The organism is Pantoea sp. ANP04 (assembly GCF_041982285.1).
Lineage (GTDB): Bacteria > Pseudomonadota > Gammaproteobacteria > Enterobacterales > Enterobacteriaceae > Pantoea > Pantoea eucalypti.
Genome location: NZ_JAUTYS010000004.1, coordinates 113,373 through 169,262 on the forward strand (window position 1 = coordinate 113,373; position 55,890 = coordinate 169,262).

55 protein-coding genes and 1 pseudogene (2 of these 56 running past the window's edge) are annotated in these 55,890 nt (G+C 56.9%); 34 read left to right on the top strand and 22 right to left on the bottom strand.

The genetic code is table 11. The features are described from left to right. From Q7C21_RS07355 to Q7C21_RS07365, 3 genes are all read right to left on the bottom strand, one after another. A protein-coding gene (locus Q7C21_RS07355; protein ID WP_039660289.1) for a virulence factor SrfB crosses the window boundary here: on the bottom strand, positions 1 to 1,187 show its start. Its footprint begins 1,777 nt before the window's first position; only the first 1,187 of its 2,964 coding nucleotides appear in the window; it begins with the start codon at positions 1,185 to 1,187; its stop codon lies beyond the left edge, outside the window. A gap of 2 nt (positions 1,188 to 1,189) precedes the next feature. Further along, the gene (locus tag Q7C21_RS07360; RefSeq protein WP_375150561.1) at positions 1,190 to 2,575 is read right to left on the bottom strand and encodes an SrfA family protein; all 1,386 of its coding nucleotides are present in this window, start codon (positions 2,573 to 2,575) and stop codon (positions 1,190 to 1,192) included. 171 nt (positions 2,576 to 2,746) lie between these two features. Further along, entirely contained in the window at positions 2,747 to 3,919 is a 1,173-nt protein-coding gene (locus Q7C21_RS07365; protein WP_192377575.1) for a benzoate/H(+) symporter BenE family transporter, read from the bottom strand. 121 nt (positions 3,920 to 4,040) lie between these two features. Here Q7C21_RS07365 and Q7C21_RS07370 point away from each other — a divergent pair, with 121 nt between their 5' ends. The 3 genes from Q7C21_RS07370 to Q7C21_RS07380 all read left to right on the top strand — a co-directional run bounded on the left by Q7C21_RS07370 (position 4,041) and on the right by Q7C21_RS07380 (position 5,666). Continuing rightward, the gene (locus Q7C21_RS07370; RefSeq protein ID WP_375150562.1) at positions 4,041 to 4,598 is read left to right on the top strand and encodes a helix-turn-helix domain-containing protein; all 558 of its coding nucleotides are present in this window, start codon (positions 4,041 to 4,043) and stop codon (positions 4,596 to 4,598) included. 66 nt (positions 4,599 to 4,664) lie between these two features. Then, positions 4,665 to 5,090 carry a MarR family winged helix-turn-helix transcriptional regulator gene (locus Q7C21_RS07375; protein ID WP_375150563.1) on the top strand — a complete coding sequence of 142 codons (426 nt, stop codon included), beginning with the start codon at positions 4,665 to 4,667 and terminating at the stop codon, positions 5,088 to 5,090. 15 nt (positions 5,091 to 5,105) lie between these two features. Beyond that, entirely contained in the window at positions 5,106 to 5,666 is a 561-nt protein-coding gene (locus Q7C21_RS07380; protein ID WP_375150564.1) for an isochorismatase family protein, read from the top strand. Positions 5,667 to 5,710: 44 nt separating this feature from the next. Here the strand turns inward: Q7C21_RS07380 and pqqU are convergent, their stop codons facing one another. Further along, positions 5,711 to 7,831: a TonB-dependent receptor PqqU gene (pqqU, locus tag Q7C21_RS07385; RefSeq protein WP_375150565.1), complete on the bottom strand. Its 2,121-nt coding sequence runs from the start codon at positions 7,829 to 7,831 to the stop codon at positions 5,711 to 5,713. Positions 7,832 to 8,024: 193 nt separating this feature from the next. On the opposite strand from pqqU, the gene Q7C21_RS07390 reads away from it, so the two are divergent. Next, positions 8,025 to 8,885: an NAD(P)-dependent oxidoreductase gene (locus Q7C21_RS07390; protein WP_375150566.1), complete on the top strand. Its 861-nt coding sequence runs from the start codon at positions 8,025 to 8,027 to the stop codon at positions 8,883 to 8,885. Continuing rightward, positions 8,882 to 9,661, top strand: a complete 780-nt coding sequence (locus tag Q7C21_RS07395) for a helix-turn-helix transcriptional regulator (RefSeq protein WP_375150567.1) — start codon at positions 8,882 to 8,884, stop codon at positions 9,659 to 9,661. Before Q7C21_RS07390 ends, Q7C21_RS07395 begins: the two co-directional genes overlap by 4 nt. Here Q7C21_RS07395 and leuA read toward each other — a convergent pair. Then, positions 9,582 to 11,297, bottom strand: coding sequence for a 2-isopropylmalate synthase (leuA, locus tag Q7C21_RS07400; RefSeq protein WP_375150568.1), 1,716 nt, complete (start codon positions 11,295 to 11,297; stop codon positions 9,582 to 9,584). The genes Q7C21_RS07395 and leuA overlap by 80 nt on opposite strands. Positions 11,298 to 11,464: 167 nt before the next feature. Here leuA and Q7C21_RS07405 point away from each other — a divergent pair, with 167 nt between their 5' ends. The 8 genes from Q7C21_RS07405 (at position 11,465) to Q7C21_RS07440 (ending at position 18,814) form a co-directional block, all read left to right on the top strand. Beyond that, positions 11,465 to 12,481 (top strand): dipeptidase, encoded by a 1,017-nt coding sequence (locus Q7C21_RS07405; RefSeq protein WP_008925150.1) that lies wholly within the window; start codon positions 11,465 to 11,467, stop codon positions 12,479 to 12,481. 143 nt (positions 12,482 to 12,624) lie between these two features. After that, on the top strand, positions 12,625 to 12,696 hold the full coding sequence (gene pqqA / locus Q7C21_RS07410) for a pyrroloquinoline quinone precursor peptide PqqA (protein ID WP_010245082.1): 72 nt from the start codon (positions 12,625 to 12,627) through the stop codon (positions 12,694 to 12,696). Positions 12,697 to 12,750: 54 nt separating this feature from the next. Then, entirely contained in the window at positions 12,751 to 13,668 is a 918-nt protein-coding gene (gene pqqB, locus Q7C21_RS07415) for a pyrroloquinoline quinone biosynthesis protein PqqB (RefSeq protein WP_003853493.1), read from the top strand. 3 nt (positions 13,669 to 13,671) lie between these two features. Beyond that, a complete protein-coding gene (pqqC, locus tag Q7C21_RS07420) occupies positions 13,672 to 14,427 on the top strand; it encodes a pyrroloquinoline-quinone synthase PqqC (RefSeq protein ID WP_003853494.1) in 756 nt (251 codons plus the stop codon). 3 nt (positions 14,428 to 14,430) lie between these two features. Beyond that, positions 14,431 to 14,709 carry a pyrroloquinoline quinone biosynthesis peptide chaperone PqqD gene (gene pqqD, locus Q7C21_RS07425; RefSeq protein ID WP_003853497.1) on the top strand — a complete coding sequence of 93 codons (279 nt, stop codon included), beginning with the start codon at positions 14,431 to 14,433 and terminating at the stop codon, positions 14,707 to 14,709. Next, positions 14,672 to 15,838, top strand: coding sequence for a pyrroloquinoline quinone biosynthesis protein PqqE (gene pqqE / locus Q7C21_RS07430; RefSeq protein WP_375150569.1), 1,167 nt, complete (start codon positions 14,672 to 14,674; stop codon positions 15,836 to 15,838). The genes pqqD and pqqE overlap by 38 nt, the downstream gene beginning before the upstream one ends. Continuing rightward, positions 15,838 to 18,114: a pyrroloquinoline quinone biosynthesis protein PqqF gene (pqqF, locus tag Q7C21_RS07435; RefSeq protein ID WP_375150570.1), complete on the top strand. Its 2,277-nt coding sequence runs from the start codon at positions 15,838 to 15,840 to the stop codon at positions 18,112 to 18,114. Before pqqE ends, pqqF begins: the two co-directional genes overlap by 1 nt. Positions 18,115 to 18,229: 115 nt before the next feature. Beyond that, positions 18,230 to 18,814, top strand: coding sequence for a YceI family protein (locus Q7C21_RS07440; RefSeq protein ID WP_003853502.1), 585 nt, complete (start codon positions 18,230 to 18,232; stop codon positions 18,812 to 18,814). A 35-nt stretch (positions 18,815 to 18,849) separates the two neighbouring features. On the opposite strand, the gene Q7C21_RS07445 is transcribed toward Q7C21_RS07440, so the two are convergent. Beyond that, a complete protein-coding gene (locus Q7C21_RS07445; RefSeq protein ID WP_375150571.1) occupies positions 18,850 to 18,999 on the bottom strand; it encodes a hypothetical protein in 150 nt (49 codons plus the stop codon). A 259-nt stretch (positions 19,000 to 19,258) separates the two neighbouring features. Between Q7C21_RS07445 and Q7C21_RS07450 the strand changes: the two genes are divergently transcribed. The 8 genes from Q7C21_RS07450 to Q7C21_RS07485 all read left to right on the top strand — a co-directional run bounded on the left by Q7C21_RS07450 (position 19,259) and on the right by Q7C21_RS07485 (position 24,592). Then, a complete protein-coding gene (locus Q7C21_RS07450) occupies positions 19,259 to 20,239 on the top strand; it encodes a 6-phosphofructokinase (protein WP_140915584.1) in 981 nt (326 codons plus the stop codon). Between the two features lie 9 nt (positions 20,240 to 20,248). Beyond that, complete coding sequence (locus tag Q7C21_RS07455) at positions 20,249 to 20,563, top strand: PTS sugar transporter subunit IIB (RefSeq protein WP_003853506.1); 315 nt, start codon at positions 20,249 to 20,251, stop codon at positions 20,561 to 20,563. Beyond that, positions 20,556 to 21,923 (top strand): PTS sugar transporter subunit IIC, encoded by a 1,368-nt coding sequence (locus tag Q7C21_RS07460; protein WP_008925155.1) that lies wholly within the window; start codon positions 20,556 to 20,558, stop codon positions 21,921 to 21,923. Before Q7C21_RS07455 ends, Q7C21_RS07460 begins: the two co-directional genes overlap by 8 nt. Further along, positions 21,910 to 22,752, top strand: a complete 843-nt coding sequence (locus tag Q7C21_RS07465) for a class II fructose-bisphosphate aldolase (protein ID WP_003853511.1) — start codon at positions 21,910 to 21,912, stop codon at positions 22,750 to 22,752. Before Q7C21_RS07460 ends, Q7C21_RS07465 begins: the two co-directional genes overlap by 14 nt. Positions 22,753 to 22,846: 94 nt before the next feature. Further along, positions 22,847 to 23,116, top strand: a complete 270-nt coding sequence (locus tag Q7C21_RS07470; RefSeq protein WP_003853512.1) for a hypothetical protein — start codon at positions 22,847 to 22,849, stop codon at positions 23,114 to 23,116. Positions 23,117 to 23,125: 9 nt separating this feature from the next. Next, a complete protein-coding gene (locus tag Q7C21_RS07475; RefSeq protein WP_008925156.1) occupies positions 23,126 to 23,563 on the top strand; it encodes a PTS sugar transporter subunit IIA in 438 nt (145 codons plus the stop codon). Further along, positions 23,560 to 24,183, top strand: a complete 624-nt coding sequence (locus Q7C21_RS07480; protein ID WP_003853517.1) for an AAA family ATPase — start codon at positions 23,560 to 23,562, stop codon at positions 24,181 to 24,183. The genes Q7C21_RS07475 and Q7C21_RS07480 overlap by 4 nt, the downstream gene beginning before the upstream one ends. Then, on the top strand, positions 24,152 to 24,592 hold the full coding sequence (locus tag Q7C21_RS07485) for a thiol-disulfide oxidoreductase DCC family protein (RefSeq protein ID WP_008925158.1): 441 nt from the start codon (positions 24,152 to 24,154) through the stop codon (positions 24,590 to 24,592). The genes Q7C21_RS07480 and Q7C21_RS07485 overlap by 32 nt, the downstream gene beginning before the upstream one ends. 49 nt (positions 24,593 to 24,641) lie before the next feature. Here Q7C21_RS07485 and Q7C21_RS07490 read toward each other — a convergent pair whose 3' ends face one another. Next, positions 24,642 to 25,577, bottom strand: coding sequence for a zinc-binding alcohol dehydrogenase family protein (locus tag Q7C21_RS07490; RefSeq protein ID WP_008925159.1), 936 nt, complete (start codon positions 25,575 to 25,577; stop codon positions 24,642 to 24,644). A 73-nt stretch (positions 25,578 to 25,650) separates the two neighbouring features. On the opposite strand from Q7C21_RS07490, the gene Q7C21_RS07495 reads away from it, so the two are divergent. Both Q7C21_RS07495 and Q7C21_RS07500 read left to right on the top strand, forming a co-directional pair. After that, positions 25,651 to 26,145 carry a MarR family winged helix-turn-helix transcriptional regulator gene (locus Q7C21_RS07495; protein ID WP_105099195.1) on the top strand — a complete coding sequence of 165 codons (495 nt, stop codon included), beginning with the start codon at positions 25,651 to 25,653 and terminating at the stop codon, positions 26,143 to 26,145. Positions 26,146 to 26,159: 14 nt separating this feature from the next. Continuing rightward, positions 26,160 to 27,059: a LysR family transcriptional regulator gene (locus tag Q7C21_RS07500; RefSeq protein ID WP_003853527.1), complete on the top strand. Its 900-nt coding sequence runs from the start codon at positions 26,160 to 26,162 to the stop codon at positions 27,057 to 27,059. On the opposite strand, the gene Q7C21_RS07505 is transcribed toward Q7C21_RS07500, so the two are convergent. Both Q7C21_RS07505 and Q7C21_RS07510 read right to left on the bottom strand, forming a co-directional pair. Beyond that, a complete protein-coding gene (locus Q7C21_RS07505; RefSeq protein ID WP_375150572.1) occupies positions 27,034 to 27,843 on the bottom strand; it encodes a molybdate ABC transporter substrate-binding protein in 810 nt (269 codons plus the stop codon). The genes Q7C21_RS07500 and Q7C21_RS07505 overlap by 26 nt on opposite strands. 10 nt (positions 27,844 to 27,853) lie before the next feature. Continuing rightward, complete coding sequence (locus Q7C21_RS07510) at positions 27,854 to 29,161, bottom strand: MFS transporter (RefSeq protein WP_375150615.1); 1,308 nt, start codon at positions 29,159 to 29,161, stop codon at positions 27,854 to 27,856. A 554-nt stretch (positions 29,162 to 29,715) separates the two neighbouring features. Here Q7C21_RS07510 and Q7C21_RS07515 point away from each other — a divergent pair. Further along, complete coding sequence (locus tag Q7C21_RS07515; RefSeq protein WP_375150573.1) at positions 29,716 to 30,609, top strand: dihydrodipicolinate synthase family protein; 894 nt, start codon at positions 29,716 to 29,718, stop codon at positions 30,607 to 30,609. Positions 30,610 to 30,623: 14 nt separating this feature from the next. Here Q7C21_RS07515 and Q7C21_RS07520 read toward each other — a convergent pair whose 3' ends face one another. The 3 genes from Q7C21_RS07520 to Q7C21_RS07530 form a co-directional block, all read right to left on the bottom strand. Further along, positions 30,624 to 31,118 carry an ATP-binding protein gene (locus Q7C21_RS07520; RefSeq protein ID WP_008925163.1) on the bottom strand — a complete coding sequence of 165 codons (495 nt, stop codon included), beginning with the start codon at positions 31,116 to 31,118 and terminating at the stop codon, positions 30,624 to 30,626. Between the two features lie 270 nt (positions 31,119 to 31,388). Beyond that, entirely contained in the window at positions 31,389 to 31,628 is a 240-nt protein-coding gene (locus Q7C21_RS07525; RefSeq protein WP_008925164.1) for a hypothetical protein, read from the bottom strand. A gap of 265 nt (positions 31,629 to 31,893) precedes the next feature. Then, entirely contained in the window at positions 31,894 to 32,223 is a 330-nt protein-coding gene (locus tag Q7C21_RS07530) for a cupin domain-containing protein (protein ID WP_110411418.1), read from the bottom strand. Between the two features lie 139 nt (positions 32,224 to 32,362). Here Q7C21_RS07530 and Q7C21_RS07535 point away from each other — a divergent pair, with 139 nt between their 5' ends. Continuing rightward, a complete protein-coding gene (locus Q7C21_RS07535) occupies positions 32,363 to 33,001 on the top strand; it encodes an RpiB/LacA/LacB family sugar-phosphate isomerase (protein ID WP_003853539.1) in 639 nt (212 codons plus the stop codon). Positions 33,002 to 33,067: 66 nt separating this feature from the next. Here Q7C21_RS07535 and Q7C21_RS07540 read toward each other — a convergent pair whose 3' ends face one another. From Q7C21_RS07540 to Q7C21_RS07565, 6 genes are all read right to left on the bottom strand, one after another. Continuing rightward, positions 33,068 to 33,832: an ABC transporter ATP-binding protein gene (locus tag Q7C21_RS07540; protein WP_033762966.1), complete on the bottom strand. Its 765-nt coding sequence runs from the start codon at positions 33,830 to 33,832 to the stop codon at positions 33,068 to 33,070. Between the two features lie 9 nt (positions 33,833 to 33,841). Continuing rightward, positions 33,842 to 34,708 (bottom strand): ABC transporter ATP-binding protein, encoded by an 867-nt coding sequence (locus Q7C21_RS07545; protein ID WP_008925168.1) that lies wholly within the window; start codon positions 34,706 to 34,708, stop codon positions 33,842 to 33,844. Next, on the bottom strand, positions 34,680 to 35,585 hold the full coding sequence (locus Q7C21_RS07550) for an ABC transporter permease (RefSeq protein ID WP_003853540.1): 906 nt from the start codon (positions 35,583 to 35,585) through the stop codon (positions 34,680 to 34,682). Before Q7C21_RS07550 ends, Q7C21_RS07545 begins: the two co-directional genes overlap by 29 nt. Beyond that, the gene (locus tag Q7C21_RS07555; RefSeq protein WP_140033457.1) at positions 35,582 to 36,613 is read right to left on the bottom strand and encodes an ABC transporter permease; all 1,032 of its coding nucleotides are present in this window, start codon (positions 36,611 to 36,613) and stop codon (positions 35,582 to 35,584) included. Before Q7C21_RS07555 ends, Q7C21_RS07550 begins: the two co-directional genes overlap by 4 nt. Continuing rightward, complete coding sequence (locus tag Q7C21_RS07560; protein ID WP_375150574.1) at positions 36,610 to 38,241, bottom strand: ABC transporter substrate-binding protein; 1,632 nt, start codon at positions 38,239 to 38,241, stop codon at positions 36,610 to 36,612. Before Q7C21_RS07560 ends, Q7C21_RS07555 begins: the two co-directional genes overlap by 4 nt. A gap of 102 nt (positions 38,242 to 38,343) precedes the next feature. Continuing rightward, positions 38,344 to 39,498, bottom strand: a complete 1,155-nt coding sequence (locus Q7C21_RS07565; protein ID WP_375150575.1) for a mandelate racemase family protein — start codon at positions 39,496 to 39,498, stop codon at positions 38,344 to 38,346. A 351-nt stretch (positions 39,499 to 39,849) separates the two neighbouring features. On the opposite strand from Q7C21_RS07565, the gene Q7C21_RS07570 reads away from it, so the two are divergent. From Q7C21_RS07570 to Q7C21_RS07585, 4 genes are all read left to right on the top strand, one after another. After that, complete coding sequence (locus Q7C21_RS07570) at positions 39,850 to 40,965, top strand: ABC transporter substrate-binding protein (RefSeq protein WP_003853552.1); 1,116 nt, start codon at positions 39,850 to 39,852, stop codon at positions 40,963 to 40,965. A 165-nt stretch (positions 40,966 to 41,130) separates the two neighbouring features. Beyond that, positions 41,131 to 41,538 carry a DUF2231 domain-containing protein gene (locus Q7C21_RS07575; RefSeq protein ID WP_003853554.1) on the top strand — a complete coding sequence of 136 codons (408 nt, stop codon included), beginning with the start codon at positions 41,131 to 41,133 and terminating at the stop codon, positions 41,536 to 41,538. Positions 41,539 to 41,550: 12 nt separating this feature from the next. Continuing rightward, positions 41,551 to 42,852: a sorbosone dehydrogenase family protein gene (locus Q7C21_RS07580; RefSeq protein ID WP_003853556.1), complete on the top strand. Its 1,302-nt coding sequence runs from the start codon at positions 41,551 to 41,553 to the stop codon at positions 42,850 to 42,852. 630 nt (positions 42,853 to 43,482) lie between these two features. Then, entirely contained in the window at positions 43,483 to 44,115 is a 633-nt protein-coding gene (locus Q7C21_RS07585) for a DapH/DapD/GlmU-related protein (protein ID WP_039660257.1), read from the top strand. Positions 44,116 to 44,151: 36 nt separating this feature from the next. Here Q7C21_RS07585 and Q7C21_RS07590 read toward each other — a convergent pair whose 3' ends face one another. Both Q7C21_RS07590 and Q7C21_RS07595 read right to left on the bottom strand, forming a co-directional pair. Continuing rightward, positions 44,152 to 44,418 (bottom strand): hypothetical protein, encoded by a 267-nt coding sequence (locus Q7C21_RS07590; protein ID WP_008925173.1) that lies wholly within the window; start codon positions 44,416 to 44,418, stop codon positions 44,152 to 44,154. 233 nt (positions 44,419 to 44,651) lie between these two features. Further along, on the bottom strand, positions 44,652 to 45,854 hold the full coding sequence (locus Q7C21_RS07595; RefSeq protein ID WP_192377578.1) for an MFS transporter: 1,203 nt from the start codon (positions 45,852 to 45,854) through the stop codon (positions 44,652 to 44,654). 128 nt (positions 45,855 to 45,982) lie between these two features. Here Q7C21_RS07595 and Q7C21_RS07600 point away from each other — a divergent pair, with 128 nt between their 5' ends. Then, entirely contained in the window at positions 45,983 to 46,438 is a 456-nt protein-coding gene (locus tag Q7C21_RS07600) for a helix-turn-helix domain-containing protein (protein ID WP_008925175.1), read from the top strand. Between the two features lie 236 nt (positions 46,439 to 46,674). Beyond that, positions 46,675 to 48,105, top strand: coding sequence for a cytosine permease (locus Q7C21_RS07605; RefSeq protein ID WP_003853564.1), 1,431 nt, complete (start codon positions 46,675 to 46,677; stop codon positions 48,103 to 48,105). Between the two features lie 88 nt (positions 48,106 to 48,193). Here the strand turns inward: Q7C21_RS07605 and Q7C21_RS07610 are convergent. Then, positions 48,194 to 49,521, bottom strand: a pseudogene (locus Q7C21_RS07610) (MFS transporter). Between the two features lie 190 nt (positions 49,522 to 49,711). Next, on the bottom strand, positions 49,712 to 50,722 hold the full coding sequence (locus Q7C21_RS07615) for a GT-D fold domain-containing glycosyltransferase (RefSeq protein ID WP_375150576.1): 1,011 nt from the start codon (positions 50,720 to 50,722) through the stop codon (positions 49,712 to 49,714). A 669-nt stretch (positions 50,723 to 51,391) separates the two neighbouring features. Here Q7C21_RS07615 and Q7C21_RS07620 point away from each other — a divergent pair. From Q7C21_RS07620 to Q7C21_RS07630, 3 genes are all read left to right on the top strand, one after another. Continuing rightward, on the top strand, positions 51,392 to 53,749 hold the full coding sequence (locus Q7C21_RS07620; protein WP_375150577.1) for a membrane-bound PQQ-dependent dehydrogenase, glucose/quinate/shikimate family: 2,358 nt from the start codon (positions 51,392 to 51,394) through the stop codon (positions 53,747 to 53,749). 301 nt (positions 53,750 to 54,050) lie between these two features. Further along, positions 54,051 to 55,031 (top strand): TIM barrel protein, encoded by a 981-nt coding sequence (locus Q7C21_RS07625; RefSeq protein ID WP_008925178.1) that lies wholly within the window; start codon positions 54,051 to 54,053, stop codon positions 55,029 to 55,031. Between the two features lie 55 nt (positions 55,032 to 55,086). Beyond that, on the top strand, positions 55,087 to 55,890 hold the 5' portion of the coding sequence (locus tag Q7C21_RS07630; RefSeq protein ID WP_003853575.1) for a substrate-binding domain-containing protein. 237 nt of this gene lie beyond the right edge of the window; the window shows 804 of its 1,041 coding nt (coding positions 1-804); the start codon lies at positions 55,087 to 55,089; its stop codon lies beyond the right edge, outside the window.

Below are 55,890 nucleotides of genomic sequence, written 5' to 3' on the forward strand. Positions count from 1 at the left end.
GCCAGCGTAGAGAGCGGCTGGCCTTCGTCGTTCAGCAATGTGGTAAAGGGTGCGGCGTAGGCCAGCGGTTCAGCCTGATCGCCAGGGGTGTTAAAGCGCCAGCCTGGCTGATAGCGCGCTTCATCCCACAGATAGCGGCGCGGGCTGGAGAGGCCGGTGCTGCCTTCCAGTCCCACACGCTGCAGGGCCAGACGGCTTGCTTCACGTCCAACGCGCGTCAGAGACGGCCACATAAAGGCCTGTTCACGACCGCTTTCCAGCGAGAAATTCGCTTTACCAAAACGGGTTTCGGCAAACTCCAGACGGCTGTCAAACAGCTCGTTATAAACCTGATGCGGCTCGGAGAGATCGCGCAGCTGCAGCTCATAGGTCTGCTTCAGGCCGTTGCTCTCTTCCGGGTGATCTTCCACCAGAACGCCGCAGGTATGGGAGTTGCCGACATCCAGAATGATATCGACATTGACCGCGGGGGTCTGCAATGTAGCGGCCTGAATGTGAATTTCGCTGAGGTCGAGCTGTTCGCCCAGCAGCTCCAGCAGATTGAGGTAGTGCGCCTGATACTCAAACTCGCGCAGTGCCTGATTAATCGCCTGTTCGCGGCGATCGGACACGCGGTCGGTAAAGGATTCGCGCAGCCAGCCGTCAACCCAGGTCAGATCAAGAAATTCGCCCAGCTCGTAGTTGTGCCAGGCGAGCGCAAAGGTCACGCCATTTTGTGCATCAGCAGGGCTCAGGCCGAGCTGCTCGCCACCGTCCTGTTCCGCCACGCAGCGGGTGTCGAAAGCCAGGCTGACGCGATGGGTATTGCCCGCCGCATCAGGAGTGGGCAGGGCAACCAGGCGCATCCGCGCCCAGTTTTCAGGGCCACCAATAAAGCGACGTCCGCTGGCACAGCGCAGCATCGGCAAGGGCAGCCAGCAGGCTGACAGCAGGGTCAGGGAGTCTGCCAGGGCGATATCGGACTCCGGGCGCACCACTTCAGCGGCACCCCCATCTTCCGGATAGAGCAGAAACTTACCGCTGTTGCCATCGACCTTCAGGCGCAGCAGCGGGCCATTGGCGGTCTGGCGCACAAACTGGCGGCGCGCCGGGGTATCGGAGAGTTGCAGGCCAAAATCCAGAAACTGCACACCGCTGTTTTCAATCAGCGTAATTTTTTGTTTGTCATCGATCAGGGGAGCCAGCATCGTTATTTACTCTCACGCTTAATCGTCATCGGGAAAACCCGGTCTTCAGCATACTGCGCTTCACACACAGCGGCGCCTATACTCGCATGGCAGACCAGCAGCGGCATACGGTAGCGCGAATTGTTCTGGCACTTCGCCGTATAGCGGCTCTCAATAACCAGGTTACCCGCGCTGGTCATGGCGGCGCTGACATCGGCTTTACAGGTGGTATTACCCTGAGCGACCTGCACGCTGCCTTTGCCATTTTTAAACTGGAAGCGCATCACAGGCGGCTTACCGGTTGGCGTTTGCATCTGGTCGATAGTGACCCGCCAGCGGCCATCAATCACCTGTACCTGGCCTTCACGCACGGCGTCCGGCGTTACAATCAGATCATCAGCTTTAGCTGGCACCGGCGGCGTTACCACACTGGCAAGGGTAGCAGATGAGGCAGCAGGCGCGGCGTCGGTGGTGCCCGCGTTTGCCGGGACCTGAGGCCGCGACTCGGGTGGTTTCTCGGCCGTTACTGTCTCCGCAGGAGGCGTCTCAGCAGACGGTGTTGCCGCAACTGGTGCCTGACTCGCAACCGGTGTTGGAGTAGATACCGGTGCTGGCGTTGTAATCGTCGCTGTGGCTGGCTTCGTTGTCGCAACCGGTGTAACCACAGGCTCAGGCTTATGCAGCAGCACGGCCACCGTCACGGCAGCGGCAATCGCCACGGGCGGTAACAGATACCAGATGCGGAAAGGGCGGCGAGCCGCTACAGGCGCGGCTGGCTGAGGTTCTGCAGGCACCACAACCGGCAGCGGTTCAGCCGCCGCTTCGGGTTCAGGTTCGGGCTCAGCGATAATGATCGGCTCAGCGACCACGGGCGTGGCAGGCAGCTCAGGCAGCGGTTCAACCAGTGTAGCCGGCAGGTTTTCATCCAGCGTCTCACGCAGGCAGGCCAGTGCATCATCACGACTGCGTGCCTGGGCATCGACAAAGCCCCAGAAGGTGATAACCGGTTTACCATCAACCAGATAGACATACTGCTGGTCGGGGAATTGCAGGGTTTTGCTCAGCAGGGCACCAAACAGGCGCATCGACGGGTTCTCTGCCGCGCGCGCGCGCGTACTGAGTGCCTGCATATCCTGCTGACAGGCGGTAAGCTGCTGCAGTGCGGCGCGACGTTCATGATCGCTGGCGCCCAGCCAGGATTTCACCCGGCCGTTAATAGGGGAATACCAGTCGAGGCGATCGCCCCGATCATTAGCCTGGGGTATCGCCAGGCAATCTGCCAGTGCGCCCTGACGGCGCAGACGCAGGGTTTCACGAATTTGCAGTGCGGAGGCGAAGACCGGCTGGCCATTTTCACCTAACGCCAGAACCGCATCCAGATTACCGCTGCGCAGAATAGTTTTTGCCACCTGTTGGGCCCTTATCGGTCGTTGTCTGAGGCAGAAAATCGCGTGTTATCGACGATTAGGTTGATTTTACGCGGGGCAATGACAAATCAAACGGCAGAAAAGGAGGTAAATCCAGTGTTTTTTTCATCGGCGGGTGGAAAAATAACCGATATTTCAGCGGGTATCACGTCATCAGACGGTTCTGCGCACCAGCACCAGGTGAGCGATGATGCCGCCTGCCAGTCCCCAAAATGCCGGACCAATACCCAGCAGCGAAACACCCGACGCCGTGATCAAAAAAGTCACTAACGCGCTGTCTCGTTCGGCAGGCACATCGAGTGCGCGATGCAGGCTGCCGCCCAGCGTTGCCAGGAGTGCCAGACCCGCCAGCGCCTCGATCAGCACCGCAGGCAGCGCACTGAACAGCACGGCAATGAGCGCACCGGACACGCCCGCCAGCAAATAAAATATGCCGGCCAGCACCGCCGCCCGCCAGCGCTGCTGAGGATTTTCGTCGACCTCATCGCTCATGCAGATCGCCGCTGTAATCGCCGCCACGCAGACCGAAAAGCCCCCAAACGGCGACAGCAGCAGGCCAGTCAATCCTGTCCAGCTCATCAGTGACGAGACCGGCGGTCGGTAGCCGTGCGCCTGTAATGTGGCGATGCCGGGGGCATTCTGCGAGGCCATTGTCACCAGGAAGTAGGGCACGCCCATCCCCAGCAGCGTGGCCAGGGTAAAGTGCGGCATCACCGGCTCCGGCAGAGCCAGCATAATCGACTGCTGCGGAAAGTGGATGGCGTGCTGCGCCAGCGCAATCACAACGCCCACCAGCAGCGTCACCAGAATGGCATAGCGGGTAAGCCAGCGACGCGCCAGCAGCCAGGCCAGGCACATGCTGCCGCACAGCACAAAATTGCTCTGTAAATCGGCAAAGGTCTGAAGTCCGAAGCGCAGCAGAATACCCGCCAGCATCGCCGCTGCCAGTGAAGCGGGAATGTGGTTCATCAGCCGGGCAAACAGACCCGTCACACCCGACACGACAATCAGCAGGTTGGCGAAAACAAAGACGCCAACCGCCTCATTCAGCGAAATGCCGTGGAAACTGGTCGCCAGCAGTGCGGCGCCCGGCGTGGACCAGGCGGCCAGCACCGGCATGCGATAACGCAATGACAGCCCTATTGAGACAATTCCCTGCGCGAGGCCCAGCACTGACAGCCAGCCCCCAATCTGTGCGGGCGAGGCACCTGCCGCCTGAAACATCTGATAGATGATTGCGCCGCTGCTGCTGTAGCCCACCAGCACAGCAACAAAACCCGAGACCAGCATCGGCAGGGTAAAACGGGACGATTCCGCTCTCGTCATGATCAGACTCTCAGTAAGGTTGTGCGTTATAGCGCACATAGTCGCATGATGCGCTATAACGCACAAGTGTTACACTATTACCCTGGTGTCATAGACCCGTGACCGGAATTCAGGAGAGAAAATGGCAGATTTTCAGCAACACCTGAGCGGCGCGCTCAGACAGTTGCGCCAGGCCAATGGCTGGAGCCTGACACTCACGGCGGAGCGAACCGGCGTCAGTAAAGCGATGCTGGGGCAGATTGAGCGTGGTGAATCGAGTCCCACTGTGGCGACACTATGGAAGATCGCCACCGGTTTTAACGTGCCTTTTTCCTTTTTTATCGACGGCAGCGCACTACCTCCCGGCACAGCGACAGGATTCAGTCAGACTAATGCCGAAATGTCCGTGCGCTCGCTGCTGCCTTACGATCCACACCTCCGATTTGATCTGCTGGCAGTGGAGCTGGCAGCGGGCGCGCAGAGTCATTCTTCGCCCCATGAAGCAGGCTGCGTGGAGCAGGTAGTGGTGATTGAAGGTGAACTGCTGCTGGGTGTCGGGGATGTCTGGCGGCGTCTGCTTACCGGTGAAGCCTTTCAGTTCAGGGCCGACGTGCCGCACAGCTACCGGAACCCGCTCAGCACACTGCTGCGCTTCCACAGTCTGATTCACTACCTGCAACGCCCGGACGTTACAAATTGATACCGCAGCAAACTACACAGTTTACCTTCCTATCTTTATACTTTCGCTTATCGATGGAGACCAGTAATGAGCGATCTCACTGAATCTGCTGCCATGCTGCGGATGCTGGCAGGCAAACTGGGCCGCCGGTTACGCGAGTCGGCACCGCCTGGCGAACTCACCTGGTCGCAGGTGGCGGTGTTAGGCCATCTGGTGCGCGACGGGTCAATGACGGTAACGCAACTGGCGGCTGCCGAGGGCGTACGTACTCAGTCAATGGGCACAACTGTCGCTGGGCTGGTGGCGGCAGAACTGGTGACCGGCGAGCCGGATCCCCACGATGGTCGTAAAACCCGCTATCGGCCCACCGAATCAAGCCTCGCGGTGATTAGCTCAAGTCGCGCGATGCGCGATGACTGGCTGGTCCGGACGCTGGATGCGCGGCTTAGCCCGGCAGAACAGCAGCAGCTGACCGACATTCTCCCTCTATTGCAACGACTTACTGACGATTAACCCCGAGGATTCAACATGGCTGTCACCACACTTGATGCAAAAACTGCGCTGATTGTTATCGACCTGCAACATGGCATTGTGGCGCTGCCGCTGGTTCACGAACCGCAGCCAGTGATCGAACGTTGTGCCGATCTGGCCGAAGCGTTTCGCGCACACGATCTGCCGGTCGTGCTGGTTAACGTGGCCGGTGGAGCGCCAGGCCGCAACGAGCAGGCGCGTCACAGCGGCGAATTCCCTGCCGACTGGGCGACGCTGGTTCCGGCGATGACCCCGCAGCAGAATGATCTCACCGTCACCAAAAAAACCTGGGGCGCTTTTCATGCCACGTCACTGCACGATGAGCTGCAACAGCGCGGCATCACTCAGGTGGTGATTTGCGGTATTGCGACCAGCATCGGCGTGGAATCGACCGCGCGTCAGGCGTATGAGCTGGGTTACAACGTCACGTTAGCAACGGATGCGATGACCGATCTGAACATGGATACCCACAACAACAGCGTAAAATTGATCTTCCCGCGTCTGGGTGAAACCGGCAGCTGTGAGGATATTAAGGCGCAGTTGAAAACACGCGGCTGATTAGCGAGTAGATCCGGGCCACCGCCAGGGTGGCCCGGATGCTTTTAGCGGAAGGCGTAACCCAGCGTTAAACCGACACTGTAGTTACGGCCTGGTGCTGACTCGAAGTAGCGACCATTACTCTCATTCACAATCACTGAACCCACATAGTGCCGGTCAAACAGGTTATCGACCCGGCCAAACAGATCCAGCGTCCAGTTCTCAACCAGCCACTTATAGCCACTGTTCACCGCCGCCACGGTGTAGGACGGGGTATTCACGTTGTTCTGATCTTCAGCGGCGATCTGGCTCAGATAGCGAACCTCACTGCCTGCGTAAAATCCCTGTTCCGGCAGATAGCCGAGTCCGGCATAGGCCATGTTGCGGGCGATGCCAGGGATGCGATTGCCGTCACAGCTGTCGCTGCCACAGGCGTTGCTGCGGTAGCGCGCATCCAGCAGCGTATAGGCCATCTTCAGCCGCCAGTCCCAGGCGAACTGTTGATCCAGGCTTAACTCCAGACCGCGACGACGGGTCTGACCGGCATTTTTATAGGTCGTGCGGCCGCCGCTGCTGGCATCCGCCACAATCTCATCACGGGTGTCGGTCTGGAACAGCGCCGCGCTGACCAGGCCATTGCCGATGCGTTTTTTGCTGCCGATCTCCAGCGTGTCGCTGGTGGCCGGTTTCAGGCCCAGATTCAGGCCCGTCGCGTCATCTGAACGGTAAGACAGCTCATTAATGGTCGGAGTTTCAAAGCCGCGACCGGCAGAAACATAGGCATTCCAGCCCGGGTCAAAGGCATATTTCAGCGCCGCAGCGGGCAGCCATTTGTGATAGCGCGCCTCACCGCTGTCGTCACCGTTACCAGGCCGGATATAGAAGTCATTGGAGTCAAAGTTTACGGTGCTGAAGCGCACGCCGGCATCCAGCGACAGCTTATCGGTCAGCTGCCAGGCCGTCTGCAGATAAGGATCAAGCGTCCACATCAGATTGCGTTCATTGCGGCGCAGATTGCCCTGTTCACCCAACTGCGTCACGCCGTTGCTGACCGTGAAATTCTCATAACCCTTGCGGCGCTCGGTCATGGTTTCGTAGTCGAGGCCACCGGTCACGGCCACCGGAATCGACAGCAGCGTGTCGCGATGGGTCCAGCGGGTATCGACGCCCTGATAGTGGCGGGTCAGGGCGATGACGCCACCCGGATGAGACGGAGTGCGCTGAACAGCGGCAGGAATTGACTGGAACTGCGTGGTTTCGCGCATCCCGGCATAGAGCATCACGCTGAGGTCGTCGTTTTCACTCATCTGGCGCTGATAACGCAGGCCACCCTGAGTCTGATCCACCGTTTTACGGGTGTTATAGAGCGAAACGTTACTCACCACCTGACGCGGATTGTCACGCCATTGCGCTTCGGTTAAACCGCCAGGATCCTGTGCATCAATGTGAACGCTGTTAAACAGCAGCGTCAGGGTACTGACATCATCGATTCGCACGCCCAGCCGGGCATTGCCGAGGTTCTTTTGGGCAGCACTGTGATCGCGATAGCCGTGAGTGGTGAAGCGGGAGGCGGAGACCGTGTAGTTCACATCCCCGGCGTGGCTGCCGTCACCGGTCGCACCACTGGCTTTGACGCTGTTGCGCCAGCTGCCATAACTGCCGTACCAGTTGCTGGCTTCAAGCGTGGTTGGCTGCTGTCCCTGCTGGGTCGTCACGTTGATCACGCCGCCCGAGGCATTGCCATACAGCGCAGAAAAGGGGCCGCGCAGCACTTCGACATGATCAATTGAGCCGATATCAATATTGGAGGTTTGTGCCTGCCCATCCGGCATGGTGGCCGGGATGCCATCCACGTAGATGCGCAGACCGCGCACGCCGTAGGTTGAACGGGAGCCGAAGCCACGCATCGACAGCTGCAGGTCCTGTGCGTAATTCTGCCTGTTCTGGATCTGCAGACCCGGCACGCTGCTGAGGTTTTCCGACAGATTAACGCGCGGTGCTGCCTGACGCATATCGTCGCCGCTGACCACACTCAGGGCGGCAGGCGTGTCGAGTTCGTTAAGGCCCGTTTCCGGCGGCGCGGCCGTTACGACCAGCGTATTTTGATTATCTGCCGCCAGCAGCGGCAGCGGCAAAATGGCAGGCAACATCAGCAGCGTCGCCTGACGCAGAGAGATTATTTTCATTATCAGAGGCCTAAAAAAGAAGCGTAAATGAATCAGGTGGAACAATCGCCGCGTGTGGTAAGGGTTTGATGCGATGGGGTACACCGTTTCGGGCTGGATTTTTTTTCGGTTTACCGCCAGGCTGGAATTCAGCTTTTCCGTGATAAATCATCCGACAGGGTCGGATACAGACAGATAAACCAGGGGAGTCAACATGCAACAACCTGAAGTGGCGGTTCTGGGATTAGGCGCAATGGGGCACGCATTTGCCGCCAACCTGCTGAAAAAAGGCTTTCGCGTACACGGCTGGAACCGTACCCGCGCACGCGGTGAGGATCTGCTGGAGGCCGGTTTACAGCTGGCTGACTCGCCGGAAGAGGCGGTGCGCCAGGCGGATGTGGTGATTGCCATGCTCTCCGATGGCGACACCACCGAGCAGGTGCTGCATCAGGCGAAAGAGGCGTTTAAGCAGGGCGCGACGCTGTGCCAGATGGGTACCATTGGCATCGAGAAAACCGACGCGCTAATCGCCTTTTTCGCAGAAAAACGGCCCGATCTTTTACTGATCGACGCACCGGTCTCCGGCACAAAAGCGCCCGCAGAGAACGCACAGATTCTGGTGCTGGCCAGCGGCGATCAGAGCCGGGCGCAGGCGGCAGAAACGGTGTTTGCCGCCATCAGTAAAGGGACAAAGTGGCTGGGTGAGGCGGGCAAGAGCAGCCGCATGAAACTGGTCATCAACAGCTGGCTGATCGGCATGATGCAGAGCCTGGCGGAGAGTACCCAACTGGCCGGGCAGTTCGGCTTTTCCACCGACGATCTCTGGCAGGTGCTGGAGGGCGGTCCACTGGCTGCGCCTTATGCGAAAATGAAGCTTGGGATGATCGCCAGCGACGACTATACACCGCAGATGCATCTGATCTGGGCGCTCAAAGATGCCCGCCTGGCGCTGGATGCGGCAGAAACGCCATTACCGGCGCTGGAGAACATCGCGCAGTTCTGGCAGCAGGCGGTAGATGCCGGACACGGCGAAGAGGATCTGGCGGTCATCTACCGCTACCTGAAGGCGCAATGAGTCAGCAGCATTTTGACTTCAGTACGCGCCCGCTGGTGCCGCTGGCGCACGACTACCTGCACGGGGCCAGCGAACCCTGGCATCATCACGCCTGCGCCCAGCTGATCCATACTCTGAGCGGCGTGGTGCGGGTCGAGACAGAGTTTGGCAGCTGGGTTGTGCCGCCGAGTCGCGGCGTCTGGCTCCCGGCTTTTACCCGCCATGCGCTGCAGATTACCGGCAGCGTGGCGGCACGTACCCTGTTTATCGACCCACTGGCGCGCGCCGATCTGCCCGCCAGTTGTCAGGTGGTACAGATCTCGTCGCTGCTGCGTGAGTTAATCGTCACGGCCCTCAGCCTGCCGGAGCACTACAGCGCCGGGAGCCGGGCTGAGCGGGTGATGGAGTTAATTCTGGATGAGATTCGCGGCATGGATGTGCTGCCTTTTGCACTGCCGACACCCAACAGCCCCCGTTTACAGGCGCTGTGCGAGCAGATCAAGCAGACACCCGGTGAAAACTGGACGCTGCTGCGCGCCAGCGCCCAACTTAACGTTTCGGGCCGCACCCTGGCCCGTCATTTCATGCGCGAAACTGGCCTGCAGTTCAGTGACTGGGTGCGGCGCGCCCGTCTGGCCATCGCCCTGACGCGACTGGCGCAGGGCGACTCCGTGCTGCGGGTGGCACTGGAGCTGGGCTATGAAAGCCCCAGTGCGTTTAGTGCGATGTTTCGTCGTCTGCTGGGCGTTGCGCCCACGGACTATTTTCCCCCTCTAGAAACTGGCCTGCCGCGCTGAGCAGCGCCTGCAATGCGGCACGGGCCGTGTCGTTATCAATACTCACTCCCCAGGCCCGCACACCACGGACATCCACGCAGCTGATATAGGCCACCGAGCGGCTGTCACTGCGCCGTCCCAGCGTGTGCTCGTGATAGTCCTCAATGGTCAGATGCAAATCAAACGCGCTGCGCAGGGCATTCACCGCCGCAGAAAGCCAGCCATTGCCGCTGCCGGTCAGTGTCAGTGAGCGGTCCTGAACCACTACGCTGGCGCTGATCTGCGTCTGCCCGCCGCTGTCACTCTGGCTGTCAGCCCGCTGTAACGCCACCATGGGCTGTGTGACACCATACTGATGGCAGAAGAGCTGCCACAGCGCGTAGTGCGTCATCTCGCCACCGTGCCGGTCTGTCTCATGCTGAACACAGCGGCTGAAATCCTGCTGCAGCGAACGTGGCATTTGTAATCCATGATTCTGCTCCAGCAGCCAGGCCGCACCGCTTTTTCCCGACTGGCTGTTCACACGGATCACCGCCTCATAGCTGCAGCCAATGTCGGCTGGATCCAGCGGCAGGTAGGGCATCTGCCACGCTTTCTCCTGCCGTTCGGCGCGGATGGCGAACCCTTTTTTAATCGCATCCTGATGAGAACCCGAGAAGGCAGTAAAGACCAGTTCACCCGCATAGGGATGACGGGGATGAACCGGCAACTGGTTGCAGCATGTCACCACCTCAATCACCTCATGCATCTGGCTGAAATCGAGCTGGGGCGAAATGCCCTGGGTATAGAGATTCAGCGCCAGCGTCACCAGGTCCACATTGCCAGTGCGCTCACCGTTACCAAACAGGCAGCCCTCCACCCGGTCAGCGCCCGCCAGCAGGGCCAGTTCGGCACAGGCAACCCCGGTGCCGCGATCGTTGTGCGGATGCACGCTGATACAGACGGCGTCACGACGGCTGAAGTGACGGCAGAAAAATTCAATCTGATCGGCATAGACATTGGGTGTGTTCACCTCCACCGTGGCGGGCAGATTAATAATCATCGGCCGCTGCGCGTCAGGCTGCCAGACATCGGCTACCGCCTCGCAAATCTCCAGCACAAACTCCGGCTCGGTAAAGCAGAAGGTCTCAGGCGAATATTCAAAGGTCCAGTCAGTCCCGGGTTGCGCCTCGCATTCCGCGCGGATCTGGCATGCGCCCGCGATGGCCAGCTCTACGATTTCCGCTTTGCTCTGTTTAAATACCCGCTCGCGGAACAGCGGCGCGGTGGCGTTGTAGAGATGAACGATGGCACGCGGAACACCCTGTAATGACGCAAACGTGCGGGTAATCAGATCCTCGCGTGCCTGAGTCAGCACCTGTAACGTCACGTCCGCCGGGATGCGTTGCTGCTCAATCAGGTCGCGCACAAAATCGAAATCCGTTTGTGACGCCGAGGGAAAGGCGACCTCAATTTCGCGGAACCCGCAGCGCAGCAGCAGATCCCAGAATGCCATCTTCCGCTCCCGATCCATCGGTTCTGCCAGCGCCTGATTGCCGTCACGCAAATCGGTGGAGAGCCAGCGCGGGGCCTGGGTGAGCTGGCGTGAAGGCCACTGGCGATCGGGCAGAGACACGACCGGAGAGGCACGATATTTATCAGCAGGTTGGGTCAGCATAGTATTCTCCTTGTGTTTTTTTACCAGTCTGACGACAAGCCCTGCAAACCGCGCGCGCAACGCTGACAACCTGATGTGCAAAAGTGACAACACCCTCCGTGCGCTCTGGTTTGATGAATCCGCCTGGTGGGGTTAGCATGGTCGCCTGTTTAACTGGGTGGACGCTTATGCTGATTTTTGACGGTCACAACGATCTGTTGCTTAACCTCTGGCTGCATCATCGTGATGCGCCCGCGCAGGCGTTTTATCAGGGTATTGAGCGGGGGCATCTCGACTTTCCGCGCATTCAGCAGGGCGGAATGGGTGGCGGGCTGTTTGCGATCTTTGTGCCGCCGCAGGAATATATCGCCCGCACCGTTCCGGTTCGGGCCGATGAGCCGTATCGCCCGCTGGAGATCATGTGGCAACAGCTTGAGATCCTGCAGCAGCTGGCCGATGCGTCAGGCGGGCGGGCGCGACTCTGCCGCAGCAGTGAAGATATTATTGCCTGCCGCGCCGCAGGCGTACTGGCGATGGTGGCTCACATTGAAGGTGCTGATGCGCTGGACGAGGAGGGCGAACAGCTGCACGCCTTCTGGCAGGCGGGGGTGCGCAGCATCGGGCCATTCTGGAATCTGCGCAGTCGCTTTGGTGAAGGCGTCAGTGGCAGTTTTCCCGGCTCGCCCGACACCGGACCGGGCCTGACCGCTGCCGGCGAAAGGTTGATTCAGCAGGCGGGTGAACTGAAGATGATGATCGACGTGTCGCACATGAACATGAAGACGTTCCAGGAAACCGCCCGGCTTTCCACTGCGCCGCTGGTCGCCAGCCACTCCAACGCGCACGCCCTCTGTCCGCAACCGCGCAATCTGACCGATGACCAGCTGCTGGCGATCCGCGACAGCGGCGGTCTGGTCGGCATTAATTTTGGCAATGCGTTTTTGCGCGCCGACGGTAAACGCGATGCTGACACGCCATTAACAGAAATTGTTAAGCATTGTGATCACCTCCTGAAGATAATGGGCAGCGACCATGTGGCGTTTGGCTCCGATTTCGACGGAATTACCCCGCCAGCAGCGCTGGGCGATGTCAGCGGAATGCCGCGATTGCTCGCTGCTTTTCAGGAAGCAGGCTATGATCAGACACTGACTGAGAAACTGGCATGGGGAAACTGGCAGCGGGTTTTACAACTGACCGGGCTGTGATAACAATTTCCTTACGTTCCGGACTTGATCCCGACGCGCCATTGGCGCAACATCTGCCTGGAAATTGTGACGGCCGTCTCATTCATTGCCGGTCACGCTGATTTCAGACAGCTTTTTTACTGTTAACCAAGAGGAAGTAACTCATGTGGAAAAAACCAACTTTCGTTGATATGCGTCTCGGTCTGGAAGTCACTCTGTACATCTCCAACCGTTAATCGTTCTGCCCGCCCTCTGAGCGGGCATTTTTTTTCAACTTCTGGTTTTCCTCTATGTTTATCAAAATCCTCGGTTCAGCCGCGGGTGGCGGATTTCCGCAGTGGAACTGTAACTGCGCCAACTGCCACGGCGTGCGTAATGGCACGATTCAGGCCCAGGCACGCACGCAATCGTCAATTATCCTGAGCGATAACGGCGAAGACTGGGTGCTATGCAACGCTTCACCCGATATCAGCCAGCAGATCCTGCATACGCCAGAACTGACCCGCCAGGGCGTGCTGCGCGGCACGGCGATTGGGGGGATTATCCTCACCGACAGCCAGATCGATCACACCACCGGGCTACTGAGCCTGCGTGAAGGCTGCCCGCATCAGGTGTGGTGTACGCCGGAAGTGCATGCTGACCTCAGCACCGGCTTCCCGATCTTTCCGATGCTCACCCACTGGAATGGCGGCTTACAGCACCGGCCGATTGCGCCACTGACGCCGTTCAGCGTCGATGTCTGCACAGATCTGCAGTTCACGGCGATTCCCATTATCAGCAATGCACCGCCTTACTCGCCCTTCCGCGACAGGCCGCTTGCCGGCCACAACGTGGCGCTGTTTATTGAAAACCGGGCGAATGGCCAGACGCTGCTCTACGCACCAGGTCTGGGCGAGCCCGATGCGGTGATATTACCGTGGCTGCAAAAAGCGGATTGCCTGCTGATTGATGGCACCGTCTGGCAGGATGATGAGCTGCTGGCTACCGGCGTGGGTCACAACACCGGCAAGGCGATGGGCCATCTGGCGCTGGCGGAAGAGCAGGGACTGATGGCGTTGCTGGCGTCTCTGCCGGCCAGACGCAAAATTCTGATCCACATTAACAACACCAATCCGATCCTTAACGAGCAGTCACCGCAGCGTCAGTTTCTGACGGAGCAGGGAATAGAGGTGAGCTGGGACGGGATGGCGATCCACCTTCAGGGCTAAATCATGCAGATCACTGACACGCTGTCACCACAGGCTTTTGAACAGGCCCTGCGCGACAAAGGCGCTTACTACCATATCCATCATCCGTATCACATTGCGATGCATAACGGTCAGGCCACGCGCGAGCAGATTCAGGGCTGGGTGGCAAACCGCTTCTATTACCAGACCACCATTCCGCTGAAAGATGCGGCGATCATGGCTAACTGTCCCGATCCGGCGACCCGCCGCAAATGGGTTCAGCGCATCCTTGACCACGACGGCAGCAATGGCGAAGAGGGCGGCATCGAGGCCTGGCTGCGGCTGGGCGAGGCGGTCGGTCTGACGCGCGAAGAACTCTTGTCAGAGCAGCATGTGCTGCCGGGCGTGCGTTTTGCGGTGGATGCTTACATTAACTTCGCCCGCCGCGCCAACTGGCAGGAGGCGGCCTGCAGCTCGCTCACCGAACTGTTCGCTCCGCAGATCCACCAGTCACGGCTTGAGAGCTGGCCGCAGCACTATCCGTGGATCAAAGAAGAGGGGTATTTCTACTTCCGCAGCCGCCTGGGTCAGGCGAACCGCGATGTGGAGCATGGTCTGGCGCTGGCGCTGGAGTACTTCACTACCGCTGAAACGCAGAACCGGATGCTGGAAATTTTGCAGTTTAAGCTCGATATTTTATGGAGCATGCTGGACGCCATGACCATGGCTTACGAGCTGAAACGTCCGCCTTATCACACCGTCACAGACAAGGCGGCGTGGCACACCACCCGACTGGTATAACAGATGAATGAAAACTCGATTGCCGCGTTTCGTCGCGGCTACCGTATGCAGTGGGAAGCTGCTCAGGATACGCACGTGGTGCTTTATCCTGAAGGCATGGCAAAGCTGAACGAAACCGCCGCCGCCATTCTTGAGCTGGTGGATGGCAAACAGAATATCGCCGCGATTATCGCGACCCTGGATAACCGTTTTCCGGAAGCGGGCGGCGTGGGTCCGGACGTCTTAGAATTCCTGCAGTCAGCCTATGAACAGAAGTGGATACAGTTCCGTGACCCCGCATAAACCTGGTGTGAATCCGCCGCTCTGGCTGCTGGCCGAGCTGACCTATCGCTGTCCGCTGCAGTGTCCCTACTGCTCTAACCCGCTGGATTTCGCCCAGCAGGAGAAGGAGCTGACGACTGAGCAGTGGATCGAAGTCTTTCGTCAGGCGCGCGCGATGGGCAGCGTTCAGCTCGGATTTTCCGGCGGCGAGCCGCTGGTGCGAAAAGATCTGCCTGAGCTGATCAAGGCGGCGCGCGACCTTGGCTTCTATACCAACCTGATCACCTCCGGCATTGGCCTGACCGAGAAGAAGCTGGATGCGTTCAGCGAAGCGGGTCTGGATCATATCCAGATCAGCTTCCAGGCGAGTGACGAAACCCTGAATGCGGCGCTGGCGGGATCGAAAAAAGCGTTTCAGCAGAAGCTGGAGATGGCGAAAGCGGTGAAAGCCCACGGCTATCCGATGGTGCTGAACTTCGTGCTGCATCGTCATAACATCGATCAGATCGATAAAATCATTGACCTCTGTATTGAGCTGGAGGCAGATGACGTTGAACTGGCGACCTGTCAGTTCTACGGCTGGGCGCAGCTTAACCGTGAAGGTCTGCTGCCGACACGTGAGCAGATCGCCCGTGCGGAAGCCGTGGTGAAAACCTACCGTGAGCGGATGAGCACCAACGGCAATCTGACCAACCTGCTGTTTGTGACGCCAGACTACTACGAAGAGCGACCCAAGCCCTGCATGGGTGGCTGGGGCGCTATCTTCCTCAGCGTGACGCCAGAGGGCACGGCGCTGCCGTGTCACAGTGCGCGCCAGCTGCCGGTGGAATTTCCCTCTGTACTGACGCAAAGCCTGGACGATATCTGGTATAACTCGTTTGGCTTTAACCGTTATCGCGGTTTCGACTGGATGCCGGAGCCGTGCCGCTCCTGTGATGAGAAAGAGAAAGATTTTGGCGGCTGTCGCTGTCAGGCTTTCATGCTGACCGGCAATGCCGACAACACCGATCCGGTCTGCAGCAAATCGCCGCATCACGGCAAAATCCTTGAAGCCCGGCGTGAGGCGGATTGCAGCGACATTAAAATTGGTCAGCTGCAGTTCCGTAACCGCAGCAACTCGCAACTGATCTACAAAACACGGAACCTCTGATGAAAACGCGCGGCCTGGTGATAAACGGTCTGATGATTGAACTGGTGCATCAGGCAGATGCCAGCCAGGCCGCTGCCCTGATTCAGGTGGGTGCAGGGAGCCACGATGAGCCAGAACGCTGGCCCGGACTGGCGCATCTGCTGGAGCATCTGCTGTTCACCGGCAGCAGCGGCTGGCCTGATGAGGGCCGGCTGATGAGCTGGATTCAGACCCAGGGCGGGAAGGTCAACGCCACCACGCTGGCCCGGCGCAGCGCGTTTTTCTTTGAGGTGACGCCGTCGTTGCTGGCTGACGGGCTGGCCCGACTTCAGGATATGCTCGTCTCTCCGCTGCTGGATAATCAGGCCATCGCGCAGGAAGTGGCGGTGATTGACGCCGAGTATCAGCTGTTGCAGTGCCATGAGCCATCCCGCATCGAAGCGGCACTGCTGCATGCCGCGCAATCACCTGCGGAATTTCAGCGCTTCCATATCGGCAGCCGGGCGAGCTTTGGCGACGAGATGTCTGCGCTGCAACGGGCGCTGCGTCAGTTCCATCAGCGTTACTATTTCGCCAGTAATATGCGGCTCTGGCTTCAGGGACCGCAGTCACTGGATGAACTGGAGCAGCTGGCACGCCAGTTTGCCAGCGCGCTGCCTGCTGGTCAGTGGCAACAGGATCTGCCACCGCCGCAGCTGAACAGCCAGACCTGCTGGCGACTGGCGGGTAGCGCCTCGCCAGCGTTATGGCGCACCTGGCTGATTGAAAGTAGTGACGGTGTCACTTTGTGGCGTGAGTTTTTGCTGGATGAGGCACCCGGATCGCTGCTGGCAACGCTGCGCGAGCAGGGGCTGGCGGAGACGCTGGAGCTGAAGTGGATCTATCAGGCAGGCGGTGCGCTCTGGCTGGCGCTGGGTGTCGAAACTGAGATGCCAGAAACCGTGAATGCGCTAATTGATAGCTACCTGCAGGCACTGAGCCAGATCGGTGAGGCACAGCATCAGCACTATCATGAGCTTAGTCAGCAACGATTTGTGACGTTGTCACTTATGGAGCAACTCCGTCAGCGCGCCGTCGGCTTTGCGCCCGATGAAACGCTGCCTGTACTGCTACTGTTGCTGGAGAGGCTTAACAGCGCGCCGGGCACGCTGCTCTGCTGTACGCCGCAACCGCCATCAGAAAACCTCATCACACAGGGTTACAGTCTGGCACTGACCCACTGGCAGCCAGCACCACCTGACGCGCTGCCCGCGGTGAATTTCACATTCTATCCGCTTGATGTCGCCATTACGCCTGATCCCCTGCCCGAAGAGTCGGTGGCGTTACCGCATTATCAGTCAGATAACCCGAACCCCGTGCTGATTCTGCGACCCGAGTTTTACTCAACGTTTACCGCCGAGGTGGGCGAAGAGCTGGGGCGGCGGTTGCGTCCGCTGTTTGCTGCGCTGCGTCACCAGGGCGGTAACGGCTGCTGGCAGGAAGTAGAGGGCGTATGGCAGCTCACGCTTCAGCTGACGACAGATGAGGCGGTCACTGATCAGGCGCTGAGCCAGATTGTCTGTGCACTGTCGCTGCCGGTTGAGGCAAACCTGCCGTCACCTGTCGAAAGCATCGCAATCCGCGCGCTGCAGCAGCAGCTGCCTTATCAGCTGGCAGCGACCTTTGCGCCGGATTGCTGGCGGGCGGCGCTTAAAGGCGGCAACGCGGCGCTGCATTCGCTGATTGCCCGGCGGCTGAGCGCGCTGTCGCTGCCGGTTAACCCTGACACGCCACCAAAACGTATGACCACACAAACGGGCATGACGCGTCTGCTGCACGCCAGTACGGATAACGCGCTGTTGCTGTTTATTCCACTGCACCGTCCTGAACAGCTTGCGGCATTACGTGCGCTGGCGCTGATCTACGAGCCGCGTTTCTTCCAGCGCTATCGGGTTGAACAACCTATAGGGTATGTCGTTAACAGCCGCTATATGCGCTGTGCCGATGAAGACGGCGTAGTGTTTGCGCTGCAGTCGCCCGATTACAGCGCGCTGTCACTGTTGCGCTACTGCCGCAACTTCCTGCGTTCCCTTAACGAGACGCTGGCAGAGTGTGACCTGGTGGCACTGAAAACGCGTCTGCTGAGCCGGGAAGTGGCGCAGCCACTGGCGCAGTTACGCCGTGAAAATGGTCTGGCAGAACCGGATGCGGCGCAGATAGAGGCGCTGACCCTTACCGATCTGCAACAGCTGCACCGCACACTGATTCAGGATCGCCGCCGCTGGCGCGTGCTGTTTACCGGGGGAGAAAATGTATAGCGCCCGATATAAAGTTGCTGAATTTATTTGAAAATTACGGACAAATCTCTTCACTGTCTATTCCGGGCTAACTGAACCACACTCAGTTCACTTTTGTCCGGATAAGGAATTGACTGTGAAGAACTTCAAACGTATCGCACTGCCCCTGTTAGCCGCTGCTACCCTTTACGCCCCGTTATCTCAGGCTGAGGCGATGCACTACCAGCTGAATCCTGAGCATACGTCTGTCATTGTGGCCTGGAACCATTTTGGCTTCTCAAATCCTACCGCGGATATTCCGGATGCAACCGGTACGCTGGTGTTTGATAAAGATCATCCGGAAGCATCACGCGTTGACGTAACCCTGCCAGTCAGCAAAATCGACAGCCATGTTGCGGCGCTGACCAAAGAGTTCAAAGGCGCTGAGTATTTCGACACGGCCAAATACCCAACTGCGACCTTCCACAGCACCAAAGTGGTTGCAAAGGGCGACAACAAATTTGACGTTGAAGGTAACCTGACCCTGAAAGGGATCACTAAGCCTGTTACGCTGCACGCCACGCTGAACAAGCAGGGCGAGCATCCGATGGTGAAGAAGCAGGCGATTGGTTTTGATGCCACCGGCACCATCAAGCGTTCTGACTTCAGGCTGGACAAATATGTCCCGGCGGTAAGCGACGACGTCACCCTGACGCTGTCTACCGAAGCTTACGCGAAATAAGTGTGTGGGGCGCAGCAGCTCGCTGCGCCCCTGATTCATTTTTCTTCCTTTCCTGCATCTCCTGAAATATTCCCTTTTTTACGTGCACTGAATAATCCAGCCCTCCCGATAAAAACTATTTTAATCGCCTGAACCGGGCCAGAACCGGGAAAAATGAGGTGAAAGTCACAAATTCGCAATGCCATTTTTATGCCCGATCATTCGTTATTCTGTTGGCCAAATCAAAAACCTGTTCGGCAACCTAAGCTGATGATTTGTATTGATTCGTCCGTGAAGTAATAAGTTGGAATAGAGTGACACAGCTCACAAATAAAGGCCTTAAGCTACTGCTGTCAACACGCCTGCCCGAAAAATACCGCGCGTAACTGTGATCTCCTCTGCAAATAGCAACCCCGTGAACCGGAAGAATGGCCCTCAGCAGAGTAAGCCAGCGGGGTGAGGGAAATGCGCATTGGAATGGTGATCAGTGGCGGGGATGTCACCGGAATAAATAACTTTGTCTTCCAGATAGGGCGTCTCGCGCAGGCTGAGATGGTGATATTTGACGGCGGCATTCCCGGCCTTCTGGCAAATAACCATCGTGATATCAGCCAGCGCGATCTGCTCGACTTTGCCATCGCCCCGATTCCGGTGATGCAGTCCGGAAGGACGCAAAAGAAACTGGTGCGCAGCGAATATGATTTAATTGCGCGCCAGCTTAAAAGCGCACGTATTGACGTATTAATCATGGCAGGCGGTGACGGATCGCTGCAGTTTCTCCACATCCTGTCGGAGTCTGGCGTTAATTGTTTCGGCGTCGGTATGACCATCGACAATGATGTCTTCGGCAGTGATTACACGCTGGGATTTTCTACCGCCTGCGAACAGGTATTAAAAGAGGTCGCAAAACTGCGTAATACCGGGCGCGCCTTACCGGGCCGGGTTTTTATGCTGGAGTTACTCGGCGGCTATTGCGGCGAATTAACGCTGCAATCGGCGATTAAATCCAATGCGGATATCGCCCTGATTCCGGAGTGCCAGATTCCTTTGCCACAACTGGCGCAGCGTATTACCGGACGGCTGGCCGAACAGAACAGCGTGGTCATCCTCTGTTCAGAAGGCTACACCCGTGAATATTCGCCCGGTTTTCAGGGGGCGATCGACACCTTAATCAAACAGCTTGAGCCGCTTATTGGCGTACGCATCCGTAAAACTATTCTCGGTTACGGACTGCGCAATGGTGATCCCACCTGCGAAGAAATTTATCAGGGCACCATTATGGCCAGTGAAGTGGTGCGTTGTATTCAGTCAGGCATGCGGAATAAAGCGGTCATTATTAATGGCAGCAATAAACCGATCCCGATTGATTTATTAAGCATGCAAAAACGCCTGGTCGATATTGACGGGCACCATTACAAACTCGCTAAACAACTCAATATAGTGTGAGGAAAAACCATGCTGAAAATATTATGTGTCTGTGGTTGTGGATTAGGATCCAGTTTTGCGATTGAGATGAGCGCAAAAGCAGTATTAAAAAAACTGGAAATTGAGGCCGATATCGATCACACCACCATTTCAGAAGCGAATGCATTTAAGTCAGATATGATCCTGACGCAAAAAGCCTTTGCCGATGTATTAAATGCCGACGCCAGTCCGGAACAGATTAAACGGGTCATTATTCTTAACCGGCTCACCGATAAAGTGGAAATAGAGCAGAAGATCCTGGCCTTTTTAAAAGAACGTAACGAGAAGGTCGCTGCCCATGAATAGTGTGATCGACTTCCTGGTAAAAGATCTGCTGGGGCAGGCCTCAATTCTGATCGCGTTTATTGCGCTGATTGGTCTGCTGCTGCAGAAGAAATCAGCAGGCAAGGTGGTGGAAGGCACCTTTAAAACCCTGCTCGGCTTTTTAATTATGATGGCGGGTATCAATATTATTGTGGGGACGCTGACGTTCCTCAATACCATTTTTACCCACGGCTTTGGTATGCGCGGCTATATCACCGATGTAGCCGCTATCGCCGGACTGGCTAACCGTGAGCTGGGATCTGAAGTGGCGCTGACGCTGCTGGTGATCTTTATCGTCAATATCATCATCGCGCGGCTGACACCGTTTAAGTACATCTTCCTGACCGGCCAGGCTCTGTTATGGATGGCGACGATTGGCGCTGTCATCGGCTACAAAGCGGGGCTGACTGGCCTGCCGCTGATCCTGACCGGCGGCATCTTCGGCGGGATTATGGCGGTCGTGATGCCCGCACTGGCACAGCCGGTGGTGCGGCGTATCACCGACTCCGACGATGTGGCGCTGGGTCACTTCTGCACCATTGGCTATCTGGTCACGGCGGCGGTCGCCAAAGTGGTGGGCAAAGGATCGCGCTCCACCGAAGACCTGAAGCTGCCCGATAACTTTAAGTTTCTGCAGGATACCTATCTGTCGATGGCGCTGGTGATGGTGCCGATGTACCTGATCCCCGCCGTGGCGGCCGGTCCGGCATTCATTGCCCAGTACAGCAACGGCATGAACTACCTGATGTACGCCTTTATGCAGTCGATTCAGTTCGTGGCCGGGGTCTTTGTGCTCTACAGCGGTGTCCGCCTGCTGCTCAACGAGCTGGTGCCTGCCTTCCGGGGCATCGCCATGCGCGTGGTACCCGATGCCAAACCGGCGCTGGACTGCCCGGTGATGTTTCCTTACGCCCCGAACGCGGTGATTGTCGGCTTCCTCGCCACCACGCTCGGCTCCATCGTTGGCATGCTCGTCTTCCCGATGTTTGGACTGGCGATGATCCTGCCGGGACTGCTGACCAACTTCTTTGCCGGGGGCACCGCCGGGGTCTTTGGTAATGCCATGGGCGGACGACGCGGCGCGATGATCGGCGGCTTCGTCCACGGACTCTTTATCACCATTCTGCCCGCCATCCTGGTGCCAATGCTGGAGAGCTACGGCTTCACCGGCGTGACCTTCAGTGACTCGGACGTCATCAGTACCGGCCTGGTACTCGGCCACGCCTTCCAGAATAACTGGCTGTTTGTTGCCCTGTTTATTGCTTTTGTTACCGCGCTTGCCTGGTTTGTTAACGGCAAATCCACCAAACCTCAAGAGGAAAAAATCCATGAAACTTTATAATTTCGCCGACCTGTTAAAGCTGGCTAAACAGCGTGACTTTAAAGCGGTGGGTTCTTTTAATCTTCACTGCCTGGAAATGTTGCCCGCTTATTTTAAAGCGGCAGAGAAGACCAACAGTCCCCTAATGATTCAGATCTCCACCGGCACGGCGAAATATCTCGGTCATAAGTTGCTGGTCGATGCCATTAAATCGCTGTCGGAGAGTATGAATGTGCCGACCTGTTTGCATCTCGATCACTGTTCCGATTTAGCGGCGATTCAGACGGCGATAGATGCCGGATTCAGTTCCGTGATGTATGACGGGTCACATCTGCCGATTGAAGAGAATATTGCCAATACCCGCCGGGTGATTGATATGGCGCGTCCGCATAATGTTTCAGTTGAAGCGGAACTGGGTGCGATTGGCGGTTCGGAAGATGGTAAATGTGTGGAGATGGAGGCGATCGCGTTTACGCCGGTGGAAGATGCACGCCGTTTCGTTGAAGAGACCGGCGTTGATATGCTGGCAATCTCAATCGGCACCGTACATGGCCTTTACACCGGGAAGGCGCATATTCAGCATCAGCGCCTGGCGGATATTACGGCGGCAACCCACACGCCACTGGTGCTGCACGGTGGCACCGGCGTCAGCGATGAAGATATGCGACTGGCGGTAAGCAGCGGGATTGAGAAGGTCAATGTCGGCACCGAAATGAATGTGCAGTGGGTGGCGCAGTGCAAATCGACCTTTGAGAAAGGCAAGGTCAATGACAGCGTGCGTAATTTCCTGGTGCCCGCCAATGATGCAGTGACCAATGTGCTGGTAGAGAAGATGCAGTTATTCCGTTAATTACCAGCGTCGCCATCACCGAATTATTGCGTTAAACGTTTTTATCATCACTATTAATCTGAGACACCCCGGCATATAGGGGGCAGGAGAGCCTATGTTTGGATTCTTAAAAAAGTCTCCGGCTGCGGAACAACCCAGCGAGCAGCAGCAGGATCATCTGGCGGAAGTCAGTCGCGAGAAAATAACGCAACTGGAGCAGCAGCTCGCAATTAACCCGCGTGATGGCGAAACGCAAAAACAATTAATGCTGGAATATAACCGGGCATTAAGTTTATTTGCGAAAAGCCGTCGCTATCGTAATGAAATTGATGCGCTGTTTGTCAAAATCGATGAATTACGCAATGTGGTTCGCCAGTCGATTTAAGGAGAGCTGATGACGATTAAGCAGTTATTGCAAGAGGCCAACGCCATTCAGATTGGCATCGACGCCACGGACTGGCGTCAGGTTATCGCGCTGGCCGCCGAACCGCTGGTTAGCGGCGGCTATCTCGACGCCACCTATCCGGATGCGGTGATCGCGAACACCCTGGCCCATGGGGCGTATTATGTGTTTGAGGAGGGAATTGCCATTCCTCATGCCCGGCCGGAAGCGGGGGTGATCCGCGACTGTTTCAGTATGATCCTGCTGAATGAACCGATCTCGTTTGAGGGCAGTGATAAAGCGGACATTGTGATTATGTTTGGCGCGCGCGACAGCAACGCCCACATTGAAGAGGGGATCCGCGCGATTGTGTCGCTGCTGGAGGATGAGGAGACGCTGGTCCGGTTACGTCGGGCCAGCAGTGTCGCGGAGGTTATCGATATCCTATGACACAAAATATCCCCCCTAAACGCGTGGTGCTGGTTAACGGCATTCCGGCGTCGGGTAAGAGCACCCTGACGCACGCGCTATCACAACACTTTGGCTGGCCGGTGCTGACGCTGGACAGCCTGAAAGAGCCTTTTATGCACGCTTTTGCGCCGGTCGATCGGCAGCGTAACCGGCAACTGGGCTGCGCGGCCTATCAGGCGATCTGGAACATCGTCGAACAGGCACCCGCCAGTCAGGTCTGGCTGATCGATGCCTGGTTTGGTTTTCAGCCGCGCGCGCTGCTGGAGCAGGGACTGCAACAGGCGGGCGTCGAAGAGGTGCTTGAGCTGTGGCTGAAGATTGAACCGGAGGTGGCGGTGGCGCGCTATCAGGCGCGACTGACCCAGCGACTGCCGGGGCATCCAGGCGCTGAGTACCTGCCTGAACTTCATCAGCTGGCACAACAGGCCAGGCCAATGACGCTGGGGCCGTTGTTTGAGGTGGATGCCTGCGCCCAGGATCACGCTGCCGTTATCCACTGGCTGCAACAGCAACTGACCAGAACCCGCTACACTTCAGCTCATCATCAGAGGAGTGAGGAGTTGCAGGATGTCGTCGCCCCCGTATCTGCAAACCGGTGAAAGCGCCGTGCTTTATGACGGCGTCTGTAAGCTGTGTAATGGTTGGGTTCAGTTTCTGCTGCGCCACCATCTGGCGCGGCAGGTCCGTTTTGCCTCGGTGCAGAGCGAGCAGGGCAAAGCGCTGTTGCGCTGGGCCGGACTGCCGGAAGAGAATATCAGCACCCTTGTCTACATTGACGGTAATCAGCACTGGCTGCGGGCGCAGGCGGTTTTCCGTGTTATGCAGCACCTGCCAGCACCCTGGCGCGGGCTGGCGGTGCTGCGTCACTTTCCGGACGTGATCAATAACGCGGCTTACGACCGCATCGCGTTAAACCGCTATAAGCTGTTTGGCCGCTATAGCGAGCAGCATGCTCTCACGCCCGATTATCCTGACCGTTTTCTGCATCCGATGCCGTCCGAAGGTTAGTGGCAAGTCTACCCGACAGGCAGGCCCGCGCTGTTGATGCCGCGGGTGACTACAGCGTAAACACTGTTCGACAGCGGCTGTCATCTTCATCCCATGCTGTATCCACCTCAGAAAGAGGCCGTGGTTTAAAAGGCACCGAAAAGCCGTGCTGCCCGGCAGCCTGTAGTAGTTCTGCCAGTGAGTCAATCAGGTCTGCGTTGGATACGCTGCCCAGACCACTCCCCATCAGTGTCAGCCCGGATGCACGCAGCAAATGACTGTGCAAAGGAATCTCCTGTGCGCTGAGTGAGCCAATCTGAACGAAGCGAACGACATGATCACCGCCTCGCACCGCCGCTTCCATGATCGCCAGCGCGCTCTCACCCCAGAGATAATCCAGCACCACATCAATGCCGTCTGCCATCAGGGCAGGAAGTTCAGCGGCCATAGCATCCAGTGTCACGACGCTGTCTGCGCCCTCATTAAGCAGTTGCTGCAGTATCTCCGGGTTCCGGCCGGTCGCAATAATTTTGCCCGCGCCAAGACTGCGGGCGATGCGAATCGCCAGGCGGCCGGATGTGCCGGTTGCGCCGTTAATCAACACGGTTTCCCCTTTGCGCAGTTCAGCCCGGCGGGTGAGTGCGGCCCATGAAGACATGCCTGGATTGGCAAGCGCGGCGGCGACCACGGGGTCCAGCGCTGGAGGAAGCGGAATGACGCAGCGGGCATTGACCACCACACTTTCCGCCATGCTGCCCGACGCGGTACCAAAGGTCAGAAAGTAAACGGCATCGCCGTTTTCGAGGTAACCGGTGCCGTCAATGCCTGGCACCAGAGGATAGGGCGCAGTGGCGCTGTAATGCGTGCCTGCCGCCCGTGCTTTGACCAGCTGGCTCATGGCGGCGGCTTTCACGCGAACCAGCAGTTGGTTTTCAGCGGGCTGAGGAGTGGGGAAATCCCCATAGTGTGGTTTCTGACCGGCCTGACGAATGATGGCTGCTTTCATAGGTTGCTGTCCTTCTAATAATAAGCAATTAAGTGTAAAGTACACACATTATTCCTGCCTCTGGATGGCGTCAATGAAAAGTGTGCAAAATACACATAAATACGATGCGCTGCACAATTGTCTGCTGACGATTGCTGGCGCGCTTAACCGGCCCCAGCGCGATGTAGCGATGATTAAAGCGGCGGGTATCGACCTCGATCGGGCGCTTTTTCCGCTTCTGGTGCAGGTCAGCCGGTTCGGGCCGATCGGCGTGGGTGAACTGGCCGATCGGGTAGGGCGTGACTACAGCACGGTCAGTCGTCAGGTCGCGAAACTGGAAGAGACCGGACTGGTCCGGCGGCAGAAAAACCGGCAGGACAAAAGAATTAACGAGGCAGCAATCACCTTGGATGGCAGAGCGATGACGGATAAAATCGATGCGCAACGTGTGCAGGTTTATCAGCGTGTCTTCCGGCACTGGCCGGAAAGCGATCGTGAAACGCTGGAACAACTGCTCAGCAGATTCGTGTCCGACTTTGGTCAAACGGAAGGCGATGAAAATGATGAACAAAAGTCTGATGCAGGTTAAGGGAAGAGAAAACCATGCCGGTTAATTTCGATCTCAACGATCTCTACGCCTTTCGCGCGCTGGTGGAGTTTGGTAATTTTCGCCTGGCGGCGGAATCGATCTGCCTTTCACAGTCGGCGCTAAGCCGCCGCATCGATAAGCTGGAAACCACGCTGGGTATTAAGCTGTTTGAGCGGACCACACGCCGCGTCACGCTGACGCTGAAAGGGCATGCGTTTGCTCAGCGTTCGGAAAAGCTGCTGGCCGATTTTGAAGAGGTCATGGCCGATCTGAGTGAGGTGAGCTTAGCCCGCACCGGACTGATTACTGTGGCCTGCGTGCCGTCAGCGGCCTACTATTTCATGCCCAACATCATCCGGCTGTTTCAGGTGCGCTATCCCCGCGTACGCGTGAAACTGATCGACAGCAGTGCGGCTAACGTCTATGACGCGGTGATTGGCGGGCAGGCTGACTTCGGCATCAGTTTTTCCAGCCGCTCGCAGCCGGATGTGCATTTTCAGCCGCTGATGGATGACCCGTACGTGGCGGCCTGCAGGCGAGACCATCCGATAGCAGGCAAAAAGAGCCTGAGCTGGCAGGCGTTTTATCAGCATGAATGGATTGGGCTGGATAAAACCTCCGGCAACCGTAACCTGCTCGATCAGGCGTTACAGGCTGTTATGCCGGAGAAGCCCTGTGTCTGTGAAACCCGGCACGTGACAACTATGCTGGGGATGGTTGAGGCGGGGCTCGGCATTGCTGCCGTCCCCGCCATGTCGCTACCTGGCTACGAGCACGCGCTGCTGACGGCGGTGCCGTTAACCGATCCACCGGTGAAACGCACTGTGGGCCTGCTGCGCAAAAATGGCCGGATACTGTCACATATCGCCAGCGAACTGGAGAACCTGATCATTGAACAGTATCAGCGACTTTAACCGGTTTTGACGCTTTCACGGTGTGCAGGCCGCTGGCGTGGACAGCCTGCTGAGCCTCGGGCGAGGCGAGCCAGTGCAGCAGCTTCGCTGCCTCATCTGGCTGTGCTGACCTGCGCACCACGGCACCGGCAAAACGAGTGGTGTATTGCAGCTTGTCCGGCAGTTCACCAATGAAGGTTACGCCTGAAACAGGCAACAGCTCACTGACCTGCTGAAACCCGATGGCGTATTTACCTTCAGCAACCTGGGAAGCGACCGGGATGCGTTCAACTTCTACCGCCTTGCCTTTAATCTGATCCTCAATGCCCAGCCGTTTGAACAGCTGACTGCTGACATATTTGCCGCTGGCGCTGTCAGAATAGGCGATGGAAGAGGCATTCAGCAGGGCAGTACGCAACTCACTTTCGCTGCCGATTTTAATGGGTGTGGCACCCTTTTTAATGACGGCGCCAATGCGGGAGTCCGCCAGTTCAACCCGTGAGCCTGGCAGCGTCGCGCCCTCTTTTTGCAGATTGCTTAGCGCATCGCCAACCATGATGACCACATCAGCCGGTTCACCGCGTGCCAGCCGGGCTGGAATGGCTTGCGGTGTTTTACCCATTGACGGACCAGCAACGGTGTTGATGGTGATCCCTTCCTGTTTTGCGAATTGTGGCGACAGCGTATCCCACGCCGCTTTAAACCCGCCGGAGATCATTACCGTCAGTTCTTTTGCCTGCGCCGTGGCGCTGCCTGCCACGCTAAACAGCAGGGCAGCATAAAGTGACATCGTTTTCAGTTTCATCTTCCGTTCCTCAGCTAACAGTTTCATGGGCAGGCGTGACGGCACTGCGGGTACGACGATAGAGGTAGAGTGTCGCGCCCAGAGCGCAAACTGCCGCAAAACTCATCCAGTAACCTGGCGAGGCTTTATCGCCGGTCATCTCAATCAGGCCGGTTGACATCACCGGGGTAAAACCACCGAACAGCGCTGTTGCCAGGCTGTAGGCCAGTGAGAAGCCCGCAACACGGACTTCCGCGGGCATAATTTCGGTCAGCGCCGGGATCATCGCGCCGTTGTAGAGCCCGTAGATCATCGACAGCCACAGCAGTACACCCAGCATCATCGAAAAGCCTGGTGCCGCCGCCAGCATGCTCAGGGCCGGATAGGTGGTGACGATCGCCAGCAGTGTCATGGCGACCAGTACAGGCTTACGGCCAAAGCGGTCGGAGATCGCGCCGCCAATCGGCAGCCAGATAAAGTTCGACACTGCTACCAGCAAGGTCACCAGCAGGCTGTCAGAGGCGCTGAGCAGCAGCACTTTTTTGCCAAAGGTCGGCGCATAAACCGTAATCAGGTAAAACGCCGTGGTGGTCATCGCCACCATCAGCATCCCGGCAATCACCACCTGCCAGTTAGCCAGCAGGATGCGGAACACCTGCTTCACATCGGGATGGCTGCGACGGTTGTTGAACGCCTGTGTCTCTTCAAGTTTGCGACGCAATATGAAGATAAACGGCACAATCAGACAGCCAAACAGGAACGGAACACGCCAGCCCCATTCACGGATGGCGCTCTCTTCCAGCACGGCGTTGAGGATAAAGCCCATCGCCGCCGCCACCATAATGGCGACCTGCTGGCTACCCGACTGCCAGCTGGTGTAGAAGCCCTTGCGGCCCGGCGTAGCGATCTCCGCCAGATAGACCGACACGCCGCCCAGCTCTGCTCCGGCGGAGAAGCCCTGTAACAACCGACCGATCAGCACCAGCATCGGCGCCCACAGGCCAATGCTCTGGTAGGAGGGGATCAGCACGATCATAAAGGTGCCTGCCGCCATGATGGAGAGCGTGACAATCAGGCCCTTACGGCGACCGACCTTATCAATGTACGCTCCCAGTACCACTGCGCCAATCGGGCGCATCAGGAATCCTGCGCCGAACACGGCAAAGGTCATCATCAGTGAGGCGAACTCACTGCTGGCCGGGAAAAAGGTATGGGCGATGTAAGTGGCATAGAAACCAAACAGGAAGAAATCGAACTGTTCGAGGAAATTGCCGGAGGTAACACGAAATATGGCGCCAATCCTGGCGCGATGAGTCATGGGTGAGGTCGTTTGCATCAGTAACTCCAGTAAGGTTTGACGCTTTTTGCCGCGCCTGTTACTGAAGAGTGGATCAGCGCCCGTCGCTAAATAAGTGCAAAAAAGGCATTGATTGATGTGTGGGGAACATGATTTCTGGGGGTTATCATATAAAACCTATTTTATTCAGCAAGTTGAAGCGGATGGCTGTTTTTCTGCTCGTGTTAACGTGCGTGAGATAAGTTTGCGGAATTGTGACAGATTTCATATGCGTGTTACCGTCTAAAACGGAGATTCTGGCGTGACCAGAGGTCAGCGATGCTGGGGGCAAAGAGGTTCAGGACCGAGGTGGCGTGGAGGCATCAGGCAACGGTGATGTCGAAAAACGTACGTAGAGTTGCAGGTAGCGCATCTGATGTTCGGGTCGTGCCTCGGCTTCAAACAGTACGGCAATCATCGCTATTTCCTTTGGGTAAGATCAAAAAGGGCTGTAGCGCAAAAATAGCGGGCGGGGCAAAGCCATGCTTCGGCCAGTGACGAAATATGACTGTACAGGTGATAACCAGCCCGAACAGTCTCATGATGGAGCAAAGCGTATGTTCAGCGGACTCAGTGCCTTTCCCCTTACTCCTTTTGCCGATGGCAAACCCGATGAAGCGGCCTTTCTTCGGATCCTGCGCAGGCTGACGGAGGCAAAAGTCGATTCTCTGGGCGTGCTGGGGTCCACCGGCAGCTACGCCTGGCTGACACGGGCACAGCGCAGGCGCATTGCTGAGCGGGCCGTTGAACATGCGGAGGCGATTCCAGTGATGATCTGCATTGGCGCGATAAATACTGATGAGGTGCTGGCGCTGGCAGAGGATGCGCAGCAGGCGGGCGCAGCCGCTTTACTGCTGCCACCGCTGGGGTATCAGACGTTGAAAGAAGATGAGGTGTTTACGCTGTTTGAAACCGTGACGCGACACGCCTCGGTGCCAGTCTGCATTTATGACAATCCGCGCACCACCCATTTTACGTTCTCCGATGCGTTACTGAGCCGGATTGCCTCACTTCCCGGTATCGGGTCGGTAAAAATTCCCGGTGTTCCGGCGGCGCAATCGGCAGCAAATGATCGCCTGGCCCAACTGCGCGACATACTGCCTGCTTCCGTGTCGGTTGGCATCAGCGGCGACGCGTCTGCTGCCAATGCGTTGATTGCAGGCTGTGATGGCTGGTATTCCGTGTGCGGCGGGCTGTTCCCACGTGTCGCGAAAGCAATGACCGACGCAGCAGCAGCAGGTGATCATGAGAGCGTCAGGGCGCAGTCGGAGCGCCTGCAGCCTTTGTGGTCGCTGTTCCGCCAGCACGGCGGCAGCTTCAGGGTGATGAATGCCGCAGCAGGTCTGCTGGGACTGACGGCACGCGACTGCCTGCCGCGTCCGCTGTTGCCACTCTCTGATGCGGATAACCAGCAGATTGCTGAGGTGCTTGCGGCACTCGATCTCTCGTAAATTTGCAGAAGATGTTAACTGTGCCGCACCAGGTTAAAGCCTTCCTCCTCCTGCGGCGGTTCAAAATAGCGGGTAATCAGCGTGAACTGCTCGTCCGTGGCGGCAAAGGCGTGTTCGCCGCTCTGATTACGGGCGTGCAGACGCGCTTTACACAGCGCGTCCGGCACATCCAGGTAATGCATGCGATGGTCGGCAGAGGATGCCTCAATCACCGAGCGCATCCAGTCACGATTCCCCCGGGTGTTGGCCGGAAAATCGAGCACAACCGATACGCCTGCGTTAAGCAATGCGACCAGATGCGGCGTCATCGCCTTCCTGAGCTTTGCCGCAACACGCACGTAATCAGCCACCGATTGCATCTCATCCTTATAGAGTGCGGCCAGCCACTGATCTTCGCTGATCACTACGTAACCGGGCGCAGCACCCAGCTGTGCTGCCAGCGTCGATTTCCCGGACGCTATTTTTCCACACAGCAGATGCAGCGTGGCGGAGAAAGAGGTCATGGTCATAGCACGCCTGTGGAACCTGATAATAAATCGGGAAGATTAAGGCTAACAAAAGAGTTGAAAGAGAAGCAATGAGAGTCGTCGGGTCGGTTTAACAAGGTCGTACACGTATATCAGCTATCAGCTATCAATATTCGCGTCGGTGTAAATTACGGTGCAAAAAAGCGGCAGCTTTTCAGCAGAGGTGACGCGCCTGAACGGGGAAATACGGTCAGGCGGGTTTTCGTGGTAATGCCCGGTGTTGAATCTGTGCTGAACAGCCAGCCACAGACTTCATTTTTGGGCCATCAGCAACGTCAGCAGTTCACGGCAACAGGCTTCTTCTTCAGCACTGTCCGCAGAGGCCAGATGACGCAGTAACTCCATACAGCTTTTTTCCTTGCCCGCTTCCAGTAACTCTTCGATTAGAAAATTAAGTTTATCCTGCTCAGATGCAGCAAAGGATGAACGGAACTCACTATTAACCGGCGCGTTGTGATTCAGCGGCAAGGTAAGGGTGTTTTGCATCGGCATATTATTATCCTTTTACGGGTTAAAAAACGAACTGGCGTTGTCATTAAACTTATACAACGATCTTCATTTTGTACAGAAGTGAGCCCGAATGATTTTTTACAGGAAGCTAAGCGCAGCGCGGCCTGAGGGGAAACTGTGGTGAATCATTCAGTTAGCTGGGAAGGGAATGGTGGAAAAATTGTACGCGTTTTAAGTCAAATTTTTCGTGCAGGCAAAATGGGCATTCATGCGGCAGTTCATGAGGCGGCCCGCCGGGCCGCCTGCACTATTGCGTGGTCAGGAAATCTTCGCGCTGTGGCGTAAAGGTATCCAGCAGCACGCCAGCCTCAAGACAGACACAGCCATGAACCACATTGGGTGCTTTATAGAGTGTGTCCCCAGCGCCAACTTCCCGGGTTTCACTGTTGATGGTGAAGGCAAAGCGTCCGCTCAGCACATAGGTCAGCTGCTCATGGGGATGATGATGTAGCGGACCGATGGCGTCTTTTTCAAAACGCACTTCAACTGCCATCATTGTGCCGCCATGTGCCAGTACGCGGCGGGTCACGCCGTTACCCAGATCTTCCAGTGGTCGCTCTTTGTGGTAGATAAACATCATTGTCCTCAAGCAGTCGTGGGCGCTGCAATGGCCGTTTTGTGATGGGCCTCACAGCACCAGGGTGAATTAATCCATGCACTTTAATGGTTTTTCTCTAAAATGAAACGGTGTTTCATTTATTTTACGAGGGTAGATCATGAAAATCGCGTTAATGATGGAAAACAGTCAGGCCGCTAAAAACGTTACCGTGCTGAAAGAACTGGAAGGCGTCGCGCAGCCGCTGGGCCATCAGGTCTTCAACGTCGGGATGAGCGATGAGCAGGATCATCATCTGACCTACATTCACCTCGGCATCCAGGCCAGCGTGCTGCTTAACAGCCAGGCAGTGGATTTTGTCGTTGCGGGCTGTGGCACCGGCCAGGGCGCGCTGATGTCGCTTAACATCCATCCGGGCGTGGTCTGTGGCTACTGTATCGATCCGGCGGATGCTTACCTGTTCGCTCAAATCAACAACGGCAATGCCTTATCTCTGCCATTTGCTAAAGGTTTTGGCTGGGGCGCTGAGCTGAACCTGCGCTTTATCTTTGAAAAAGCGTTCACGGGCGAGAAGGGCAATGGCTATCCGCCAGAGCGCAAAGAGCCGCAGGTGCGAAACGCCGGTCTGCTGAATCAGGTCAAGGCTGCGGTGATCAAAGAGAACTACCTTGATACCCTGCGTGCCATCGATCCTGAACTGGTTCGCACCGCCGTCAGCGGCCCGCGTTTCCAGCAGTGCCTGTTTGAGCATGGCAAAAACCAGGAGATCGTTGCCTTTGTGCGTCAGCTGACCCACTAACGCATTCGATATCACAGGGCCGGTCCAGCCGGCCTTTTTTGATTCTTTTCAGATACCCGCTGATATTCAGCCCGGCTGCGCCAGCGCCGCATGATTGTGGCGACTCGCTTCCACCAGCATCCGCGTATAGGGCATTGCGGCGCGATCGGCCACCAGCGTCGGCACATCCAGCGTCTCCAGCACTTTGCCCTGTTGCATGACGGCTACGCGATGGCAGAGATGCGCCACCACGCCAAGATCGTGCGTCACCATCAGATAAGTCAGGTTCTCCTGCTGCTGCAGATCGCTGAGCAGATTCAGGATCTCTGCCTGCACCGAAACATCCAGTGCGGAGGTCGGCTCATCCAGCAGCAGCACGCGTGGCTCCAGAATCAGCGCCCTGGCAATTGCCACGCGCTGACGCTGACCACCGGATAGCTGGTGGGGATAACGCGTCTGCCAGGCACGGTTCAATCCGACTTTATCCAGCATCGCCACGACCCGCTGCTGACGCTGCCCGATACCCTGAATCTGCAACGGCTCTTCCAGAATGTCGCCCAGCGTGTGACGCGGATGCAGCGAACCGTAAGGGTCCTGAAACACCATCTGCACCTGCCGACAGCGCGCCCGAACGATGTGATGCGCCAGTGGCTGACCATCAATCATCAGCTCTCCCTGCCAGTGAGTGAACAGCCCCGCCAGACACTTCAGCACCGTGGTTTTGCCCGAGCCAGATTCACCGACCAGCCCGAAGATTTCACCCTGATTAACCTGCAGATTTACGTCGAACAGCACCTGATTCCGCGCGCCTTCATCGCCAAAGCTGAGGTTGAGATTTTTTACATTAATCATCACCACTCCTTAATCGGTTAACCAGCTTGCGTGACGTTGTAACACTGGCAGGCGTGTGCGGCGGTGATCAAGGTCGGGCAGCGCCGCCAGCAGTCCCTGCGTGTAAGGATGCTGTGCGCGATCGAGGTCACAGGCGGCCAGTGACTCCACGACGCGCCCGGCATACATCACCAGCACCCGATCGCAAAAGCTGCGCACCAGATTGATATCGTGACTGATAAAAATCAGCCCCAGTCCGCGCGCTTTCACCAGATCATCGAGCAGTGCCAGCACCTGCAGTCTTACTGAGACATCCAGCGCAGAGGTAGGCTCATCGGCAATCACCAGTTCCGGTTCGGTGATCAACATCATGGCAATCATCACGCGCTGACCCTGACCGCCGGAAATCTCATGAGGATAGAGCTGATAAACCCGTTCTGGATCGCGGATCTGCACTTCCTCCAGCATTGCCAGCGCCCGCTGACGTGCTGCCGATTTCTGATCGCGATGATGACTACGCCAGGCCTCGGCGATCTGCTCACCAACCCGAATCACCGGATTCAGCGAATATTTCGGGTCCTGCATAATCATTGAGATGCGTTTGCCACGAATGGCGCGCATCTGCGCCGGGCTGGCGTGCAGCAGGTCGATATCGCCAAACTGCATCCGGCTCGCCTCAATGCGCGCCTTCGCCGGATGCAGCTGCAGCAGGGCGCGACCCACGGTCGATTTACCGGAGCCAGACTCGCCGACTATCGCCAGCTTCTCCTGACCGAGCTGAAAAGAGACGCCGCGCACCGCCGGGGTTGCCTGGCGTCCGTTAATAAAGTTCACGTGCAAATCGCGCACGTCGAGCAACGGCGTGGCGTTACTCACTGCGGGGATCAAGCAGGTCACGTAGGCCATCTCCTAAGAAATTAAATGCCAGGCTGTTAATCAGGATCGCCAGACCGGGCACGGTGACCACCCACCAGCACTCAAGCATGTAGGTGCGGCCGCTGGCGATCATCGCGCCCCATTCCGGATCGGGCGGCTGTGCGCCCAGCCCGAGAAATCCCAGCCCGGCGGCAGTGAGGATAATGCCCGCCATATTCATGGTGATGCGGATAATCACCGACGGCAGGCAGAGCGGAATAATATGTTTCCACAGCACCCGCAGCGGCGATGCGCCCTGTAAACGGACCGCTGAGATAAAGTCCGCCTGACGCAGCGACAGCGTTTCGGCGCGCGCCAGACGGGCGATAGGCGGCCACGCGGTGAGCGTAATGGCAATCACCACATGCTCCAGACCCGGGCCCAGGGCGGCAACAAACGCCAGCGCCAGTACCAGGCTCGGGAAGGAGATAAAGATATCGGTGACGCGCATCAGCACGCTATCGACTTTGCCGCCGAAGTAACCGGCGGTGACGCCCAGCAGCAGGCCCAGTGGCCCGACAGTGACCGACACCAGCAGTACAATGTAAAGCGTGATGCGCGCGCCCCAGACCAGACGGCTGAAGATATCGCGGCCAAACTCGTCGGTGCCAAACCAGTGGGCTGCACCGGGCGGTGTCAGGGCGTTGTTCAGATCCTGAATCAGCGGATGATATGGCGCGATCCAGGGCGCAAACAGTGCGACGATGCAGAGCAGCAGCACAATGCCGCCGCCAATGGCGGTGAGGGGATTACAGGCCATGCGCCAGAGGAAATAGCCGCAGCGGGCTGCAAACCGCTGGCAGCGTGCCAGACGCTCGCGGGAGTGACTTACAGAGGCAGTGTCAAAGGAGATCGTCATACTTTGGTCCTCGGATCAAACACCTGATAGAGCAGGTCGGAGATCAGGTTAAGCAGTACAAAAATCAGGCCCACCACCAGCACACAGCCCATCACCGCATTCATATCGCCCAGCATCAGGCTGCCGGTGAGGTAAGAACCAAAGCCGGGCCAGGAGAAGACCGTTTCGATCAGTACCGCGCCCTCCAGCAGCGAGCCATAGGCCAGCGCCACGACGGTCAGTAGCTGCACCAGGATGTTGCGGAAGGCGTGCTGCCAGATCACCTGCCATTCGGTCAGGCCTTTGACCCGTGCGGTCAGGATGAACTCCTGCGAGAGCTGCGCCAGCATAAAGCTGCGCGTCATGCGGCTGATGTAGGCCATAGAGTGAAAACCCAGCAGCGAGGCGGGCAGTACCAGATGGTTGAGTGCGTTCCAGAATACCTGGCTGTTGCCGGCCAGCAGGGCATCGATCAGCATGAAGCCGGTGCGATGGGGCACAATGCCATCCAGGCTGAAATCCACCCGTCCTGCGCCGCCGACCCAGCCGAGATGGGCATAGAACAGCAGCAGGCCCATCATGCCGACCCAGAAGATCGGCGTGGAGTAACCGGCCAGACTGAGCATCCGCACCACATAGTCGATGACGCTGTTACGGCGTGCCGCCGCCAGCACACCCAGTGGTACGCCGAGGCCCGCACCAATCACAATTGCCAGCGTGGCCAGCTCTACTGTGGCGGGAAAGACGCGCAGAATGTCGTATACCACCGGCTGACCGGTGAGCAGCGCATGGCCGAGATCGCCATGCAGCAGCGCGTTAAGGTAGATGCCAAACTGTACCCACAGCGGTTTATCAAAGCCGAGCTGGTGGTAGACCTGCTGGTAAGTGGCCTGATCGGCGTCGGGGCCGACAATCGCCAGCACCGGATCCAGCGGCATTACCCGGCCAATAAAAAAGGTCAGCAGCAGCAGGCCGAACAGGGTAATCAGCACCTGCACCGCGCGATGGCTGATGCGACGGCACTGATGTCGGGTCAGGGTCAGAATCATGGGGTGCCTCCCGCCAGGGCTTCAGGGGTTTTCCAGACGTCGCGCAGAAAGGTGGTCGCGGAGGGATGGGGCTGATACGCCTGCACCCGGTTACTGACCACCACGGAGTCGAGCATTTGTGAAATCGGCATCAGCGCAGGCACCAGCTGGTCATAGCGTTGCTGGATGGCGAAATAGTCCTGCTGCTGACGGGATTTGTCGCGTTCAACCAATGCCTGATCGATCATGCGGTTAAGCTGCGCGTCGTAGAAACCGGTGCGCCAGCCCTGAAAGTTAGTCAGCCGGGCGCTGTCCGCATTGTTCGGGTTGTAGACCAGCGAACGCAGGCTGGAGTGGGGATGCGGCTCTACACCGCTGCCGCCGCGTCCGACCAGCAGATTAAACTGACGATCGCGCATCGCGCCATAAATCTGGTTGCCGGTGCCGGTAATGATTTTTGCGCGAATCCCGCCCTGCAGCAGCGTTGACTGCACCGCGATGGCGATATTCAGGAACGGCTGATCGGCCAGCACCCGCAGCGTGGTGTTGAAGCCGTCCGGATAACCCGCCTCAGCCAGCAATGCCCGGGCACGCGGCACATCAAGCCGGTAACCGGGGTCGGGTAGCGTGGCGGGCATCCCGGCCTGAATCGGGCGCTGATGGAGTTCGCCGTAGCCGGTCATCAGGCTCTTATTGATGCCCTGATAATCGACCAGATAGCGGACCGCCTCACGCACTTTGCTATTCCCGAAGTGCGGATCTTTCATGCTCATCGCCAGGTAATAAATCGTCCCTTTTCTGACTGCGTCGATGGTGAGGTCGGGATCGTGGCGCAGGGCGCGCACGTCGGGGATCGCCATGTTACTGGCAATATCCAGGTCGCCTTTCTCCATCATCAGCCGCAGGGTCTGCGACTCCTGAAGGTGGCGGAACACCACCCGCGATATTTTTGCCTCTCCGCGCCAGTAGTCTGCCGCGCGACTCATCCGCAGCACATCTTTTGCCTGCCAGACATCCAGCCGGAACGGGCCGGAACCCGCTTCATGCGTGGTCAGCCAGCGGTTGCCCCAGTCGCCATCAACCTCATGCTGCTGCACCGTTTTGCGGTCCAGGACCACCATGCTGCCCAGCGCCGCCAGCGAGTAAATCACCAGTTGCGGATCGTTTGGCTTAGGAAGTGTGATCACCAGCGTGCGGTCGTCGGGGGCGGTGATCATCTGGTCAACGTTTTCGCGGCTGAAACCGTACGATTTCCACACTGAAGCCTGCGCCAGATTCAGATGCAGCACCCGCCGCATCGACCAGACCGCATCGGCGCTGGTGAGCGGATTACCGGAATGAAACCTGACGTTGTCACGCAGGTGAAAGGTCAGGGTGCGGTTATCCGGGCTCACTGACCAGCGTTCGGCCAGCGCCGGGCGCACTTCGGTGAGCTGCTGCGGATTCAGCTCAACCAGGCCGTCATAAAGATTCACCACTATGCCGACCACCTCGTTGCCGGTCATGGCGGCCGGATCCAGGGTGAGCAGGTTATTCATGTTCATGCCGACGATTAGCTGGTCATCCGGCGTTTTTGCCTGGATAGACGCGCTGCCCGTCAGCACCACCAGCGTGATCAGCCACGCGCCACATCGTTGTGTCAGGGTCATAAGTGAAGTCCAGCAGGTCAGAGGTTTTTTCCCGTTTACCGCGTCGTCAGAGGTGCGCGGTAACGGGGTTCTTATTGTTTGCCGTACTTTCGGAAGTGCGATTTACCAGCGATTCAGCGTATGAGTCTCAATCCAGCTGAAATTAATATCTTCACCCAGTCCGTTTCGCGTGGGCAGGGTGACAAAGCCCTGATCGTCCATCGGATCAATCAGGCTATTGAGGTAGGCAGGCGGCGTCTCATAATCCAGGAAGGGATGCAGCAGGCCGCGCTCATACCAGCGGCAGTTACGAATCGCGCCGACCACCGCCAGGCTTGCTGCACCATTGCCGTGGACTTCACAATCCATACCAAAGGCTTCAGCCAGACTGGCCACTTTCAGCGTGGCAGAGATGCCGCCTACGCCATTGGCACCCGCACGCAGAATGTCGCACGCGCCGGCGCGAACCCAGTCGGCACGGCTGTGATGTTTACCGCCCAGACTTTCCGGGCCAAGCACGTCAATAGAGAGGTTGTCCGCCAGCCAGGCGTAAGAGGCCATGCTCTCTTCTTCCATTGGCTCCTCAAACCAGGCGAAATGAAGTTTTTCCAGTGCCTTGCCGATGGTCAGCGCGTCACTTCGGCTATACCAGTGGTAGCCATCCAGCATCAGTGCGATATCAGGGCCGACCGCTTCGCGCACTGCCGCGCAGGCTTTGATATCCATGGCCGGGCTGGGCGCAAAGGAGACCGGCGGCATCCAGGTGTGCAGCTTGATCGCCTGATACCCGCGCGCCACCAGCTTTTCAGCAAACTGTGCATACTCATCGGGCGTCGATAAACCACCTTTCAGCTCATCGCCACACATGGTGCTGCCATAAGCCGGGATCTTCTCGCGATAGCCGCCCAGCAGCTTGTGGACCGGCTGTTTCAGTTTGCGCCCAATCAGATCCCACAGTGCCTGCTCCACAGCGGAGAGCGCCCGTTCGGTGAGCTGGTGGGCACTGCCGCGCTGCCAGTGCACCAGGTCCTGCCACAGACGCTCGCGGTCAAAGGCGTTCTGACCGATCAGCACCTTGCGGAAGAAGGCATTAACCACGTGAGAACGAACCACTTCCGGCGGCGCAAAGGCGTAACCGCAGTCGCCATCCTCGCTGGTCAGGGTCAGTAACGCCATCTGGGCATCATTCTCCGGACCCGGATGAGAGTGTCCTGCGCTGTCGGCGCAACGCTGGGTGGGATAAGTAAAAAGGGTGACATCAATGGCGCTGATCTTCACGGTTAAGCTCCTGTGGCAGGCTGTCCTGATGAATTATTAAAACGCTGTTTCATTTTAAATTTAGCGATCACAATTCATTAACGCATTAGCCAAAACGATACGATTAATGGCTAAAATATGTGCAGCCGCCCAGGCCGTTGTGAGCATATTCACGAAAGATGCGCGTTTTGTGAGCCGCGACACGCTGCGCTTTTTTGTGCCCGGAGGGAGCATTGTTTACCCTCTTCTCAGCCTGTTAACGCCGCGCTGCAAAAACATTTATTTGGATGACTTCCCCTGACCCCGGTTTTAGGTAATAGTAACGCCGTTTTACATTAATAATTCTCATTATCATTTGTGCGGGTTTTTACAATGAAAAAATGGTTTTTAGCGCTGGGGCTGTTGACGTTAGCCGGGACGGCTTCGGCCAAAATGATTACCGATGTTGCAGGCCGTCAGGTCGAGGTGCCGCAGGAGGCAAAACGCATCATTCTGGGCGAAGGGCGTCAGATCTATCTGCTGGCGGCGTTTGATACGGGTGCGCCGTTTAAGCGGGTGATTGGCTGGCGTGATGACCTGCATAAAGCGGACTGGGACGGTTATCAGGCTTATGAAAAACGCTATCCGGAAATTAAAAAATTACCGACCTTTGGTGGCGCAAAAGATGGCACCTTCAACGTGGAACAGGCGTTAACCCTGAAGCCCGATCTGGTGCTGATGAATCTGGAATCCAAAGCTGCCACCGATGAAGGCAAGCTGATTGAAAAACTGCAGGCGGTGGGTGTGCCTGTTGTGTTTATCGATTTCCGCGAAGCCCCGATGGAGAACGCGGAGAAAAGTATCCGCATCATGGGCGAACTGGTGAATAAACCAGAGCGGGCGCAGGAAATTATTACCTTCCGCCAGCAGCAGATTGACCTTGTCACCTCGCGTCTGAAAAACTTTACCGGCTACCGGCCGAAAGTGATGATTGACCGTGCAGGCGGCTACAGCGACGAGTGCTGCATGTCGTTTGGTAATGAGAACTTTGGTCAGATGGTAGAGATAGCAGGCGGTCGCAATATCGCTAAAGATCTGATTCCTGGTACCTTCGGCACCGTTAACCCGGAGCAGATCATCGCCAGCCAGCCGGATGCGGTGGTGGTGACCGGCGCGAACTGGAAGAACTACAATACCGTGGGCAAATGGGTCGGCGTGGGTCCGGGTGCCAACGTCACTGAAGCCACGGCGCGTCTGAAAGCGCTGATGATGCGCGATGCTTTCAAAACTCTGCCGGTGGCGCACAACGGCAACGTCCACGCCATCTGGCATCAGTTCTATGATAGCCCGTATCAGTTTGTGGCGATTCAGGCGCTGGCGAAATGGCTGCACCCCGATCTGTTTGCTGATTTGGATCCGGACGCCACGTTCCGCACCTTCCACGAGAAGTTTCTGCCGCTGCCTTACCAGCCAGGATACTGGGTCACGTTACCCGCGGATAAGTCCTGACAGACCGGCGATGACAGGGACGTCATCCGCCTGATTTGCAATTCCCTTCGAATAAACCCTCTGTTTCTCTTCAGATTTACTAATCTTTTACAGGCGCGGCGTCGGTTGCTCTGAGCAGCGCGACGTCTGACCCGATCCGCATTCACGTTAAAAATGGAGAGAAACATGCGCAATACCCTGGGAAGATCGGCGTTTGCCGTGACGCTTTATGCCTTGCTGGAGCCTGTGCCGCTGGGCTTTTTTGTCGCCGCCTGGCTGTTCGACATTCTCTACATGCAGACCTTTGTACAGTTCTGGACGGATGCCGCCAGCTGGCTGATTGCGCTGGGACTGATACTGGCGATTGTGCCGCGACTCATCGCGCTGGTTTATCTGTTTCGTGGCAGTGACAGTGCGGAAAAGGGCCATTTCTGGCTCTGGCTGGTGGCGATTGCGATCGCTATCGTCAATGCGTTTATTCACAGCCGTGATGCCGCCGCTGTGATCCCGCTGGGTGTGACGCTTTCGACGCTGGTGGTAGCACTGCTGCTGCTGGCGAATGTGCAACTTGCGTTACGTCAGCGTAGCGCTTAAGGAGGAGCCACCATGAACATACCGCATAAAACGCTGCTCGCGCTGACCCTGACCGCCTTGCTGGCAGGCTGTGATGAGGGTGCGCTGGTCGATCCGCAAAAGCAGACGGGACCGAACCCTGAACTGCCGCAGGCGAAGAATTTCTTTATGCCGCCAATGCAGGTGCCGGAAGGCACGCCCTGGAAAGCGGGTGAAATGCCAAAAGTGGCTGACGGGTTAAAGATTGAAAAAATTGCTGAGAATCTGCAGCATCCGCGTCAGGTCTATGTGCTGCCAAATAACGATGTGCTGGTGGCGGAATCCAACGGACCACCGAAGCCAACGACACGGCCTAAACAGCTGATCATGGGCATTGTGCAAAAAGCGTCAGGCAAAGGGGGAGAAGGCGGCAATCGCATTACGCTGTTGCGCAATGTTAACGGTAAATGGGAGCAGCATCGCTTTATTGAAAATCTGCATTCGCCGTTTGGTATGCAGCTGATTGGTAATACGCTCTATGTCGCGAACGCTGACAGCCTGGTGAAATTCCCCTATCGCGAAGGGGAAACGGAGATTCGCACCGCACCAGAAGAGGTGACAGAATTGCCGGGTGGACCGATTAACCACCACTGGACCAAGGCGCTGTTAGCCAGCCCCGATGGCAGCAAGCTCTATGTCGGTGTCGGCTCCAACAGTAACGTCACCGAGAACGGCATTGGTGCCGAATATCGTCGTGCGGCGGTGCTGGAGGTGGACGCAGCCAGTGGTGCCAGCCGTATCTTCGCCAGCGGACTGCGCAATCCAACCGGCTTACAGTGGGAGCCGCAGAGCGGCAAGCTGTGGGCTGTAGTCAATGAGCGTGATGAAATCGGCTCCGATCTGGTGCCTGATTACATGACCTCAGTGCAGGATAAAGGCTTCTACGGCTGGCCCTACAGCTACTATGGCCAGCATGTGGATACCCGTGCCGAACCGCAGCGCCCCGATCTGGTAGAGAAAGCGATCAAGCCCGATTATGCCCTGAGTTCACATGTCGCGCCGCTGGGTCTGCTGTTTTATGGCGCCGATAACATGCCGCAATACCGTGGTGGCGCGTTTATCAGTGAGCATGGCAGCTGGAACCGGACACCGCTGAATGGCTATAAAGTGGTGTGGGTGAAATTCGAGAATGGCAAGCCAGTAGGGCAGCCGCAGACGGTGGTCTCGGGCTTCCTGACGGATGACGAGAAGCAGGTGCGCGGTTTGCCGGTGGGTCTGGCCAGCGACAAACAGGGCGGTGTCCTGATTGCTGACGATGCAGGTAATACCGTCTGGCGAATCAGCGCCGCGAAGTAAGTTCCGTGCTGCTTTTTTAAGCAGGAAGCAGGCATAAATAAAGGATTTGGCATGTCGCCAAATCCTTTATTTTTTTGTTCGCTACCCGGCTGGTAACCGCGCTGCGAACGAGGTGCTCAGCACTCTCCACAGACAAGATTGTAAAATGTGCGGCTAAGGATTTCAAGTTTCGCCAAAATGCTGTATGTTTATACAGGTGTTGAGTGTTGAGCATCGCCTCATTGTCGACTGGCCGCTCCCAGGGGCACGGTTTTAAAATCCCGGCAGGCATCAGGTGGTGCTGGCCTGTGGCTTTAACCATGAGTGCCGCTCAGCCCTCTCCACAAAGATGTGCTTAGGCACCCGGCGGGTAGAGTCAAAGCCCTGGTTTGCCGAACAGCGCGCTCCTGTAAAAGGAGAAGGAAAGTGATGGAACTGACTAAGCTGATTCTGGATCTTATCCGGGTCATCTTGCAGATCATCGTTGCCCTTATGCAACTGACCGGTCACGCAGGTTAACCGGAACTTGAAACAAGGCGGAGCTAACCACTCCGCCTTTTTTCTTTGTCAATTCTCTGTCATCGGCGTTGTGTAAGGTGGTAAGGCAAAAAGCAGGCCGCCGGGGCGCTGCTTATCCAGACCGGGAGTAATATGTCCATTGCCGCCGTTGTACCTGCCCGTTTAGCGCACACCTGGATTGATGACACTGTGAAGATGCGGGAAACCACCGTGGGTCAGCAGTGTGAGATCCTGGCGCACAGTTCACTGGAATATAGCGAACTGGGTGACTTCTCCTATGTCGGCGAGCACTGCTGCCTGGCCGACACCAAGGTAGGGCGATTCTGCGCCATTGCCAATCAGGTGCGTATCGGTGCGCCAAATCATCCCATGGACCGCGCCTCTCAGCATCGCTTTACCTACTGCCCGGAGTATTATCATCATGATGCCCGACGGGACCAGGGCTTCTTTGCCGCCCGTCGCGCCGACCGTGTAGTGATCGGAAATGATGTCTGGATCGGTCACGGTGTCATTGTGCTGCCTGGCGTTACGATTGGAGATGGTGCGGTGCTGGCTGCGGGCGCCGTCGTGACGAAAAACGTTGCGCCTTACAGCGTGGTTGGCGGTGTGCCGGCCCGGCCACTGCGGGTGCGGTTTACCCCAGCGATTGCGGCCCGCCTTCAGCGCATTGCCTGGTGGAACTGGCCGCTGGAGAAATTGATGGCGAATCTGCCCGACTTTCAGCACGGCGACATCGACGCGTTCTGCCAGCGGCACGATAGTTAATTTGCTCATTATCCCGCTGACTGAGGGCGCGTCTGCCTATTTAAAAATGAGCCAGCCCGCCACGCTAAGCAGTCCCACGGTCAAAATGGCAAACACTTCCCCGCGAGCAAATGCATTCGCACGCTGCTGATCGTCATTATGAATGTCATGAAAACGTGCCAGCGCACGATTTTCATCAGGGGCGGTCACTTCTTCGAATTGTTTCTCGTAGCCGCGCTGAGACAGTTCAGCCGCGCCTGCGCTGTCGCTTCTCTCCAGCACGGTAATCTGGCGTCCCTTCTTAAAAAAACAATATTCCGGCATGTGCTCCTCCTGGAACAGGGTGGCTGTGAGAAATAACCTATATGAACCGGCCGCGCGTTGTATAGCGAAGTCTTGAGACTCTGAATACTGGCGTCGCTTACCGCAAAGCATATCTGTCACGGATGATAACTTCCAGGCTGTTGAATGGTCTGCTGTGCCGGTCTGTCCCTCGCACCACACCAGAGAGTCTTACCGAGCCATCAGTGGAATAATGCCCTGCAGAGGTAATGTCATTAGTGACGCATACCGTACCAGCAGAGAAAGGCAGAGGCGCTGGCAGTTGCCCCGGCATAGCAGACCGCCTGCCATCCCCAGTGGGCGTAAAGCTGGGTAGCTGCAATCGCGCCCAGTGCACTGCCCAGCGAGTAAAAGCACATATAGGCACCGACCAGACGACTGGCTGCCTCGGGCCGGGCAGCCACCAGCAGGCTCTGGTTAATCACATGTACCGTCTGAATAGCGAAGTCGAGCAGGACCACCCCGACTATCAGCAGCAGTAGCGAGCTTTGCAGCGCGGCTATCGGCAGCCAGGAGAAGGTCAGCAGCACCAGGGCGAAGCCGGTGGCTTGCTGCCCCCGTCCCTGGTCAGCCCAAGCGCCTGCTCTGGAGGCCGCCAGCGCCCCGGCCAGACCCGCCAGTCCGAACATCCCAATCGCGGTGTGAGTCAGCGACAGGTCCGTCAGCGGCAGTACCATCGAAGACCAGAGCATACTGAAGGCCGCAAAAATCAGCAGCGCGAGGATGCCTCGCCTGCGCAACAGCGGTTCCGTCCGGAACAGCCGAAAAACCGACAGTAACAGCTGAGTGTAAGGGGTGCGCTGCGGCTGGCCGGTTGTGGCGGGCAGCACTTGCACCAGTACCAGCGAGATCAGCAGTAACAGGCAGGCGGCCGTCAGAAAGACCGCGCGCCAGCCCGCCAGATCGGCAATCATCCCGGAAATAAAGCGCGCCAGCAGAATGCCGATCACGATGCCACTGGTCACGCTACCCACCACCTGTCCACGCTGCGTGGGTGACGCCAGCATGGCGGCCCAGGCCACCATCAGCTGCGTGACTACCGCCATTAACCCCACCAGCAGCATCGCACAGAGCAGCGTCATCAGGTCGGGCGCGAAAGCCGCGGCGGTTAACGCCAGCACGGAAAGCACCAGCTGGGTGAGCACCAGTTTTTTGCGGTTGATGCAGTCGCCTAACGGCACCAGAAAGAGTAATCCGAGGGCGTAGCCGGTCTGAGTGACCGTAACCACCGTGCCAATGGTGCCGGGAGAAACCTGCAGGCTGGTGGCTATCAATTCCAGCAACGGCTGCGCCGAATAAACATTGGCGACCGCCAGCGCAGAGGTGAGTGAGAACAAAAAGATCATCCGGGGCGAGAGCACCGGCATCGCGGCGGGCGATGGATCGGCTTCCTGAGCCTTGCATGTCGTCGTGGTCATAATTATGCCTTCTGGTTTTTATTTGAAACTGGATTGACATTATCATTGATCGAGCTGGTTTTTTTTTGCAACTTCTTTTCAAGGTGGCTAAGCTGGATTCATCAGACAGGCAGAGTGAGAGAATAAAAATGGCTAAGCAGGAATCCCTGAGAACCAGCGAGTGTCCGGTTGCAAGAACCCTGGAGTCTATAGGTGAGCGCTGGTGCATGATGATCGTGCGTGAAGCCTTTGATGACGTCCGCAGATTCAGTGACTTCCAGCGCAACTTAGGGCTGGCGAAAAATATCCTGGCGTCGCGCCTGAAGCAGCTGGTGGAGATTGGGGTGTTTGAGATTGCGCCGGCCTCGGATGGCAGCGCCTACAGCGAATATGTCCTGACCGAAAGAGGCCGTTCACTGTTTCCGGTGGTGGTGGCTATGCGCCAGTGGGGCGAACGCTATCTGTTTGAAAAGGGCGAGACCCACTCGGTGTTGCTGGATAATGCGGAAGGCAAACCGCTGCCGCGTCTTGAAGTTTACTCGTCTCAGGGGCAGAAACTGGATCCCGCCGACTGCCATCGTCAGCGGGTCGTTGCTGAGGGTTAACCGTCGGAGTATCGCCTCCTCCCTGCACGCTGAGCCTGACCTACCTGGCATCGCACGCGATCCCGATCGGCGTTATCAGCCTGTCGATATCATCACATTTTCCAATGACAGGTTGCCTTGTAACTTTCAGATGTGCATGACATTCTCGCTAATTGTATAGACATGTAATTGCAACCAGGGATAGGGCAAATCACGCTTTCCGTTAACGCGTCTCTTACCGTTTCAGCGAGGAATCTATGTCGGTCAAATCATCCGTATCAGATTATTCAGGCGCAGAGAAACCGCGCCTGTCAGAAACCCGTTCTATTGATTACATCCCATTGCGTGAACGGCATGGTCATCCTTTTAGCCAGTTCACGCTCTGGTTTGGTGGCAACCTGCAAATTACCGCGATTGTTACGGGTGCGCTGGCCGTGGTACTGGGCGGCGATGTCATATGGTCCCTAATCGGCTTACTGGTGGGACAGATTCTGGGTGCAGCGATCATGTCGTTGCATGCGATCCAGGGTCCGCGTCTTGGGTTGCCGCAGATGATCACCAGCCGTATGCAGTTTGGCGTCTTCGGTGCCGTGATTCCTCTGGTGCTGGTCTGCATGATGTATGTGGGGTTTTCAGCCAGCGGGACGGTCCTGGCGGGGCAGGCCCTGGCTAAACTTGTCGGTGTCAGCAATGCAACCGGGATGATCCTGTTCAGCACCCTCATCGTGATCATTGCGGTGCTGGGCTATCGCGTGATTCATCAACTGGGGAAGGTGGCGAGCGTCATTGGCGTGTTAGCCTTTGCTTATCTGTTTATCACGCTGTTCACTACGCATGATTTATCCGCCGTGTGGCAGAATCAGCACTTTACCCCGGCAAATTTTCTGCTGGCGGTCTCTCTCTCTTCCTCCTGGCAGATTGCCTTCTGTCCTTATGTCTCGGACTATTCGCGCTACCTGCCAGCAGATGTCTCTGCGAAGAAACTCTTCAGCGCGGTATTTTTGGGCACCGTACTGGGCACCCAGGCGTCAATGACGCTGGGCGTGATCGTCGCGGCCATTGCCGGAAGTGCGTTTGCAGGCAATGAGGTCGGTTACATCGTGAGTATGGGCAGCACAACAACCATGGCTATGGTGATTTATTTCGCCATTTGCTTTGGGAAAATCACCTTTACCACGCTGAATGCGTACGGCAGTTTTATGTCACTGACCACTATTGTCTCTGGCTTCCGTCAGCAGACCACACTGAGTCGCGGCGGGCGCATACTGTTTGTGGTACTGATGGTGGCGCTGGCCTGCGTTATTGCTCTCCTCAGTGAACCGGCCTTTCTGAAATCCTTCACGCACTTCCTGCTCTTTTTGCTGGCTTTCTTTGTGCCCTGGAGCGCGATCAGCCTGACCGATTTTTATCTGATCACCAAAGGCAGCGTTGATGTCCCGGCGCTGTCTCAGCCGGACGGACGCTATGGACGCTGGAACCTTGCCGGTATTACCGTCTATTTTCTGGGGGTGCTGGTGCAACTGCCGTTTATCGATAATCCGCTGCATCACGGATCGCTGACCTGGATTTTTGCCGGTAATGATGTCTCGTGGATCGTCGGCTGGTTTGCGACGGCACTGTTGTGGCTTGTCGCCAGCCGCTGGGATCGCCGTGGCACACCTGAACAGTCAGTTTATCCTGCGGGGTGACAGATTAAGCCGCCGGGCGGCTGGCATTCAGGGAGAGTCAGCGCGGGTGAGTGATCACCCGCGTGTCAGGGAATCTGCGCGTTTTAAATCAGGCTGCTGAAACATCCGCCGTGCCGGTCTGCGCCTCAGCCACCAGAGGCTTCTCAGGCTGTAACAGCGTCATCGCCAGCATGCTGCCGAAGGCGATGACTGCGGTGACGGTAAACATGGCGTTATAGCCGTAATATTGCGCCAGCCAGCCACAAAGCATCGGGGAGATAATTGCCGCCAGATTGGCTATCGCCAGTGTCATACCGCTGTAGGTACCCACCGACGCCTTCGGGGTGACATCAATCACCACCGACCAGTAGACATTATTCACCAGTGCATTCAGCGCATTGCCCAGGGTCATCAGTGCAATAATCCCGGCTGCCGACTGGACATAGGGAATGGCCATAAAGCAGCAGGCGGTGCCGCACAGCGTGACTGCGGCAAAGAGATTGCGCGCCAGACGCAAATTACGAAAGCGGGCCAGCAGGGCATCAGCAATGCGACCGCCCAGCAGCACTGTAATACAGGCACCGCTCCACGGAATCATCGCCACGTACCAGAGCGAGTGCAGGTCATAATGAAAATTATCCTGCAGATACTTCGGCATCCAGGTCACCAGGGTAAAGGTGATGTAAAGGAAGGAGAAGTAGCCGAGTGCGTTGCAGACCAGCGTGCGGCTGGTAAAGAAGCGCCACCAGGGCAGTGGAACGCCATCGCCGGCGCTGCGGCGCTGACCGCTCAGGATCAGCGTGCGTTCTGCTGCGCTGGTGTGGGGACTTTTATCCGGGCTGTCGCTGAACGTGCGGGCAAACAGCAGCATTGCCAGCAGAGAGAACACCCCAAGCAGGATAAACATCATGCGCCAGTCATGGGTCAGAAGCAGCAGGCCTACCGCAATCGGCGCTGTCAGCAGTGCGCCAACCTGCGTCGAGAGCAGGCCGATGCCCAGCGCAAAGCCGCGCTCGTTATCGGGTGCCCAGTGGGCGATCGCCTTGTTCATCAGCGCATAGGCCGGGCCTTCGGAAAAACCAAACAGGATGCGCAGGGCAGCAAAGCAAAGCCCATAATGGCTGAGCCGCCAAACAGCGCCATGCCTAACTCTCCAGCCCAGGCGGTCGCGATTTCCAGCAGCGACCAGAGCACACCTGCCAGCAGCCAGACCTTTTTCGTGCCGATACGATCGGCAAGGAAGCCGCCACATAGCGAACCAAACAGATACCCAAAGCCAAAATATCCCAGCACTGCGCCAAGCTGGACTTTGCTGAAGTGGTACTCGGTCGCAATGGCGTTGGCTGCAAATGACAGGGCGCCACGATCGATGTAATTGATCAGGGCGATCAGGAACAGCAGTGAAAATATGGTGTAACGGTAACGACGGGTATTCATCTTACTTCTCCTGATTAAGTGTCTCAGGAGGACTCAAGCAAGATTGATGCCGGAAAGAAAATTTGCCCGGCTAACACTGGCAGGTAGCGTGCCCGGGCAGTTTACTCTGCCCGAAACGGTATTCGCTGATCTCGCTAATTATTTGCCTGCGCATCAATGCGGTGCAGTTGCTGCCTGACAATGGTGAGTTTTACGCGGCGTTATGATGGCTCGGGCTGACGTGGGGCAGTGGGATAACCACGGCTTCTGCTTCGGCTTCTGTGTCCGGCATTTTGTTCAGTGATTCGCCGACGTGTTGCAAAATCTGCCGCTGGTAAGTTGCATCGGCCACGGTAGTCTGTTCACTCAGCAGCAAGCCCGCCTCATTGACGTTTTTACCTTCTACTTTTATTTTTGTAGTGGCACTGGCCAGCATCCACTCATATTCAATGTCAACGTGACCGCTATCGATACAGCGGATACCTCGCTGACTTAAATCATACGCCAGTACCGTTGCCGTCGGCCCTAAAGAAATCAAGACCAGATCAAAGTTGACGGCATTCTCTAATACGGTATCAAAAAGACGGTCATAAACGGAAAAGGCATTACGGTTCAGCGTGGTAATACGTTTAACGTCGCTTGCGCCATCAAGTAAATCATTGCCTAAACCGAGACGTGTGCCACTGCCCTCAACAATTAATACCCGACGGCCCTGATAAAGCTGTTTGAATTTATCAAATATCGTCCGGGAAAGTTTTTTTTCTTTATAATCGTGATAAGGGCGGGTGACAGACGTATTTCCATACCGGACCTGTTGATTCAGCAGAGTCTCATAATGTTTAAAGTAAAATGATTTATGGAAGAACCAAAACAGGGCCGATCCATTTTTCATATTACGGGTAGTGCGAAAGGCATCCGGCAGACAAATCAGGCAGTTCGGATTAGCCGCAGCGTCCTGTTGCAGCAAGGCTTTGAGCCGCCCTGACAGTTTTGGATCAAAGGGCTGAAAACCGATATTTTTATACCAGGTCATTTCAAGTTCGCCGTCGCCGTAACGGGCCAGAGATAATTGTGGATTACGTAATAACAGATCAATTGTTTCTTCTATCGACATTACGGAATAACGCTTTACTCGTGCCTGTGCAGCAGGGTAGCGAATAGCTGCATTTAAAAACTTAAACGGAAAACGAAACTTGCGATAAATAGCGTTGAGTGCGGACATAGTCAACCTGCCTGGGTTATTGCTGCCAGAGAAAATCCTGCCTGCTGGCTGGATAAAGAGAAGTGAGAAGAATGAAATATATCACAATTAGATTCCGCGTTATGCTACGGAATGTCTGAATTACTCTTCAGTCCCGGAACGACTTCTTTTATTAATCTATATATTTTTGAGGTTAAAGTGACAGAAATCATGACAGCGTAAAGTCAACTGCCAGATTTAATAATGTGAAAATCATTGACACCGCATGAGTGCTGATACTCTTTCTGTTTAAAAAAGGAAAAGAATAACATTCCCGCTTTCAGCAATAAGAGTTATTGCAGGGCGGTGCAAACAAACCATTATGATTATTTGACGTTAAAAATTGTCCATCAATTACACTTAAGCCAGCTTTATAGAAGCGATGCTTGTCTGATATTTGTTCGCCTTTGAACAAAAGGTGCGATAGTTAGCGGCCTATGGTTAACATTTTGTGATGTATATCTCGTTATTCTGCCTTCAGAAAGTAAAAAAAGCGGTCTGAATACCTCTGCAGGTAACATTTACAATAAATATTGCTAATGATTTACGCCTGTACACGTTTTTACATATTTCACACGTAAGTTAAAATCTCGTTGAATTTATGTTTCCAGCTTAACTTACCTATCATCGCTAATGACCCGAGGAAGGATCATGATCAATAAATTAACCAGTATAATCATGGTGATATTTGCTATCGCCCTGATTTACATGGGAGGACAACTCCTGCTGGCTGGAGGCAGCGCGTTCTATGCGCTGATGGGTGCAGGCATTTTGCTCAGCGCTATTCTGCTATTAATGAACAAGCGCAGTGCGCTGACGCTCTATGCGCTGCTGATGTGGGTCACACTCTTCTGGACTATCTGGGAAGTGGGCTTCGACAAATGGCAGTGGATCCCGCGCGGTGACCTCTTTGGTGTGCTGGGCGTCTGGCTGGCTCTGCCGTGGGTGGTTCGTCCGCTTTATCAGGGACAGCGTCGCTTCCATCCGTTCCTCGGCGGTTCAGTGGTGCTGATGGTACTGCTGGTGGCTGGCCTCTGCTTCTACGATCCGTTGCCGCAGCAGGGCACTATCAATACGCCGCGTAACGCCTCTGCGACCGGCGGTGCCGCTGACGAGTGGAGCGCCTATGGCGGAACCGCGGATGGCCAGCGCTTCTCGGCGCTGAAGCAGATCACCAAAGATAACGTCAACGATCTGGAAGTGGCCTGGACCTATCACACCGGCGATCTGCGTCAGGGTGATGATGCGACCGAATACACCTTTGAAGCGACGCCGCTGAAAGCCAACGGCATGCTTTACTTCTGTACGCCGCACAACGAAGTCCATGCGCTTGACCCGGAAACGGGTGCGGTGAAGTGGAAAACCGCGCCGGATAAAAACCGCTCTTATCTGCAGCAGCATCAGACCTGTCGCGGCGTGAGCTATTTCGATGCCGGTCAGCAGGTGCAACAGCAGACGGGCGCAGCACCGGCCATCTGCCGCAAGCGTATCTTTAACGCGACCACCGATGCCCGCCTGCTGGCGCTGGATGCCGACACCGGCAAGCCGTGCGCTGACTTTGGTGACAACGGTGTGGTGAACCTGCGCGCCAACATGGGCGAGGTGCGTCCGCATGCGCTGATGCAGACCTCAGCACCGCTGGTGGCAGGCAATCTGGTGATTGTCGGCGGCTCAGTGATGGATAACGGCTTCAACAGCGGCAACCCATCGGGTGTGATCCGTGCCTATGACGCCGTCAGCGGTCGTCTGGTGTGGAACTTCGATCCGGCTAACCCGGATAACACCGCGCCCGTCGCTGCAGGAGCCACTTATCCGCAGGATACCCCGATCGCCTGGGCTACCCTTAGCGCGGACCTGAAAAACGGCCTGGTCTATGTGCCGTTTGGTAATGCCTCGCCGGATGAAGTAGGGATTGAACGCGATCCAGCCAGCAACACCGAGAAATTCCGTGATGCGCTGGTGGCGCTTGATCTGAAAACCGGTGCGTTCAAATGGCGCTATCAGAGTTCGAACCACGACCTGTGGGATCGTGATAACCCATCACAGCCCTCGCTGGTAGATATTAACTATCAGGGCAAGCCGCAGCCTGCGGTGATCCTGCCGACCAAAACCGGCAACCTGTTTGTGCTGAATCGCCTGACTGGCGAACCGGTTTACCCGGTAGAGCAGGTTAAGGTCTCTACCGATGGCATTAAGGGCGAGCAGTATGCGGCGACCCAGCCGGTCTCCAGCCTGAACTTCATCCCGCAACCACTGACTGAGAAGTCGATGTGGGGCATCACGCCGTTTGATCAGATGGCCTGCCGCACCACCTTCCGTGAGTTGCGCTATGACGGTAACCCGTGGACGCCGCCAACCGAGAAAGGCTCGCTGATCTTCCCGGGCAATATCGGGGTGTTTAACTGGGGTTCCGTGGCTGTTGACCCACAGCGTCAGATGCTGATTGCGGCACCGGTACGCCTAGCTTACAAATACAACCTGATTAAGCGCACGCCGGAAACCGAAACGCAGCGTACCTTCACCAAAGATGGCACGCCGTACTGGAATGAGAACTTCCACGGTGACTACGCGATTCACATCCAGCAGATGGCGTCGGGACTGGGTATTCCCTGCATCGCGCCACCGTGGGGACGGATGGTGGGTGTGGATCTGACCACCGGCAAAACCGAATGGCTGCGCCGCGTCGGCACCACCAAAAACCTCAAGACCAGCTTCCTGCCTGGCCGCTTCCCGATCGGTTTCCCGATGGGGATGGTGGCGCACGGCGGACCGCTGCTGACGGCGGGTGATCTGGTGTTCCACGGCGCAACGGCAGATAACTTCTTCCGTGCTTACGACAGCACCACTGGCGAACTGCTGTGGCAGACTGAACTCAGCGCCGGAGCGCAGGCCACGCCATCCACCTTTATGGGTAAAGATGGCAAGCAGTACGTGGTGATTGCCGCAGGCGGCCACGGCTCGCTCGGCACCACGCAGGGCGACAGTGTTGTCGCTTTCCGTCTGAAGTAAGTCATCTCGTCCCGCTGAGCGCCGCCCTGGCGCTCAGCTTTTTTCATTTATTTCTCTGCCAGATTCCATGCCCGGCTTCTCACGACAACCCGTTGTCTTTCAATTAAATTCTCCCTCCACTGCCTGTTATTCATCTGATAACACACCGAAACTATTTCGTGACAGTGCTCCCGGTTTAGAGATTTCCCCATCCTGACAGACTTGCGCATTAAGCCGCGAGGCGTAGATTAATATATAACTTCACAATTAATCGTGAATATGAAAAGTACTTCACAATACGCACTCTGAAGGATTGAGCCTCATGTCGGAACTGAAATTTGCTACCCGTCTCAACTCGTTCGCCTCGGGCGCACACCTCTACTGGCCTGACCTGCAGGGCAAGCCGTCGGTTCTCCAGATGGTTGCCCGTGCGGGAAAGGTAAATGGCTTAACACATCTCGATCTTAACTTTCCGCAGCATCTCACCACTGACATCGCCACTCTGCGCCAGGCGATTGAGGATGCGGGCCTGGCGGTAAATGGCATGCAGATGCGCTGGGATGCACCTCAGTTCAAAATCGGTGCATTTACGCATCCGGATGCGAAAGTGCGTCGTGAAGCGATCGAGCTGACCAAGCGCGGTATCGATGCGGGTCGGGAGTTTGGTTCCCGACTGATGACCCTGTGGATGGGGCAGGATGGATTTGATTACTGCTTCCAGGCCGACTACAAAAAGATCTGGGAGGATGCGGTCAGCGCTGTACGTGAAGTGGCAGAGTACGCGCCGGATGTCGACGTCAGCATCGAATATAAACCGAATGAGCCTCGCGCCTACAGCATCTTCCCCAACGCGACCACCTGTCTGCTGGCAGTGGAAGAGGCCGGCTGCGCCAATCTGGGTATCACGCTGGATTTCGCGCACGTCCTGTTTGCCAATGAGATCCCGGCTTACGCTGCTGCGATGGTGGCACGCCGCTCACGGCTGCTGGGACTGGACCTGAATGACGGCTGGGGCAAACGTGACGACGGACTGATGGTTGCCTCCGTGAATCCGCGCGCCACGCTGGAGTTTCTCTGGCAAATGCAGCGTGACGGCTACAGTGGCGCTTACTACTTCGATACCTTCCCGGATGCCAGCGGTCTGGACCCGATTCGTGAAGCAGAGAGCAACATCGCCACCGTTAAGCGCCTGCTCAGACTCTGTGACCAGTTGCACGGTAACGCGGCATTACTGGCGGCTATTTCGCGTCAGGATGCGGTGGCTTCCCAGCAGATAGTCAACGACATCATGCTGGCTCGCTGACAGTCGATTAATCCTAAGAACATCACACCTCTACCCACATGCTGAGACTATAAAAATGAAAAAACGCCTGCTTGCCTTTATCGCTTCTTCACTGCTCTGCAGCACAGTTTATGCGGCAGATCTGGCACCGCTGCAATCCGACACTGAACCGGATCGCACCGACTGGACCCAGCTTGATACTAAATATGGCGCGCTGCCGAAAGTCGACAAGTCGCTGAAAATTGGCGGGGTATCAAAAACCCTCACGAATGAGTACTGGCGCCTGCTCGGCCAGGGCTACCAGGACGCGGCGAAAAAGTATGGCATTACCGTCGAGTACCAGGCGGCAGCCAATGAGGACGATCAGCTTGGTCAGCTGTCGATTGCAGAGACCCTGATCTCCCAGGGCTTTAACGGCCTGCTGGTTTCGCCGCAGACCGACATCAACCTGCAGCCTGCGCTGGAGAGTGCGAACAGCAAGAATATCCCGGTGGTGAACGTCAACGATGCGGTGATGCCGAATGCGCGTTACTACGTCGGCAACGTGCAGAAAGATAACGGTGTGCGGGTCGCGAAGTGGTTTATTCAGCATCATCCGCAGGGCGGGAAAGTCGCGGTGATTGAAGGGCAGCCGGGCGTGTATGCCGCCGGACAGCGTACCCGTGGCTTCAAAGAGACACTGGACGCAAATGGCAAGTTCACCATTGTTGCCAGCGTGCCGGCGAACTGGAGTCGCGAGCAGGCCTTTAATGCGGCGTCAACCATCCTTCAGCAGCATCCTGACCTGATCGGCTTCTATGCGAACAACGACACCATGGCGCTGGGCGTGGTGGAAGCGGTGAGGGCGCAGAACAAAGCGTCACAGGTGGCGATTTTTGGC

What these genes read in the sequence shown, in the direction of transcription:
- Q7C21_RS07365 (WP_192377575.1), bottom strand. Translation starts at nt 3,919, where the DNA reads ATGACGAGAGCGGAATCGTCCCGTTTTACCCTGCCGATGCTGGTCTCG.
- Q7C21_RS07370 (WP_375150562.1), top strand. Translation starts at nt 4,041, where the DNA reads ATGGCAGATTTTCAGCAACACCTGAGCGGCGCGCTCAGACAGTTGCGC.
- Q7C21_RS07375 (WP_375150563.1), top strand. Translation starts at nt 4,665, where the DNA reads ATGAGCGATCTCACTGAATCTGCTGCCATGCTGCGGATGCTGGCAGGC.
- Q7C21_RS07380 (WP_375150564.1), top strand. Translation starts at nt 5,106, where the DNA reads ATGGCTGTCACCACACTTGATGCAAAAACTGCGCTGATTGTTATCGAC.
- pqqU (WP_375150565.1), bottom strand. Translation starts at nt 7,831, where the DNA reads ATGAAAATAATCTCTCTGCGTCAGGCGACGCTGCTGATGTTGCCTGCC.
- Q7C21_RS07390 (WP_375150566.1), top strand. Translation starts at nt 8,025, where the DNA reads ATGCAACAACCTGAAGTGGCGGTTCTGGGATTAGGCGCAATGGGGCAC.
- Q7C21_RS07395 (WP_375150567.1), top strand. Translation starts at nt 8,882, where the DNA reads ATGAGTCAGCAGCATTTTGACTTCAGTACGCGCCCGCTGGTGCCGCTG.
- leuA (WP_375150568.1), bottom strand. Translation starts at nt 11,297, where the DNA reads ATGCTGACCCAACCTGCTGATAAATATCGTGCCTCTCCGGTCGTGTCT.
- Q7C21_RS07405 (WP_008925150.1), top strand. Translation starts at nt 11,465, where the DNA reads ATGCTGATTTTTGACGGTCACAACGATCTGTTGCTTAACCTCTGGCTG.
- pqqB (WP_003853493.1), top strand. Translation starts at nt 12,751, where the DNA reads ATGTTTATCAAAATCCTCGGTTCAGCCGCGGGTGGCGGATTTCCGCAG.
- pqqC (WP_003853494.1), top strand. Translation starts at nt 13,672, where the DNA reads ATGCAGATCACTGACACGCTGTCACCACAGGCTTTTGAACAGGCCCTG.
- pqqD (WP_003853497.1), top strand. Translation starts at nt 14,431, where the DNA reads ATGAATGAAAACTCGATTGCCGCGTTTCGTCGCGGCTACCGTATGCAG.
- pqqE (WP_375150569.1), top strand. Translation starts at nt 14,672, where the DNA reads ATGAACAGAAGTGGATACAGTTCCGTGACCCCGCATAAACCTGGTGTG.
- pqqF (WP_375150570.1), top strand. Translation starts at nt 15,838, where the DNA reads ATGAAAACGCGCGGCCTGGTGATAAACGGTCTGATGATTGAACTGGTG.
- Q7C21_RS07445 (WP_375150571.1), bottom strand. Translation starts at nt 18,999, where the DNA reads ATGGCATTGCGAATTTGTGACTTTCACCTCATTTTTCCCGGTTCTGGC.
- Q7C21_RS07450 (WP_140915584.1), top strand. Translation starts at nt 19,259, where the DNA reads ATGCGCATTGGAATGGTGATCAGTGGCGGGGATGTCACCGGAATAAAT.
- Q7C21_RS07455 (WP_003853506.1), top strand. Translation starts at nt 20,249, where the DNA reads ATGCTGAAAATATTATGTGTCTGTGGTTGTGGATTAGGATCCAGTTTT.
- Q7C21_RS07460 (WP_008925155.1), top strand. Translation starts at nt 20,556, where the DNA reads ATGAATAGTGTGATCGACTTCCTGGTAAAAGATCTGCTGGGGCAGGCC.
- Q7C21_RS07465 (WP_003853511.1), top strand. Translation starts at nt 21,910, where the DNA reads ATGAAACTTTATAATTTCGCCGACCTGTTAAAGCTGGCTAAACAGCGT.
- Q7C21_RS07470 (WP_003853512.1), top strand. Translation starts at nt 22,847, where the DNA reads ATGTTTGGATTCTTAAAAAAGTCTCCGGCTGCGGAACAACCCAGCGAG.
- Q7C21_RS07475 (WP_008925156.1), top strand. Translation starts at nt 23,126, where the DNA reads ATGACGATTAAGCAGTTATTGCAAGAGGCCAACGCCATTCAGATTGGC.
- Q7C21_RS07480 (WP_003853517.1), top strand. Translation starts at nt 23,560, where the DNA reads ATGACACAAAATATCCCCCCTAAACGCGTGGTGCTGGTTAACGGCATT.
- Q7C21_RS07485 (WP_008925158.1), top strand. Translation starts at nt 24,152, where the DNA reads ATGTCGTCGCCCCCGTATCTGCAAACCGGTGAAAGCGCCGTGCTTTAT.
- Q7C21_RS07490 (WP_008925159.1), bottom strand. Translation starts at nt 25,577, where the DNA reads ATGAAAGCAGCCATCATTCGTCAGGCCGGTCAGAAACCACACTATGGG.
- Q7C21_RS07495 (WP_105099195.1), top strand. Translation starts at nt 25,651, where the DNA reads ATGAAAAGTGTGCAAAATACACATAAATACGATGCGCTGCACAATTGT.
- Q7C21_RS07500 (WP_003853527.1), top strand. Translation starts at nt 26,160, where the DNA reads ATGCCGGTTAATTTCGATCTCAACGATCTCTACGCCTTTCGCGCGCTG.
- Q7C21_RS07505 (WP_375150572.1), bottom strand. Translation starts at nt 27,843, where the DNA reads ATGAAACTGAAAACGATGTCACTTTATGCTGCCCTGCTGTTTAGCGTG.
- Q7C21_RS07515 (WP_375150573.1), top strand. Translation starts at nt 29,716, where the DNA reads ATGTTCAGCGGACTCAGTGCCTTTCCCCTTACTCCTTTTGCCGATGGC.
- Q7C21_RS07520 (WP_008925163.1), bottom strand. Translation starts at nt 31,118, where the DNA reads ATGACCATGACCTCTTTCTCCGCCACGCTGCATCTGCTGTGTGGAAAA.
- Q7C21_RS07525 (WP_008925164.1), bottom strand. Translation starts at nt 31,628, where the DNA reads ATGCCGATGCAAAACACCCTTACCTTGCCGCTGAATCACAACGCGCCG.
- Q7C21_RS07530 (WP_110411418.1), bottom strand. Translation starts at nt 32,223, where the DNA reads ATGTTTATCTACCACAAAGAGCGACCACTGGAAGATCTGGGTAACGGC.
- Q7C21_RS07535 (WP_003853539.1), top strand. Translation starts at nt 32,363, where the DNA reads ATGAAAATCGCGTTAATGATGGAAAACAGTCAGGCCGCTAAAAACGTT.
- Q7C21_RS07540 (WP_033762966.1), bottom strand. Translation starts at nt 33,832, where the DNA reads ATGATTAATGTAAAAAATCTCAACCTCAGCTTTGGCGATGAAGGCGCG.
- Q7C21_RS07550 (WP_003853540.1), bottom strand. Translation starts at nt 35,585, where the DNA reads ATGACGATCTCCTTTGACACTGCCTCTGTAAGTCACTCCCGCGAGCGT.
- Q7C21_RS07555 (WP_140033457.1), bottom strand. Translation starts at nt 36,613, where the DNA reads ATGATTCTGACCCTGACCCGACATCAGTGCCGTCGCATCAGCCATCGC.
- Q7C21_RS07560 (WP_375150574.1), bottom strand. Translation starts at nt 38,241, where the DNA reads ATGACCCTGACACAACGATGTGGCGCGTGGCTGATCACGCTGGTGGTG.
- Q7C21_RS07570 (WP_003853552.1), top strand. Translation starts at nt 39,850, where the DNA reads ATGAAAAAATGGTTTTTAGCGCTGGGGCTGTTGACGTTAGCCGGGACG.
- Q7C21_RS07575 (WP_003853554.1), top strand. Translation starts at nt 41,131, where the DNA reads ATGCGCAATACCCTGGGAAGATCGGCGTTTGCCGTGACGCTTTATGCC.
- Q7C21_RS07580 (WP_003853556.1), top strand. Translation starts at nt 41,551, where the DNA reads ATGAACATACCGCATAAAACGCTGCTCGCGCTGACCCTGACCGCCTTG.
- Q7C21_RS07585 (WP_039660257.1), top strand. Translation starts at nt 43,483, where the DNA reads ATGTCCATTGCCGCCGTTGTACCTGCCCGTTTAGCGCACACCTGGATT.
- Q7C21_RS07590 (WP_008925173.1), bottom strand. Translation starts at nt 44,418, where the DNA reads ATGCCGGAATATTGTTTTTTTAAGAAGGGACGCCAGATTACCGTGCTG.
- Q7C21_RS07595 (WP_192377578.1), bottom strand. Translation starts at nt 45,854, where the DNA reads ATGACCACGACGACATGCAAGGCTCAGGAAGCCGATCCATCGCCCGCC.
- Q7C21_RS07600 (WP_008925175.1), top strand. Translation starts at nt 45,983, where the DNA reads ATGGCTAAGCAGGAATCCCTGAGAACCAGCGAGTGTCCGGTTGCAAGA.
- Q7C21_RS07605 (WP_003853564.1), top strand. Translation starts at nt 46,675, where the DNA reads ATGTCGGTCAAATCATCCGTATCAGATTATTCAGGCGCAGAGAAACCG.
- Q7C21_RS07615 (WP_375150576.1), bottom strand. Translation starts at nt 50,722, where the DNA reads ATGTCCGCACTCAACGCTATTTATCGCAAGTTTCGTTTTCCGTTTAAG.
- Q7C21_RS07620 (WP_375150577.1), top strand. Translation starts at nt 51,392, where the DNA reads ATGATCAATAAATTAACCAGTATAATCATGGTGATATTTGCTATCGCC.
- Q7C21_RS07625 (WP_008925178.1), top strand. Translation starts at nt 54,051, where the DNA reads ATGTCGGAACTGAAATTTGCTACCCGTCTCAACTCGTTCGCCTCGGGC.